General features: G+C 46.3%; 53 protein-coding genes and 1 other RNA gene (2 of these 54 cut by a window edge). 37 read left to right on the forward strand and 17 right to left on the reverse strand.

Features of this window, described 5'->3' with window-relative positions:
- The 3 genes from dnaG to rpsU form a co-directional block, all read right to left on the reverse strand.
- On the reverse strand, window positions 1-492 hold the 5' end (the start) of the coding sequence (gene dnaG / locus ACHFJ9_RS09940; RefSeq protein WP_182033081.1) for a DNA primase. 1,302 nt of this gene lie to the left of the window's left edge; only the first 492 of its 1,794 coding nucleotides appear in the window; the start codon lies at window positions 490-492; its stop codon lies off the left edge, out of view.
- A 149-nt stretch (window positions 493-641) separates the two neighbouring features.
- Window positions 642-1,085 carry a GatB/YqeY domain-containing protein gene (locus tag ACHFJ9_RS09945; protein WP_005395984.1) on the reverse strand — a complete coding sequence of 148 codons (444 nt, stop codon included), beginning with the start codon at window positions 1,083-1,085 and terminating at the stop codon, window positions 642-644.
- Window positions 1,086-1,112: 27 nt separating this feature from the next.
- Window positions 1,113-1,328, reverse strand: coding sequence for a 30S ribosomal protein S21 (gene rpsU, locus ACHFJ9_RS09950; RefSeq protein WP_001145625.1), 216 nt, complete (start codon window positions 1,326-1,328; stop codon window positions 1,113-1,115).
- Between the two features lie 230 nt (window positions 1,329-1,558).
- Between rpsU and tsaD the strand changes: the two genes are divergently transcribed.
- Window positions 1,559-2,575, forward strand: coding sequence for a tRNA (adenosine(37)-N6)-threonylcarbamoyltransferase complex transferase subunit TsaD (gene tsaD / locus ACHFJ9_RS09955; RefSeq protein ID WP_046874179.1), 1,017 nt, complete (start codon window positions 1,559-1,561; stop codon window positions 2,573-2,575).
- Window positions 2,576-2,750: 175 nt separating this feature from the next.
- Window positions 2,751-3,566: an alpha/beta fold hydrolase gene (locus ACHFJ9_RS09960; RefSeq protein WP_395356684.1), complete on the forward strand. Its 816-nt coding sequence runs from the start codon at window positions 2,751-2,753 to the stop codon at window positions 3,564-3,566.
- A gap of 36 nt (window positions 3,567-3,602) precedes the next feature.
- Here the strand turns inward: ACHFJ9_RS09960 and plsY are convergent, their stop codons facing one another.
- Window positions 3,603-4,214 (reverse strand): glycerol-3-phosphate 1-O-acyltransferase PlsY, encoded by a 612-nt coding sequence (gene plsY, locus ACHFJ9_RS09965; protein ID WP_005379857.1) that lies wholly within the window; start codon window positions 4,212-4,214, stop codon window positions 3,603-3,605.
- Between the two features lie 250 nt (window positions 4,215-4,464).
- On the opposite strand from plsY, the gene folB reads away from it, so the two are divergent.
- The 3 genes from folB to ACHFJ9_RS09980 are packed head-to-tail and all read left to right on the forward strand — an operon-like array spanning window position 4,465 to window position 6,122.
- Window positions 4,465-4,824: a bifunctional dihydroneopterin aldolase/7,8-dihydroneopterin epimerase gene (gene folB, locus ACHFJ9_RS09970; RefSeq protein ID WP_005395977.1), complete on the forward strand. Its 360-nt coding sequence runs from the start codon at window positions 4,465-4,467 to the stop codon at window positions 4,822-4,824.
- A complete protein-coding gene (gene folK / locus ACHFJ9_RS09975) occupies window positions 4,821-5,309 on the forward strand; it encodes a 2-amino-4-hydroxy-6-hydroxymethyldihydropteridine diphosphokinase (RefSeq protein ID WP_012841141.1) in 489 nt (162 codons plus the stop codon). The genes folB and folK overlap by 4 nt, the downstream gene beginning before the upstream one ends.
- Window positions 5,310-5,318: 9 nt before the next feature.
- Window positions 5,319-6,122, forward strand: a complete 804-nt coding sequence (locus ACHFJ9_RS09980; RefSeq protein WP_006743204.1) for an undecaprenyl-diphosphate phosphatase — start codon at window positions 5,319-5,321, stop codon at window positions 6,120-6,122.
- Window positions 6,123-6,351: 229 nt separating this feature from the next.
- On the opposite strand, the gene ACHFJ9_RS09985 is transcribed toward ACHFJ9_RS09980, so the two are convergent.
- A complete protein-coding gene (locus ACHFJ9_RS09985) occupies window positions 6,352-7,572 on the reverse strand; it encodes a multifunctional CCA addition/repair protein (RefSeq protein WP_395356687.1) in 1,221 nt (406 codons plus the stop codon).
- Window positions 7,573-7,710: 138 nt separating this feature from the next.
- Here ACHFJ9_RS09985 and ACHFJ9_RS09990 point away from each other — a divergent pair, with 138 nt between their 5' ends.
- The 3 genes from ACHFJ9_RS09990 to ggt all read left to right on the forward strand — a co-directional run bounded on the left by ACHFJ9_RS09990 (window position 7,711) and on the right by ggt (window position 12,020).
- The gene (locus tag ACHFJ9_RS09990; RefSeq protein ID WP_395356689.1) at window positions 7,711-9,327 is read left to right on the forward strand and encodes an ExeA family protein; all 1,617 of its coding nucleotides are present in this window, start codon (window positions 7,711-7,713) and stop codon (window positions 9,325-9,327) included.
- Window positions 9,327-10,010 (forward strand): general secretion pathway protein GspB, encoded by a 684-nt coding sequence (locus ACHFJ9_RS09995; RefSeq protein ID WP_256949910.1) that lies wholly within the window; start codon window positions 9,327-9,329, stop codon window positions 10,008-10,010. Before ACHFJ9_RS09990 ends, ACHFJ9_RS09995 begins: the two co-directional genes overlap by 1 nt.
- Window positions 10,011-10,289: 279 nt before the next feature.
- Window positions 10,290-12,020 (forward strand): gamma-glutamyltransferase, encoded by a 1,731-nt coding sequence (gene ggt, locus ACHFJ9_RS10000; RefSeq protein ID WP_395356691.1) that lies wholly within the window; start codon window positions 10,290-10,292, stop codon window positions 12,018-12,020.
- A 90-nt stretch (window positions 12,021-12,110) separates the two neighbouring features.
- Here the strand turns inward: ggt and ACHFJ9_RS10005 are convergent, their stop codons facing one another.
- From ACHFJ9_RS10005 to ACHFJ9_RS10015, 3 genes are all read right to left on the reverse strand, one after another.
- Complete coding sequence (locus ACHFJ9_RS10005; protein WP_031780509.1) at window positions 12,111-12,722, reverse strand: TIGR04211 family SH3 domain-containing protein; 612 nt, start codon at window positions 12,720-12,722, stop codon at window positions 12,111-12,113.
- Window positions 12,723-12,900: 178 nt separating this feature from the next.
- Window positions 12,901-14,160 (reverse strand): inorganic phosphate transporter, encoded by a 1,260-nt coding sequence (locus ACHFJ9_RS10010; RefSeq protein WP_005395948.1) that lies wholly within the window; start codon window positions 14,158-14,160, stop codon window positions 12,901-12,903.
- A 131-nt stretch (window positions 14,161-14,291) separates the two neighbouring features.
- Entirely contained in the window at window positions 14,292-14,972 is a 681-nt protein-coding gene (locus ACHFJ9_RS10015) for a TIGR00153 family protein (protein WP_031780508.1), read from the reverse strand.
- Between the two features lie 212 nt (window positions 14,973-15,184).
- Here ACHFJ9_RS10015 and ACHFJ9_RS10020 point away from each other — a divergent pair, with 212 nt between their 5' ends.
- On the forward strand, window positions 15,185-16,717 hold the full coding sequence (locus tag ACHFJ9_RS10020; RefSeq protein WP_395356694.1) for a CYTH domain-containing protein: 1,533 nt from the start codon (window positions 15,185-15,187) through the stop codon (window positions 16,715-16,717).
- Window positions 16,718-16,757: 40 nt separating this feature from the next.
- Here ACHFJ9_RS10020 and ACHFJ9_RS10025 read toward each other — a convergent pair whose 3' ends face one another.
- Window positions 16,758-17,531 carry a potassium channel family protein gene (locus ACHFJ9_RS10025; RefSeq protein WP_104974514.1) on the reverse strand — a complete coding sequence of 258 codons (774 nt, stop codon included), beginning with the start codon at window positions 17,529-17,531 and terminating at the stop codon, window positions 16,758-16,760.
- A gap of 105 nt (window positions 17,532-17,636) precedes the next feature.
- On the opposite strand from ACHFJ9_RS10025, the gene ACHFJ9_RS10030 reads away from it, so the two are divergent.
- The 3 genes from ACHFJ9_RS10030 (at window position 17,637) to hldE (ending at window position 23,348) form a co-directional block, all read left to right on the forward strand.
- A complete protein-coding gene (locus ACHFJ9_RS10030) occupies window positions 17,637-18,893 on the forward strand; it encodes a methyl-accepting chemotaxis protein (protein ID WP_005395942.1) in 1,257 nt (418 codons plus the stop codon).
- A gap of 113 nt (window positions 18,894-19,006) precedes the next feature.
- A complete protein-coding gene (gene glnE / locus ACHFJ9_RS10035) occupies window positions 19,007-21,850 on the forward strand; it encodes a bifunctional [glutamate--ammonia ligase]-adenylyl-L-tyrosine phosphorylase/[glutamate--ammonia-ligase] adenylyltransferase (protein ID WP_395356697.1) in 2,844 nt (947 codons plus the stop codon).
- A gap of 67 nt (window positions 21,851-21,917) precedes the next feature.
- Window positions 21,918-23,348, forward strand: a complete 1,431-nt coding sequence (hldE, locus tag ACHFJ9_RS10040; RefSeq protein ID WP_012842166.1) for a bifunctional D-glycero-beta-D-manno-heptose-7-phosphate kinase/D-glycero-beta-D-manno-heptose 1-phosphate adenylyltransferase HldE — start codon at window positions 21,918-21,920, stop codon at window positions 23,346-23,348.
- A 178-nt stretch (window positions 23,349-23,526) separates the two neighbouring features.
- On the opposite strand, the gene tolC is transcribed toward hldE, so the two are convergent.
- Window positions 23,527-24,855: an outer membrane channel protein TolC gene (gene tolC / locus ACHFJ9_RS10045; RefSeq protein WP_012842165.1), complete on the reverse strand. Its 1,329-nt coding sequence runs from the start codon at window positions 24,853-24,855 to the stop codon at window positions 23,527-23,529.
- A 229-nt stretch (window positions 24,856-25,084) separates the two neighbouring features.
- Between tolC and nudF the strand changes: the two genes are divergently transcribed.
- From nudF to parC, 6 genes are all read left to right on the forward strand, one after another.
- On the forward strand, window positions 25,085-25,735 hold the full coding sequence (gene nudF / locus ACHFJ9_RS10050) for an ADP-ribose diphosphatase (protein ID WP_012842164.1): 651 nt from the start codon (window positions 25,085-25,087) through the stop codon (window positions 25,733-25,735).
- A complete protein-coding gene (locus ACHFJ9_RS10055; RefSeq protein ID WP_005395930.1) occupies window positions 25,735-26,178 on the forward strand; it encodes a DUF1249 family protein in 444 nt (147 codons plus the stop codon). The genes nudF and ACHFJ9_RS10055 overlap by 1 nt, the downstream gene beginning before the upstream one ends.
- Window positions 26,179-26,239: 61 nt before the next feature.
- Window positions 26,240-27,046 carry a 3',5'-cyclic-AMP phosphodiesterase gene (gene cpdA, locus ACHFJ9_RS10060; protein WP_145473207.1) on the forward strand — a complete coding sequence of 269 codons (807 nt, stop codon included), beginning with the start codon at window positions 26,240-26,242 and terminating at the stop codon, window positions 27,044-27,046.
- Between the two features lie 47 nt (window positions 27,047-27,093).
- Entirely contained in the window at window positions 27,094-27,678 is a 585-nt protein-coding gene (gene yqiA, locus ACHFJ9_RS10065; protein WP_395356701.1) for an esterase YqiA, read from the forward strand.
- A 249-nt stretch (window positions 27,679-27,927) separates the two neighbouring features.
- Entirely contained in the window at window positions 27,928-29,808 is a 1,881-nt protein-coding gene (gene parE / locus ACHFJ9_RS10070; protein ID WP_005395924.1) for a DNA topoisomerase IV subunit B, read from the forward strand.
- A 3-nt stretch (window positions 29,809-29,811) separates the two neighbouring features.
- A complete protein-coding gene (gene parC, locus ACHFJ9_RS10075) occupies window positions 29,812-32,097 on the forward strand; it encodes a DNA topoisomerase IV subunit A (protein ID WP_006743360.1) in 2,286 nt (761 codons plus the stop codon).
- 38 nt (window positions 32,098-32,135) lie between these two features.
- Here parC and degS read toward each other — a convergent pair whose 3' ends face one another.
- The 3 genes from degS to zapG all read right to left on the reverse strand — a co-directional run bounded on the left by degS (window position 32,136) and on the right by zapG (window position 35,405).
- Window positions 32,136-33,200, reverse strand: coding sequence for an outer membrane-stress sensor serine endopeptidase DegS (gene degS / locus ACHFJ9_RS10080; RefSeq protein WP_046873999.1), 1,065 nt, complete (start codon window positions 33,198-33,200; stop codon window positions 32,136-32,138).
- Window positions 33,201-33,390: 190 nt separating this feature from the next.
- A complete protein-coding gene (locus tag ACHFJ9_RS10085) occupies window positions 33,391-34,758 on the reverse strand; it encodes a Do family serine endopeptidase (RefSeq protein WP_005395920.1) in 1,368 nt (455 codons plus the stop codon).
- 203 nt (window positions 34,759-34,961) lie between these two features.
- The gene (gene zapG, locus ACHFJ9_RS10090) at window positions 34,962-35,405 is read right to left on the reverse strand and encodes a Z-ring associated protein ZapG (RefSeq protein ID WP_005395919.1); all 444 of its coding nucleotides are present in this window, start codon (window positions 35,403-35,405) and stop codon (window positions 34,962-34,964) included.
- Between the two features lie 195 nt (window positions 35,406-35,600).
- Here zapG and zapE point away from each other — a divergent pair, with 195 nt between their 5' ends.
- The 8 genes from zapE to sspB all read left to right on the forward strand — a co-directional run bounded on the left by zapE (window position 35,601) and on the right by sspB (window position 42,222).
- On the forward strand, window positions 35,601-36,704 hold the full coding sequence (zapE, locus tag ACHFJ9_RS10095) for a cell division protein ZapE (protein WP_005395918.1): 1,104 nt from the start codon (window positions 35,601-35,603) through the stop codon (window positions 36,702-36,704).
- A gap of 250 nt (window positions 36,705-36,954) precedes the next feature.
- Entirely contained in the window at window positions 36,955-37,383 is a 429-nt protein-coding gene (gene rplM, locus ACHFJ9_RS10100) for a 50S ribosomal protein L13 (RefSeq protein ID WP_012842158.1), read from the forward strand.
- 15 nt (window positions 37,384-37,398) lie between these two features.
- A complete protein-coding gene (gene rpsI, locus ACHFJ9_RS10105) occupies window positions 37,399-37,791 on the forward strand; it encodes a 30S ribosomal protein S9 (protein WP_005372876.1) in 393 nt (130 codons plus the stop codon).
- 609 nt (window positions 37,792-38,400) lie between these two features.
- A complete protein-coding gene (gene petA, locus ACHFJ9_RS10110; protein ID WP_005396462.1) occupies window positions 38,401-38,991 on the forward strand; it encodes a ubiquinol-cytochrome c reductase iron-sulfur subunit in 591 nt (196 codons plus the stop codon).
- On the forward strand, window positions 38,991-40,256 hold the full coding sequence (locus ACHFJ9_RS10115) for a cytochrome b (protein WP_005372880.1): 1,266 nt from the start codon (window positions 38,991-38,993) through the stop codon (window positions 40,254-40,256). Before petA ends, ACHFJ9_RS10115 begins: the two co-directional genes overlap by 1 nt.
- Window positions 40,253-40,990: a cytochrome c1 gene (locus tag ACHFJ9_RS10120; protein WP_005396460.1), complete on the forward strand. Its 738-nt coding sequence runs from the start codon at window positions 40,253-40,255 to the stop codon at window positions 40,988-40,990. Before ACHFJ9_RS10115 ends, ACHFJ9_RS10120 begins: the two co-directional genes overlap by 4 nt.
- A gap of 96 nt (window positions 40,991-41,086) precedes the next feature.
- Window positions 41,087-41,722, forward strand: coding sequence for a stringent starvation protein SspA (gene sspA, locus ACHFJ9_RS10125; protein WP_005372897.1), 636 nt, complete (start codon window positions 41,087-41,089; stop codon window positions 41,720-41,722).
- Window positions 41,723-41,739: 17 nt separating this feature from the next.
- Window positions 41,740-42,222 carry a ClpXP protease specificity-enhancing factor gene (gene sspB / locus ACHFJ9_RS10130; RefSeq protein ID WP_395356707.1) on the forward strand — a complete coding sequence of 161 codons (483 nt, stop codon included), beginning with the start codon at window positions 41,740-41,742 and terminating at the stop codon, window positions 42,220-42,222.
- Between the two features lie 70 nt (window positions 42,223-42,292).
- Here the strand turns inward: sspB and ACHFJ9_RS10135 are convergent, their stop codons facing one another.
- From ACHFJ9_RS10135 to ACHFJ9_RS10150, 4 genes are read right to left on the reverse strand one after another with little or no spacing between them, the layout of a single operon-like run.
- Window positions 42,293-42,961 carry a BON domain-containing protein gene (locus tag ACHFJ9_RS10135; protein ID WP_054867253.1) on the reverse strand — a complete coding sequence of 223 codons (669 nt, stop codon included), beginning with the start codon at window positions 42,959-42,961 and terminating at the stop codon, window positions 42,293-42,295.
- Window positions 42,962-42,982: 21 nt separating this feature from the next.
- A complete protein-coding gene (locus ACHFJ9_RS10140; RefSeq protein ID WP_005372901.1) occupies window positions 42,983-43,573 on the reverse strand; it encodes a phosphoheptose isomerase in 591 nt (196 codons plus the stop codon).
- A gap of 3 nt (window positions 43,574-43,576) precedes the next feature.
- Complete coding sequence (locus tag ACHFJ9_RS10145; protein ID WP_395356710.1) at window positions 43,577-43,945, reverse strand: YraN family protein; 369 nt, start codon at window positions 43,943-43,945, stop codon at window positions 43,577-43,579.
- Window positions 43,932-45,743 carry a penicillin-binding protein activator gene (locus ACHFJ9_RS10150; RefSeq protein WP_258663179.1) on the reverse strand — a complete coding sequence of 604 codons (1,812 nt, stop codon included), beginning with the start codon at window positions 45,741-45,743 and terminating at the stop codon, window positions 43,932-43,934. Before ACHFJ9_RS10150 ends, ACHFJ9_RS10145 begins: the two co-directional genes overlap by 14 nt.
- Window positions 45,744-45,811: 68 nt before the next feature.
- On the opposite strand from ACHFJ9_RS10150, the gene rsmI reads away from it, so the two are divergent.
- From rsmI to murG, 11 genes are all read left to right on the forward strand, one after another.
- Entirely contained in the window at window positions 45,812-46,675 is an 864-nt protein-coding gene (rsmI, locus tag ACHFJ9_RS10155) for a 16S rRNA (cytidine(1402)-2'-O)-methyltransferase (protein WP_006743239.1), read from the forward strand.
- Window positions 46,676-46,842: 167 nt separating this feature from the next.
- An RNA gene (gene rnpB / locus ACHFJ9_RS10160) (RNase P RNA component class A) lies at window positions 46,843-47,270 on the forward strand.
- A 229-nt stretch (window positions 47,271-47,499) separates the two neighbouring features.
- Window positions 47,500-48,450 carry a 16S rRNA (cytosine(1402)-N(4))-methyltransferase RsmH gene (gene rsmH, locus ACHFJ9_RS10165; RefSeq protein WP_005396452.1) on the forward strand — a complete coding sequence of 317 codons (951 nt, stop codon included), beginning with the start codon at window positions 47,500-47,502 and terminating at the stop codon, window positions 48,448-48,450.
- A gap of 5 nt (window positions 48,451-48,455) precedes the next feature.
- A complete protein-coding gene (ftsL, locus tag ACHFJ9_RS10170) occupies window positions 48,456-48,773 on the forward strand; it encodes a cell division protein FtsL (protein ID WP_012842154.1) in 318 nt (105 codons plus the stop codon).
- The gene (locus tag ACHFJ9_RS10175; protein WP_395356713.1) at window positions 48,770-50,563 is read left to right on the forward strand and encodes a penicillin-binding transpeptidase domain-containing protein; all 1,794 of its coding nucleotides are present in this window, start codon (window positions 48,770-48,772) and stop codon (window positions 50,561-50,563) included. Before ftsL ends, ACHFJ9_RS10175 begins: the two co-directional genes overlap by 4 nt.
- Window positions 50,564-50,625: 62 nt before the next feature.
- Window positions 50,626-52,107 carry a UDP-N-acetylmuramoyl-L-alanyl-D-glutamate--2,6-diaminopimelate ligase gene (gene murE, locus ACHFJ9_RS10180; RefSeq protein ID WP_395356715.1) on the forward strand — a complete coding sequence of 494 codons (1,482 nt, stop codon included), beginning with the start codon at window positions 50,626-50,628 and terminating at the stop codon, window positions 52,105-52,107.
- Window positions 52,104-53,468, forward strand: a complete 1,365-nt coding sequence (gene murF / locus ACHFJ9_RS10185) for a UDP-N-acetylmuramoyl-tripeptide--D-alanyl-D-alanine ligase (protein WP_395356717.1) — start codon at window positions 52,104-52,106, stop codon at window positions 53,466-53,468. The genes murE and murF overlap by 4 nt, the downstream gene beginning before the upstream one ends.
- Window positions 53,468-54,550 carry a phospho-N-acetylmuramoyl-pentapeptide-transferase gene (gene mraY, locus ACHFJ9_RS10190; RefSeq protein ID WP_395188048.1) on the forward strand — a complete coding sequence of 361 codons (1,083 nt, stop codon included), beginning with the start codon at window positions 53,468-53,470 and terminating at the stop codon, window positions 54,548-54,550. The genes murF and mraY overlap by 1 nt, the downstream gene beginning before the upstream one ends.
- A gap of 39 nt (window positions 54,551-54,589) precedes the next feature.
- Window positions 54,590-55,903: a UDP-N-acetylmuramoyl-L-alanine--D-glutamate ligase gene (murD, locus tag ACHFJ9_RS10195; RefSeq protein WP_395356720.1), complete on the forward strand. Its 1,314-nt coding sequence runs from the start codon at window positions 54,590-54,592 to the stop codon at window positions 55,901-55,903.
- An 18-nt stretch (window positions 55,904-55,921) separates the two neighbouring features.
- On the forward strand, window positions 55,922-57,118 hold the full coding sequence (gene ftsW / locus ACHFJ9_RS10200; protein ID WP_005396444.1) for a cell division protein FtsW: 1,197 nt from the start codon (window positions 55,922-55,924) through the stop codon (window positions 57,116-57,118).
- On the forward strand, window positions 57,105-57,671 hold the 5' portion of the coding sequence (murG, locus tag ACHFJ9_RS10205) for an undecaprenyldiphospho-muramoylpentapeptide beta-N-acetylglucosaminyltransferase (protein ID WP_395356722.1). Its footprint extends 501 nt past the window's final position; only the first 567 of its 1,068 coding nucleotides appear in the window; it begins with the start codon at window positions 57,105-57,107; the stop codon falls past the right edge of the window. Before ftsW ends, murG begins: the two co-directional genes overlap by 14 nt.

The raw sequence follows: 57,671 nt of genomic DNA on the forward strand, positions 1-57,671 counted from the left end.
GCCAAACTTCTGGACGATTTCACCAGACAGGCCGCGATCTTTTAGATACTCAATCGCCACTTTACTTGCTGGCTGCTTGAGTTGGTTACGATAAAATTGAGCAATGCTGCCCATTAAGTCGTATAGATTACGTTTTTCACTGCTGCTTGCTTGTGGGCCTGACTGGAACGAACCATTACCGCCGCTACGTTGTTCGCGAGGAACATCTAAGCCCAAGTATGAAGCGAGTTCTTCAATGGCTTCGACGAATTCTAGCCGGTCGAATTCCATCAAAAAGTCGATGGCATTTCCGTGCGCACCACAACCAAAACAATGGTAGAACTGCTTTTCTTGACTGACGCTGAATGACGGCGTCTTTTCGTTGTGGAACGGACAGCATGCGCCGTAGTTTTTGCCTTTTTTCTTAAGTTTCACACGTGCGTCGATGATATCGACAATATCAAGTCGAGCTAGAAGGTCATCGATAAAACTGCGAGGGATGTGTCCAGCCATAAAACCTAACAAAAAAAGAAGATGATGAGTGGAGTGAATGCTTTAAAAGAATAAGCGTGTTGCTCACTTATTTCATTCCATTCATCCAGATACAAACAAGCCGTGCGTTCCAAAGGATAGCACGGCTTGCTGCAATTGGGTGGGGTATCTTAAGCCAGTTTAGCGCGAACTAAACCGCTTACTTTACCCATATCTGCGCGCCCTTGAATTTGCGGTTTCAGAACGCCCATTACTTTGCCCATGTCTTGCATGCCAGCTGCGCCAGATTCAGCAATCGCGTTCTCGATAAGAGCCGCTACTTCTTCGTCTGTCAGTGGTTGAGGCATAAAGTCCTCAAGAACGGTAATTTCTGCTTGTTCCGCATCAGCAAGATCTTGACGACCCGCTGCTTCATACTGCGCTACAGAGTCGCGACGTTGTTTAACCATTTTGGTCAATACTGCAAGAATGTCGTCATCGTTCAGAGTGATCTGCTCGTCAACTTCACGTTGCTTGATTGCTGATAGGGCTAAACGAATAGTACCAAGGCGTAATTTGTCCTTGGCTTTCATCGCTAATTTTTGCTCTTCTTTGAGTTGATCAATCAGAGCCATAACTAAATTCCTTTTGGAGCTCAGTTATTAGTACAGGCGAACGCGACGAGCGTTTTCGCGAGCTAGCTTCTTAGCGTGACGCTTTTGAGCTGCTGCTTTAGCGCGTTTGCGAACTGTAGTTGGTTTTTCGTAGTGCTCACGACGACGCACTTCAGAAAGGATACCTGCTTTTTCGCAAGAGCGCTTGAAACGACGTAGAGCAACGTCGAACGGTTCGTTTTCACGTACTTTAACTACTGGCATATGCCTTTCACCTCAGGGGTTATTCGTTAACGCTGGCATTCAACAGACCAAATCACAATTGTTTGGTCTCTTACCAGCTTGATCAAAAATGGTGCGGAATTTTAATCCGATCACAACTACTTTGTAAAGCCTTTTGTCGATTATTGTCTGTACAAAATTTGTTTGCAGCACCAAGGCGAGGTAATATGACGCCCAAATTTCCTCTATACAGAAAGCATACTGAGAAAACCATGCGCATTATCGGTATTGAAACCTCTTGTGACGAGACTGGCATCGCGATTTATGACGATGAAAAAGGTCTACTGTCACACAAGCTTTACAGCCAAGTAAAACTGCACGCAGATTACGGTGGTGTGGTGCCTGAGTTGGCTTCACGTGACCATGTAAAGAAAACCATTCCTCTTATTAAAGAGGCACTAAAAGAAGCGAACTTAACTTCGAAAGACATTGATGGTGTCGCGTACACCGCGGGGCCGGGTCTCGTTGGTGCACTATTAGTGGGCGCTACTATTGGTCGCAGTATTGCTTATGCTTGGGGAGTGCCAGCGGTACCTGTTCATCATATGGAAGGTCACCTGTTGGCTCCAATGCTGGAAGATAACCCACCGCCATTCCCGTTTGTGGCAGTGTTGGTGTCGGGTGGTCACTCGATGATGGTCGAAGTGAGAGGCATCGGTGAGTACAAAATTCTGGGTGAGTCGATTGATGATGCGGCGGGCGAAGCTTTTGATAAAACAGCGAAGCTAATGGGTTTGGATTACCCAGGCGGCCCACTATTATCTAAACTGGCGGAAAAAGGTACACCGGGCCGTTTTAAGTTCCCGCGCCCAATGACAGATCGCCCTGGCTTGGATATGAGTTTCTCTGGCCTGAAAACCTTTACAGCAAATACGATTGCTGCGAATGGCGATGACGAGCAAACTCGCGCAGACATCGCACTGGCATTTGAAGAAGCCGTGTGTGCAACATTGGCGATTAAATGTAAACGCGCGCTTGAGCAAACAGGCATGAAGCGTATTGTTATTGCTGGTGGTGTGAGTGCTAACCGTCGTTTACGTGCAGAGTTAGAGAAGCTAGCGAAGAAAGTTGGCGGCGAGGTTTACTACCCACGAACTGAGTTCTGTACGGATAATGGTGCGATGATCGCTTACGCTGGTATGCAGCGTTTGAAGAATGGCGAAGTGGCCGATATGTCGGTAGAGGCTCGCCCACGTTGGCCGATTGACCAACTGACGCCAGTCGCTTAATCAAACTTATGCGGTAGGTTTGAAATAGATTCACTACGATAAAGGTCTCTGCTCATCAGAGGCCTTTATTTTTAGCTATGCAATGAAAAGCTTCGTTTACACTCTGACTGATGCGAGCAGTTCGGTATCGTTTCAGTGATAGGATGGTGCGGAAGAATAAGAAATGGATATAACAATGAATAAGTTTGAAATTGAAGGTCAGCAACTTGCTTACCTTGATAAAGGTGATGGTCCAGTATTACTGTTTGGTCACAGTTATTTGTGGGATAGCCAAATGTGGGCGCCACAAATTGAAGTTTTAAGCCAGTCATATCGTTGTATTGTGCCAGATTTGTGGGCACATGGTGAGTCAGAAGCGGCCCCTGCATCGACAGAGTCATTAGTTGATTATGCACAACATATGTTGGCGTTGATGGATCATTTGGATATTGAAGAGTTCTCGATAGTGGGCTTATCTGTTGGCGGCATGTGGGGAGCGGAACTAACGGCTCAAGCACCGCAACGTGTGAAATCACTGGTATTGATGGATACCTTCATTGGCTGGGAGCCAGAAGTTACATATAAGAAGTATTTTGCAATGCTTGATACTATCAGCCAAGTTCAAACAGTACCTGCGCCAATTATTGAAGCCGTTGTGCCGCTGTTCTTTGCCAACAACGTTGATCAGGATAACCCTGAACTTGTCGCTTCATTCAAACGCAGTTTAGAAGACCTCAACGGTGAGCGTGCGGTTGAAGTAGCTCGTATGGGGCGCATGGTGTTTGGTCGCCGTGATGTGATTGAAGATTCGGAAAAATTCGCTCTGCCGACGTTAATTGCGGTGGGCTGTGAAGATAAGCCTCGCCCGGTTTTCGAATCGTATTTAATGAAAGACTGTATCACGGGCAGTGAGTTGGTAGAAATTCCGCAAGCGGGACACATCAGTTGTTTAGAACAGCCGGAGTTCGTCAACCAAATGTTGTTGAACTTCCTGAATCGAGTTCATGCATAACCAATGAATGCATCGCTCTCTAAACAAAACTCGGCATTAAGCCGAGTTTTTTTGTGTCAGTTTCTTTTCGCCAATTTTGGGCTCATCGCCAGACAAAAGCCGCCGAATATTTTGATGATGCTTAAATACGATTAAGCAACACAGCATAGCAACAGGTAACGTGTATTGCGGTTTAAACATCCAAGTATAAAACGGAGTGACCAAAACCGTGACGAGAGCCGCTAAGGATGAATAGCGGAATAGCGCGGCTACTGACAGCCAAGTTAACATCACCAATCCTGTTAAGTCCAAACCAATCGGAGCGATAGCGCCAAGCGCGGTTGCGACACCTTTTCCGCCTTTAAAGTGGAAAAAGATGGGGTACATGTGCCCAAGACAGGCAGCAATGGCGATGACGCCCAGAATGATAGGGTCGATACCAAGAAAGTATCCGCCCCACACGGGGATGGTGCCTTTGAGCATATCGCACAACAAGACTGAAACAGCGGCTCCTCGTCCGCCAATACGCAATACGTTCGTTGCTCCAGGGTTGTTGGAGCCTACACTGCGTGGATCTGGCAGTTTTAAGAGTCGACAGATCAAAACCGCACTGGAAACCGAACCCAGTAAATAGGCGGCCATTGTCATTATCAGTGCCAGTGCGTCCATAGAAGTCCTTGATGGATTGGAATTTAATGCTCGGTTCCCGCGTAGTTGCTATCATACCTCGAATTCACATAATGCAGAAATCCTCACTGTGATAGAGCTTGCATTATGTGATTTCTTGTATATAAAGATGCTTTCGCAGTTTATACCTAAGTAACATTGTGATGACCCAAGGAAATGTTACTTAGGTATAGAATACTACGATCAAATTACCCCTCACGGGTATCCGACCTCTGTAATAGAAGGACATAAGATGGCTCTGGATAAAGTTTTTATTGAACAATTAGAAGTAATCACCACGATTGGCGTGTACGACTGGGAACAACAAATTAAACAAAAGTTGGTTCTGGATATCGAAATGGCGCACGACAATAAGCCTGCGGGTAAAAGTGATGATGTGCAAGATGCGTTGGATTACTCGCAAGTGAGTGAGGCGGTACTGAGCCATATTGAAAATGGTCGTTTTCTGTTGGTTGAGCGCGTAGCCGAAGAAGTGGCAGAGCTTATCATGCAGCGTTTCTCTGTGCCTTGGGTGAAAATCCGTTTAGCAAAACCTGGTGCAGTGCCACAAGCACGCGCTGTTGGTGTCGTGATTGAGCGAGGTCAAGCATGATCACCACCTATATCGGTGTTGGTACGAATGTAGAAAGAGAACAACATGCGCTCGCTGCGTATCAGGAGCTGCTACAGCTTGGAGAAAGTCTCCTCGTATCGCCGGTATATGAATGTGAACCTATTGGCTTTAGCAGCCAGAACTTCTACAACTTTGTCGTTGCAATGCGTACCGAGTTGTCATTAGAAGAGTTGAGTCATCAGCTACGTGAGATTGAATTTAAGTGGGGACGCGAAGAAAATGCGCAAAAGTATCAGGATCGAACACTGGATCTCGATATAGTGTTGTTCGGTGAATGTGTCTCCAAGAAAAAACCTGAGCTACCTCGCAGTGATATCTACAAATATCCTTTTGTCACAAAGCCTCTGTATGATCTCGAACCTCAATTAGTGATCCCAGGCGATGGACGCACAGTCGCAGATATTTGGCATGCAATGCAGCCAGTCGATTCACTCAAACCTGTTTCTTTTTCATTTTTAATTTGAGTTGTTTACATGAGTTATTTTGAAGCCTTTATTCTGGCTCTGATTCAGGGTCTGACAGAGTTTTTGCCTATTTCGAGCTCTGCCCATTTGATCCTGCCCTCCGCCATTTTGGGATGGGAAGACCAAGGTCTAGCCTTTGATGTTGCTGTTCACGTCGGTACATTAATGGCGGTAGTGATCTATTTTCGCCATGAAGTGATCACTCTGTTCCAGGCATTATTTGCTTCGATCTTTAAAGGAGATCGGAGTAAAGAAGCAAAACTTGCGTGGATGATCGTGATCGCCACGATTCCAGCTTGTGTGTTTGGCTTGTTGATGAAAGACATCATTGAAGTGTATCTACGTAGCGCTTATGTCATCGCGACCACAACGATCGTATTTGGTTTGTTGCTTTGGTGGGTAGACAAAAACGCTAAGTTGGTTGCGGATGAATATCAAACGGGTTGGAAGAAAGCCGTGTTTATCGGTATTGCCCAAGCCTTAGCGATGATTCCTGGAACGTCGCGTTCAGGGGCGACCATTACGGCTGCACTTTACCTTGGCTTTACTCGAGAAGCGGCTGCGCGCTTTTCATTTTTAATGTCGATCCCGATCATTACATTAGCAGGTAGCTACTTAGGCATGAAGCTAGTGACCAGTGGTGAACCTGTCCATATTGGTTTCTTGCTGACTGGTATCATCACATCGTTTATCAGTGCGTACATCTGTATCCACTTCTTCTTAAAGATGATTTCACGCATGGGCATGACACCGTTTGTGATTTACCGTCTGATTCTAGGTTTCGGCTTGTTTGCGTTCTTGCTTAGCGCATGATAACGCGACGGATTGGCAGCTTGCTTAACCGCAAGCTGCATACCTAAACCACAACGTCATTCTGAACAGCGACGAAGGAGCGAGGTTCAGAATCTTCTCCTCTTAGTTTCTTATGGCGTTGGCCATTTCTAAAACTTCCCTGCGTGCTGATGTTAGATTCCTAGTCTCGCTAAGGCTCGCTGGAATGACCTGGCATGAATACAATTCGGTTAATTAATCTGAGCTCAGATCACTTATTCAAAGCGACTCTTACCGCTTCAATCCGTCTCTTTTCTTGTTCATCACGTATTGCCGGGCCTTTAAATCCATCCTTAATGATGCTCTGAACATCTACGGCGGCTGCGGCTTGATAAGCGCGGGTAAAAATCTCAGCTTGAGGATAAGGCTTCTCTTCTAACCCTTTTCGACCAGCATGGTCAGCCTGACAACATATTAAAATATCTTCTAAGCGCTCAGCTTTGCGCCACACATCGAATTTGTTGAGTATTTTTATGATGGTTTGCGGCTTTAACTCGGCCGCACGATGGATATTGGAGTGCTGTTCGCACACTATCAAGGCTAAATCACGAAACTCATTCGGTACACGGACACGTTCGCACAGCTTTTTGATCAGTTTTAATCCTGTATGACAATGCATTTTGTGGCTTGGCCATTCGCTCTCTGGTGTTACCCCTTTGCCTAAGTCATGCACTTGAGCGGCAAATCTGACGGGGAGTGAGTCACTCAGTCTTGCAGCTTGCTCTGCCACCATCAAAGTATGGATGCCCGTATCGATTTCTGGATGCCATTTTTCTGGTTGAGGTACGCCAAATAGTGCATCAATTTCAGGTAAAACAACGGCCAATGCACCACAATCTCTTAGAACCGATAAGAAAATATCAGGGCGAGGAGTGGAAAGAGATTTATGCCATTCTTGCCAAACACGCTCGGGAGTCAGTGTGCTCAGCTCTCCAGATTCTGCCATGTGGCGCATTAACTGCATGGTTTCGTCGGCAACCGTAAAGTTTAGATCAGCCAGCTTTGCTGCGAAGCGAGCGACACGTAAAACGCGTAGAGGATCTTCGACAAAGGCGTCTGAGACATGGCGTAGCAGTTTATCGTTGAGATCTTTCTGGCCGCCGTAAGGATCATGGAGCTTACCTGCATCATCCATTGCCATTGCATTAATGGTTAAATCACGACGAATTAAATCTTCTTCTAAGGTGACACTTTGATCAAAGAAACACTCAAAGCCAGTGTAACCAGAGCCTGATTTTCTTTCTGTTCGCGCAAGTGCATGTTCTTCTTTGCTTTTTGGGTGCAAAAATACAGGAAAGTCTTTACCAACGGCGGTGTACCCTTGGGACAGCATCGTCTCGGGAGTCGCACCTACGACCACCCAGTCGTTGTCATAACTATCAATTCCGAGCAATTTATCTCGAACTGCGCCACCTACTAAATAAACTTGCACGAATTACCTCTTAATTTATTGATATGCCGTTGGACATTGTAGCAAGCAATGGTACTTTTCTTTACTCCCGAGAGTAGATGCAGCTATGTTTATATTATATCTGACTATTTCCTGGTGGTTTTTTAGCTGGAGAGCCTAATGTATAAGGACTTTTTTGGGTTTGTAGAACAACCATTTTCGATTGTTCCAAACTCGCGTTATTTGTATTTAAGCCAACGTCACAAAGAGGCAATCACACATCTCCAAGCCGGGTTAGGCGATGGCGGTGGTTTTGCTATGCTTACTGGCGAAGTGGGTACAGGCAAAACGACCGTCGCAAAAGCGATGCTGGCGAATTTAGGTGATAACACCAAAGCGGGTCTGATCCTAAATCCCACGTTTTCGAGTCGAGACTTGCTCGAAGCTATTTGCGATGAATTCAAAATTACTTACCCGCCAGATGCAAACCTCAAACAGCTAAACCAAGTGATTCACAAATACTTGCTGCGTAATTATCGCTCAGGCTGGCAGACATTGCTGGTCATTGATGAGGCTCAACACCTTGCTGCCGACGTTTTAGAGCAGTTACGTTTGTTGACCAACTTGGAAACCGATACCAGAAAACTGCTCAAAGTGTTGTTGGTTGGACAGCCTGAATTACAGCGGTTATTACAAACAACGCAACTACGCCAGCTCGCTCAGCGGATTACTGGGCGTTATCACTTGTTGCCGTTGGATGAAAAAGAGACAGAAGATTACATCGCGTTTCGATTACATACGGCAGGTGGTGACCAACAACTGTTTAATCGTGCTTCTTGTAAACTCATTGCCAAATACAGTCACGGCATCCCGCGCTTGATTAATCTTATCTGTGATAAATCTCTCAACATCAGTTATCACCAAGGTAATGTGGTGGTGGATAAGCAAACCGTTCAGCAGGCCTGTGAAGAGGTGATGCAGTTTCAGGCAGATATTTATCAGCAAGATAAAAAAGAGCGCCGTACTTTCAGCTGGCCTGCTTGGGGCTCTGTCACGGTGGGTCTTATTGCGGCATTAGGTACGGGGTGGGCGGTCGTGAATTATATGCCAGCTCAAGCAACGTCAGTGTTGGCGCAAGTGACCGCACCAAGAGAGGAGCTAACGCCAATAGTCGTCAACCAACAATTGACAGATGATCAGCGTGACTTATTGTTAGCACAAAAACAGTCGAATCTCGCCGTGAATGATTTGTATCGTTTGTGGGGTTATCAAGCATCGGTTCGCGACAATCTTTGTTTATCAGAACCCCAATCGACCATGCGTTGTGAGCGTAAAATGGCGACCTGGCCGCTGCTGATGCAACAAAATCGCCCTGTAATTTTGGAGTTGAATTATCAAGGTGATGTTGGGTATGTCATTTTGTACGCCGTCGGTAATGACAAAGTCGAAGTGCTCAATGGCAAGCAGCGTCTGCGTCTGCCTATTTCGTGGCTAAAGCCGATGTGGCAAGGCAATATCATTGAACTGTGGCAAGCGCCGTTGAAAGAGACATTACGTTTAGACATGGAAGGCCCTGCGATCGAAGTATTAGACCGACTATTAGCAGAAGCGGTAAGTGAGCCACTGCTTGAAACGTCTATTTTTGATGGTGCGATGAAAGAGCGCGTTGAGTTATTCCAACGTTGGCAAGGTATCGGGGTCGACGGCATTGCAGGTAAGCGGACGCTAGATCGTCTTCAACAAAACGTGCAGCCAGATGCGCCTCAACTGGCACGAATCGAGAAGGAGGACGCATAATGTCAGCCATGAAACATATTGGTTTGTTCTTGTTGCCGATCACCGTTGCTGCAATCGGAGTTGCTTGGTATTTAGATCTCCTTACGCCTCATGCTGAAGCTAGTACTTCCGCCCCTGAGGCTAAGATGGAAGCGGAACAACCGTTCAAAGCATTGGACTATCCTGAAACTACTCAGTTGGCGCAATTGCCAAGAGAGTGGCCAAGTGCAGAGCTGTCTCGTGATTTTGGTACGTTTGCAACATCTGATGAATACGTGAGTAATACAGCAAACAAAGACGAGATAGAAACATCTGTATCAACTCAAGGCACTTCAGTAGTTGAAGAGGACCTAGGTTTGTCTCTGGACGATCTTGACTTGTCCTCATTATCTCCTGATTTGGCGCGAAAGGTCGAAAATGCGTTATCCCGAGATGATACGTCTTCACCACAAACGGTGCGTGTGAACGATTTAGAGCGCAACGCTCACCAGTGGCAAGGTCGTCTTCCTGCGCTCAATTTGCAAACCCACATGTACGCCAGTGATGAAAATCGCCGCTGGGTGAAAATTAACAATGTTGAATATCATCAAGGAGACGTTGTTGATGGGCAGGTCACATTAAGAGAAATACAACCGCAAGCGGTGATTGTCGAGTTCCAAGGTGAGCAAATTCGTATCCCAGCGTTGTATGAGTGGAAAGGGTAGCCGTTTTTTATAGTAAATCATCAAGCCAGCGAGGTCATGTCGCTGGCTTTTTTGTTTCTCATAAGGTCTTTTTTCATCTATTTGAGTGATGATTTTTAGGGACTCACACAAGCTAAATATAGCTTTTCTCAGTCGTTTAAATTACATCAATATCAGTCATGTATTAGTAGAATGACTCCAGTCAGCGTTGTGTAAAAAAGCACCATATTGACGAACTTCGTCATCACGACCTGGTCCACGTTAGACCCCATGAAATAACAGGAGTCTACACAGAGACACATGCGTATTCTGATTTTTTCTTTAAGTGTTGTTGCGTCGTTAAGTTACGCAGCAAAGCCTACCCCTTTCCCTATAACACCAGATAATAACGGACAAGATTTTATGGTCAGCGCGACCAACCCTTACGTGAGCAGCACTGGTTATTCAATATTGAAAGAGGGCGGGAACGCCGTTGATGCCATGGTCGCGATGCAGATGGTGATGTCTGTGGTTGAACCGGATATGACGGGAATTGGCGGCGGTACTTTCGCGCTGTTTTATCAACATGACAAGCAGAAGTTTTTAGCCCTTGATGGGCGAGATGAAGCGCCGTCTAGCGCTCACCCTGAGATGTTTATTGAAAATGGGAAAGCACTCAGCCGCGATGAAATTTTGGGGCCTCGCTCCGTTGCAGTGCCGGGCACCTTACGTCTGCTTTATTCCACTCATGAGCAATACGGCAAATTACCATGGTCTGAGTTGGTTCAACCTGCGATTAAGCTCGCGCGTGATGGGTACGCGATGAACAGCTATACCTATGATATCGTCGTGCGAGAGCAATCCCGTTTGGCTCGCGATCCAGAAATTAAAGCCTTGTATTGGCAAGATGATGAAGTGAAGCCAACAGGGACGTTAATGAATAACCCTAAAATGGCTGAGACGCTAGAGAAAATAGCTCAGCAAGGCGATCGCTATTTGTATAGTGGTGCACTTGGTCAACATATTGTTGATACGGTGAATCGTCGTATTAACGATCAGCATGAGAAATTGTCGTTAGAGGACTTTAAAAACTATCAGGTGAAATCTCGCGATATTATTGAAAGCGATTATCGAGGCAACAAAATCGTTTCGTTTGGTTACCCGGCCTCTGGCGGTGTGATGGTTGCTCAAAGTCTGAAATTGCTGGAGCCGTACGATATATCTCAGATGGCATTAACTGATGTAGAGCCTTGGCGTTTAATGACCGAGGCGATGCGCTTAGCAAAAGCTGATCGTATTGCGTATGCAGGAGATCCGGATTATGTGGAAGCACCAGTTGAACAATTGTTATCTAAAACCTATTTGGACCAGAGACGTGATTTAATCCCTGATAATGGCACCTCGAAAGAGAATCCAAAAGCCGGACAGATAACGCAAACTCAGTATGCGCAATATCAAGGCTTCGAGAGCAAAGATACAGGGCATATTTCTATCGTCGATAGAGATGGAAATGCAATAGCGATGACTAGTACGGTAGGAACGGGTATGGGATCTGGTGTCATGGTTGATGGCGTTATCTTGAATGCACAAATGGCAAACTTTGCACCTCAACCAACGCTTAACGGTAAGCCTACTCAAAACTCGATTGAAGCGGGCAAGCGTCCCCGCTCAGCCATTACGCCATTAATGGTGATGGACAGTGATGATAACTTGCGTTTGGTTGTCGGTTCACCAGGAAGTTCGCAAATCCCGGGGTATGTACTCAAAACCGTGGTTGGCGTGCTGGATTGGAACTTATCAGCGCAAGAGGCCATTGACCTACCAAATATCCAGTATGGCACCAAGATAGATCGCACTAAGCCGTATGACCCAACAGGCTTGCTGGTGGAAAAGAAAACCTTCGCAGAAATGTTGGTGCCGGAGTTTATGGCGCTTGGCTACCCAGTACACGTTATTCCAGTGGTAAGTGGTTTGAATGCAATTGAGCTAAAAGATGGTAAGCTTTATGGCGCAACGGATCGTCGTCGAGCGTCTAGTTCAATGGGGGAGTAGTGCAGATTTCCGTAAAACTAAGTAAACAAAAAAGCCAGTCGATATAGACTGGCTTTTGCATTCTTTTTTATAGATAAAAGGGCGAAGGACTTATGCCCAACCCGCAGGTGAACGTTTTCTACGAGGCATGACATGCGGAAGAATCAAACCAAATAGCAAACCTAAACCTGCAACACCGCCGCCATAAGTGAAGTACTTAAGCAGCATGTCATCTTTTTGTGTATCCAGTTTAGCGCGCAGCTCGCGGTTTTCTGTTTCAACAGAAGTAAGCTGATCGCTGATCTCAGAGTATTTATTCTCAAGATCGGAAATTTGTTGGTTACGCGTTTCTAGAGAGGTAACAAGGCCGGCTTTCTCTGCATCAGATGTTTTACGAGCGTTAGCAAGCTGCTCTTTCACTTCTGCTAGCTCTTTCTCAATGCGAGGAAGGCGAATCGCCATACTTTCTTGGTTTGTCACAAACTTGCTTTGTACCCAACCAGTACGACCTCGGTCATCACGAACTTGCGTATAGCCAGTATCTCGGTTGGTTTTAATCAGTTGTACTTTAGAACCGGCATTAACACTACCAATAATACGGTAGGTGTTATTTGGACCTGAGTGCATAAAAGTGAAGAGGTCATCAGAAATATAACGGTCTGCTGCTAGGGCCGCTGGCGCTGCTAGCAAAGTAAACAAAACCGTGATGATTAGTTTTTTCACAGTAAATCCCTTAACGATTTTTCTTGGAGACAGCGTTGGCACCGAATGATTGGAGCCGGAAATAGACGAATAGTATGCAGTTTCAAACTTCGGTGCAACAAAGAAGGGAGGCAAAGCCTCCCTTTCTGTGCGTTTGAGTCAATAATGACAAAGCGCTTACATTCTATTGACGAGTGTCTTAAGCGAACATCGCTTGAAGTCCGTAGAAGAATACAACGGCCAATAGTGCACCTGCTGGTAGTGTAACGATCCATGATGCCACGATGTTACGAACCACGCCCAGGTTTAGTGCCGCGATACCACGAGCAAAGCCAACACCGAGAACCGCACCAACCAATGTTTGAGTGGTTGAGATTGGCAGACCAGTACCAGAAGCTAGAACAACAGTACAAGCGGTTGCTAGCTGAGCTGCAAAACCACGGCTAGGAGTTAGCTCAGTGATACCTGTACCAACGGTTGCCATTACTTTGTGACCCAGTGTCGCAAGACCGACCACGATACCAATACCACCAAGAGGTAGAATCCACCAAGCGATGGTGCTTTTCGTGCTGATTTCGCCCATGTGTTCAACAGTCGATACTACAGCTGACAGTGGACCAATGGCGTTTGCAACGTCGTTTGAACCGTGTGCAAATGCCATTGCACAAGCGGTGATAACCATCAGAACGCTGAAGATACCTTCCACGCCAGAAAAGCTGCGGTCTTCTTCGCGATTAGCGAATTTTTTCTGGATGTATACGTAGCCGCCAACCATCACGAGTGCTGAAACTGCTGCTGCCCACATCCAAGCTTCGCCATTGGTTAGGTGAAGACCTACGTGTTTTAGACCTTTTTTGATAGTTACAAGTGCAATCACCATTGTTGTGATGAACATGTAAACAGGAACAAAACGTTTGGCGTTGAATAACGGGTTCTCAGTATCAAAAATCAGACGTTGTGCGCTGACAAAGATAACGTAAGCAAAGAAACCTGAAATCACTGGTGTAATAATCCAGCTACCAACAATGCCTTGAACGCTGCCCCAGTCAACCGCTTCAGTACCTACTGATACGCATGCAAAACCAATGATTGCACCGATGATTGAGTGAGTCGTAGATACTGGCCAGCCCATGTAAGAGGCAAGAAGTAACCATGTACCCGCAGCCAAAAGAGCAGACATCATACCGTAGACAAGAACGTCAGGTTGACTAGCAAATAAAGAAGTTTCGATTACACCTTTACGGATAGTGTCGGTTACTTCACCGCCTGCAAGGTAAGCACCTGCAAATTCGAAGATCATCGCAATGATGATAGCTTGTTTTACGGTTAGCGCTTTTGAACCTACTGATGTACCCATCGCATTAGCAACGTCGTTCGCGCCAATACCAATCGCCATCATGAAACCAAAAATCGCTGCAACAATAATCAGGACAGTGCCGTAGTTCGCAAGGATATCCATCGTAATACCTAGTTGTTTTATAACAAGCGGAACAAAATTTTACGCGCGCCAAACCATAAGACGATGAAAATAGTCATCGTCCCTATGACACGTGTTCATTATGCTCTTCGTTATGTCGTTAACTTTATGTTTTAAGATCGAGATAGCATGACTTCCAAACGAGCACCTACGCGCTGCGCTTGGTCGGCAATACCACCTACCCATTCAAGAATCTTGTACAAGAACATGACATCGATAGGGTTCATGTCAGACTCAATCGCCATCAACTGTTGACGAAGTTCAATCTGCATAGCATCGGTATCATCTTCGATGACATCTAATTGATGAATCATTTCAGCGACGAGCGTCACTTCACGACCTTTGAAGCCGGTTTCTAGCAATTCATCAAGTTCATTGATTACCTTTTGCGCCTGATCGGCCGCATCAAGACAACGTTGAACGTAAGCGAGGAAGTTTGGTTGGAGAGCCTCAGGAATGACAAGTTGACGACCATATACACGGCCAGCAATGTCTTTTGCCAGGTTTGCAAGTTTGTCCTGCTGAGTCAGAAGCTCAAGCATGTCAGTACGGTCTACTGGCATGAACAAACCGCGAGGCAGTTTTAGACGGATTTCACGTTTCAGCACGTCCGCTTCTTTCTCTAGGTGAGAAATTTGTGCACGGATTTCAGATGCTTTTTCCCAGTCACCCTTTGAAGATACTTCAAAGAATTTCACCAAGTGTGAACAACATTCGTTGACACACACAACGTGGCGTTGCAAAGGCTTAATTGGGGACTTTGCAAATAACCCCATAATTGTATTTACTGGCATGGTCATTCAACCTAATAACTATAACCTTAAAAAAACATACACCATTTCTGAGTGCTTGGCGAAATGTTGAACGATGGCTATAAAGGCGCGCATGGTAACGCATTAAATCGCTCATTAAAACTGTTTTAGATCATCATTCCGGCGATATTTCTCTCTTGCCGTGCGAGAAATTACGCAATATCCTGTTTCTATCTGCTTTGAAAGGTATAGCTATGGAAACCGAAATAGAACTGAAGTTTTTTGTTTCTCCTGAATTTTCAGAAACTTTAAAAGAAAAAATTTCTGAGACAAAAGTACTTCAGCATAGTTGTCGTGACTTGGGTAACACCTACTTTGATACCGCCGATAAATGGCTGAGAAAGCACGACATTGGTTTAAGAATTCGCCGTTTTGATGATGTATTCGTCCAAACCGTAAAGACAGCAGGACGTGTCGTCGCAGGCTTACATCAAAGACCAGAATACAATGCTGAGCAAACTAGCGACGAGCCTAATCTGTCGCTTCATCCTGTAGACATTTGGCCGCCAGGTAAAGACGCAGCAACGCTGCAATCTGAGCTTATGCCGTTATTCTCGACCAACTTCACACGTGAACAGTGGCTGATTGGCATGCCAGACGGTAGCCAAATAGAAGTGGCGTTTGACCAAGGTATGGTCGTCGCCAAAGGTGAAGATGGGGAAGAGAAACAAGAACCGATTTGCGAAGTTGAACTGGAACTTAAATCGGGCCAAACCGATGCCCTATTTACACTAGCACGTAGCTTTTGCGAGCAAGGTGGCATGCGTTTGGGTAACTTGAGTAAAGCGGCGAAAGGCTATCGACTTGCAAGTGGCTATGCAGGTGATGAAGTAAAATCGTTGGCGCTTGTGGACAGTAGCCCGACGGATACCGTTGAATACTGCTTGATCAACTCTTTAGAACACGCCCTATCTCACTGGCATTATCACGAGCAAATTTATGCTGAGCGTGACAATGTGGAAGCGCTACGTGAAATCAGCAATGCCATTCGTTTTATTCGTCAAACATTGACCATTTTTGGTGGTGTTGTCCCTCGTCGCGCGAGTGCGATTCTGCGCCAAGAGCTTAAATGGTTGGAAGAAGAACTGAGTTGGTTGGATGAGCATGCACACCTTGAAGAGCTCTTAGATGACAAAGGCAATGTGCTGCGTAAGTTGGATGCGCGTAAGTTCTTAGTATCTGAGTTGACTCAGCAGTTACAAGAGCTGCCAAGCCGTGAAGAAGTGCTAGGGTTGCTCAATTCCGCGCGTTACACCGGGTTATTGCTGGATCTTAGTCGCTGGATCTTAGCGCGTGGCTGGCAGCCGTTTCTTGATGAAAAAGCGCGCGAAAAAATGGCAAGTAATATCATGCCGTTTTCAGTCACTCAGCTCGATCGCACTTGGGCAGAACTAATGGAAGCTTTCCCTGCAGAGCGCGACCTGACGGCGCAAGAGTACGTTGATCAGCGCTATCGCTTGCTGCGTAACCTCTATACCGGTATTGGTTTCGCGAGTCTATATAACTCGGATGAGCGTAACAGCTTCCGTTTGCCATGGGCGGATCTGGTGCATGGTATTGATGATCTGCTAATGCTGAACCACTTACTTCCGTTGGTTGATATGTTGGAAGACGCAGAAAAAGAGCAGTTAGAACGCTGGTTGCACCGTCAAGAGCGTTCAATTTTGCATGCAATGGATCAAACCCGAGCGATCAGTGTAGAAGTTCAGCCTTATTGGCGTGAATGATCGTTCTGGTGATAATGACAAAAAATAGGACCGCATGGTCCTATTTTTTTGTCTTTGTTTTGCTTTGTTGCAGCTCTTGTTCTATGAAGTCGAGTCGTTCTAGTATTTGCGCTTGTTGGCTTAGGAGCTGCTCGAGCATACGTTCTTTATTGATTGAGCTGTGCGTCTGTTGTTTTGTCGGGGCAGTAAGGATAGAGGTGATAAGACCCGAAATCATACCAAAGATCCCCACACCACAAACAATGATGATGACGGCTAAAAACTTTCCTATTGAGGTCACCGGATAATGATCGCCGTAACCAACGGTTGAGATCGTTACGAATACCCACCACAAAGCATCGGCGCCAGTGCGAATATTCGCTTCTGGGTTTTTCGCTTCGATAAACAGCATGGCACTAGAACCGAGCGTAATGAGGATCACCATCAACAGTAATATTGAGGCGACCGTGGTTTCGCGGCGGTTCTCTTTGAGCTGATGCAAAATGAACTTTGACGAGCGCAGTACTAATACCACTCGAAGAATATGAAAGATACGAGCAAAGCGCAGTGGCTCTATTAATGGGATGCTCGCCACGAAATCTATCCAATGACGTTTAAGAAATAACCACCGATCTGTGGACCGGATCAAATCAATGGTGAGCTGTAATAGAAAAATACTACAGATTATGAAATCCAGACCGATAAGAACTTGACGGGTTTCGTGATCGATCGGGAAAAACAACAAGCCAGAGATCACAAATAGTGCCATAAAAGACAATATTAGTGACAACAGGCCCATCGGTCGTGTGCTGTCTTTGATATCATTGTTTTTCATACGAAGCTCGAAATAAATCGCGTAACCACGCTAAACGCGAACATAACTATAAGTAATATAAAGATTATAGATAAAGACTATATAAGACTCGGTGGAGAACTGACAATGGAAAAGCTGGCATTTAAGCCATGGGAAAGGGTCATATCCGACATTCGACTGGTTCCTAAAATGGTCATGTTGATGGTCTTCAGTACTGTCCTGATAGTGGCAAAACAACTGTGGGACGCGAACACCTTTTACGATTCACTTTTAGCGGCGACACAAAACGCGCAAGTTGCCCAACAGCATTACGAAGCATACTTAACGCAAGTTGCTTGGCAAACCGCCTTATTGATTGTGGTTTTTGTCGTGCTCTTATTAGCGGCGGCTAGAGTGATGCTGCGTCAAACGCAGTATCTGAGCGACGCGATCAAACTGATGGCGAGCAAGAACCTCTCCGTGCCATTTGGTATGGATTGTAAAGATGAATACGGAGACGTGGCACGTGAATTAGAAAAGACACGTCGCCAACTGCACGATGTGATTCAAATGCAAATCAACGCTTCTGATGAGTTATCCACACTCACGGAAGTGATGACGCTGAGCATGTCGGAAACGAAAGAGTCGGCGCAAGAAGAGTTTAACGAAATTGACCAACTTGCGACGGCGATGAGTGAAATGTCGTCGACGGTACAAACCGTCGCAGAACATGCTCAGACGGCGTCTTCTCTTACAGAGCAAGCTTCCGCACAAGCGATTTCTGGTCAACAGTTCTTGCAAAGTACGATGGCGAAAATGAGTGAACTCTCGTCGGACATCGCTTCATCGGCGCAGGCGGTTAACCAGGTCGAAGAACGTGTTGAATCCATTGGTAGTGTTGTGGGTACGATTCAAGGTATCTCTGAACAAACTAACCTGCTTGCACTGAATGCGGCTATTGAAGCTGCGCGAGCTGGCGAGGCGGGTCGTGGTTTTGCGGTGGTTGCAGATGAAGTTCGTAACCTTGCACAGCGTACACAACAAGCGACGGTAGAAATTCAAGAGATGATTGCTCAGCTGCAAACCAGTGCAGAATCTGCTGTAGAACTCATGGAGAAAAGCGTAGTGGAAGCGGCCGATGGAAACGAGCTGGTTTCTAATGCTGGATCTGAGCTCGATGGTATTGTTGGGCAAGTGACGCAAATTAATGACATGAACTTCCAGATCGCGACGGCGTCTGGTCAGCAAAGTAGTGTTGCAGAAGAGATGAGTCAAAACCTCACCAATGTACGTGAGCTGGTGGAAGCCTCGGTTGTGGTTGTGACAGAGCTGCTAGAAACTTCTGAAATGATGCAAAATAATGCTGGCGAGTTAGACAAGAAGATCAAATCTTTCCAAGTTTAATATTCTATCCAGAACTTTTGATAAAACGCCCACAAACCTTTTGTGGGCGTTTTTATTTGCTTTAAGTCTGGTATAAAGAATGAGTTACCGTGCTTTTCAAACAAGGAAGAAAAATGCAGCTGCCTTCGCCACTGATTTCTATCGCTGAATCTGCCGTACAAAATGCTCAAGAGGCAGGTTATTTTCCCCTTTGGCCAGATGAGATTGCGCAGCAATTTCGCTATGTGGCGGGCTTAAGCCAGTTTATTACCGAGACCATTCATCGCGATGAAGTTTTAGCCCGTGAGTTGCCAAGCATGTTAGCGCAATCAAGTCGTCAAGAATCTTACCGCTCACGTCTTGCTGCACTGTTGGGACAATGTCCGGATGAGATGTCTGGTCATCGCGTGTTGCGTCAGTTTCGCAACCGAGAAATGGTGTACATTGCGTGGAAGGATTTCACGCATACATGGTCGCTAGAAACGTCTTTAAGCCACTTATCCGAGTTGGCTGAAGCGATGATTTTTGAAACCTATCAATGGCAATATCAAGCGTGTTGTCAGGAGTGGGGAACGCCGACGAGTGAGGAAGGTGAAGTTCAGCCGATGTTGATTATCGGCATGGGGAAACTGGGTGGTGGCGAGTTAAACTTTTCTTCCGATATCGATCTGATTTTCACGTATCCAGAAAACGGTGAGACTCAAGGCGCGCGCCGCAGCATTGCCAATGCCCAGTTCTTTACTCGTCTTGGTCAACGCATCATCAAAGCGCTCGACCAACAAACCTTCGATGGCTTCTGTTACCGCGTAGATATGCGTTTGCGTCCGTTTGGTGAGAGTGGTCCATTAGTCATGAGCTATGCGGCACTAGAGGATTACTATCAAGAACAGGGACGTGACTGGGAACGTTACGCGATGATCAAAGCTCGAGTGATGGGGTGCGAAATGTACCCGCAATACCAAGAGCTACGCCAAATGCTGCGTCCTTTTGTTTTTCGTCGCTATATTGATTTCAGTGCGATTCAGTCTTTGCGTCGGATGAAATCGATGATCAGTAGTGAGGTTCGCCGCCGAGGTTTGAACAACAACATTAAGTTAGGCGCAGGTGGCATCCGAGAAATTGAATTTATCGCCCAAGTTTTTCAATTAATTCGAGGGGGGCGCGAGCCTTCTCTTCGTAATCGAGGGTTGTTGGAAACGCTGCAAGGCATTGAAGAGCTGGCGTTACTCACTTCGCAAGAAGTCAGCAGTCTAGAAGCTGCATACAAGTACTTGCGTCAATTAGAAAACTTGTTGCAAGCGATGGCGGACAAGCAAACCCAGACGCTGCCTGATTGCGAAACCGAACGCTTAAAGCTCGCTACCGCGATGCAAATGACCTCTTGGGACCAACTGATTGAGCAAACTCAGCAGCACATGGCGAATGTCCATCAAGTATTTGAGTCGTTAATTGGTGATGATGAAGAAGATGAGGGCACTACGGTTGCTCGTCATTTTCATGAGTTATGGGATATGGCGAACAAACAAGATGTGCTTGAACATATCTTGCAGCAGGATATTCAGGTTGAAGACTTTGCTTCATGCGCGAAAACCATCATCAACTTTAAAACCGATCTAGCTAAAAAAACGTTAGGACCGCGTGGACGCGAAGTGTTAAACCGTTTGATGCCGAAGGTGTTTGATGCGGTGTTTGCCCACCCTGATGCACAGTTTGGTTTACCGCGAGTGCTGCATTTACTGCACAATATCTGCACTCGTACGACTTATCTGGAGTTATTGGATGAGCACCCAGCGGCTTTAGTACAGCTCGTGCGTTTGTGTACCGCAAGCCCAATGATTTCAGAGCAGCTATCTCGGTATCCGATCTTACTCGATGAGTTGATCGATCCTGCGCAGTTGTACAATCCAATCCCATTAGACAGTTACCGTACAGAGCTGCGTGATTATCTGGCCCGTATTCCAGAAGATGATATGGAGCAGCAAATGGAAGCGTTGCGTCAGTTTAAGCAAATCTGCATTTTACGTATTGCGGCGGCGGATATTGCTGGTGCATTGCCGGTGATGAAAGTGAGTGATCACTTAACCTATTTGGCGGAAGCTATCGTTGATGCGGTGGTCAGTCAGGCTTGGTTGCAGGTGTCCGAAAAATACGGCGAGCCAACGCATGTGAAAGATCGTGAAGGCAAGGGTTTTGCCGTCATTGGCTATGGCAAAGTCGGTGGCTGGGAACTCGGCTATAACTCCGACTTGGATATCGTCTTCATGCATGACTGCCCAGTCAATGTCTATACAGATGGCAAAAAGGAAATCGACGGCCGTCAGTTCTACCTTCGCCTAGCGCAGCGCATCATCCATATTTTCTCGACTCGCACCGCTTCCGGCATTTTGTACGAAGTCGATACCCGCTTGCGCCCATCTGGCGCGTCAGGTTTGTTGGTTAGCCCAACCGATGCGTTTGACGATTATCAGCATCAAGAAGCCTGGACATGGGAGCATCAAGCACTTGTGCGCGCGCGCTTGATTTATGGCGATGAACCCCTTGCCATTGCATTTCACAATACGCGACATGATGTGTTGTGCAAAGCGCGCGATCGGGCGGAACTGAAAAAAGCCGTTGTCGAAATGAGAGAGAAAATGCGCGGTCATCTTGGGGGGAAAAAGCCCGGCCGTTTTATGCTCAAGCACGATGTGGGAGGGATTACCGATATCGAATTTCTCGCTCAGTACTTAGTGCTCAACTATAGTCACGATAAGCCGAAATTAACGCGTTGGTGTGATAATGTGCGCATCTTTGAAACGCTCATTGCACAAAATGTCATGGACGAAGACCAGGCAATGCAGTTGATACGTGCCTACACGACAATGCGAAACGAAATACACCGAAGAAATCTACTCAATTTAGATGCTGATGTGGTGGAAGATAAGTTTGTTGCCGAAAGGGAGTGGGTAAAACAGGCTTGGAATCAGTGGTTCAGTTAAGACCATATATTTAGCCTCGATAAGGGCTGTGATAAACTCACTTCGATTTAATTTTTGGAGACCAATAATGAAACCAATTCTACCTGATTACAACAGCGCTGGTGTGCTCATCATCGGTGATGTCATGCTAGATCGTTACTGGTATGGCCCAACCGGACGTATTTCTCCTGAAGCGCCGGTTCCTGTTGTAAAAGTAGAAAACAATGAAGAGCGTCCTGGTGGTGCTGCGAACGTTGCGATGAATATCGCATCACTAGGTGGCCATGCTCACATTGTTGGTCTAACAGGGGAAGATGAGCCTGCAAAAGTGCTGACGGAGACGCTGAGCTCACTCAATGTGAAATGCGATTTCGTTGCACTGCCGGATTACCCAACGATTACGAAGCTTCGCGTAATGAGCCGTGGACAACAGCTTATTCGTCTCGACTTCGAAGATAAGTTTGAAAACACGGATTCTGCACCTGTGCTATCGCGTATGGATGCCGCTCTGCCAAACGTTAAAGCCGTGATTATGTCTGACTACGCAAAAGGCTCGTTAGAGCATGTTCAGGCATACATCCAAAAAGCGCGCGCAGCAAACATTCCAGTTTTCATTGACCCTAAAGGTGCGGATTTTGAACGCTACCGCGGAGCAACACTCTTAACACCAAACATGAAAGAGTTTGAAGATGTCGTTGGCAAAGTAAAATCAGACCAAGAGCTGGTTGAAAAAGCACTTCAGCTTGTTGAAGAGTTTGATTTTGAAGCGCTACTGGTTACGCGTAGTGAAAACGGCATGACGTTGATCCGCCGTGGTCAAGAGCCATTCCACCTTCCGACTCAAGCGAAAGAAGTGTACGACGTGACAGGGGCTGGTGATACGGTGATTTCTGTACTTGCAGCTTCAGTTGCGGCGGGTAAATCCTTCGAAGAAGCGTGTGCACTAGCGAATGCTGCGGCAGGCGTTGTTGTTGGTAAGCTTGGTACCTCGACCTTGTCTGAAATTGAACTAGCAGAAGCGGTACATGGCAGCCAAGACACGGATTACGGTGTGATTTCAGAAAAAGCGCTGATTGAAGCAGTGAAAAAAGCACGTGCACGTGGCGAGAAAGTCGTTATGACAAACGGCTGCTTTGATATTCTTCACGCTGGGCATGTGTCTTACTTAAACCATGCTGCTGAACTTGGTGATCGCCTGATTGTTGCGGTGAATACCGATGAATCAGTGAAGCGTCTTAAAGGGCCTGGTCGTCCTGTGAATCCAACCGATCGCCGCATGGCGGTATTGGCAGGTTTGGGCGCTGTGGATTGGGTAGTACCATTTAGTGAAGATACGCCGCAACGTTTGATCTCGGAAGTTCTGCCAAGCTTGCTAGTAAAAGGTGGTGACTACAAACCAGAAGAGATTGCTGGTGGTAAAGAAGTCATTGCTGCAGGTGGCGAAGTTCGTGTATTGAACTTTGAGGATGGGTGCTCAACCAGTGAAATCATCAATGCAATCAAAGGCGGTAAGGGCTAAGCCTACGATTTGTTGGCATTGAAACACTATTTGTTTGTAAAAGGTCGCCAAGTGCGGCCTTTTTGATACTTGATGTTCTGAGATACTTTTCGTCTCTTAACTGCAAGCAATAAAAAACGCCAGCTGATAAATCAACTGGCGTTTTTATTTATTGAGAACTGAAGCATTCAGTCAGCAATTATTTTGCTGCTTTCAAACCTGCATCAACGTCTAAGATGTCTTGTTCGCTTAGCGTACCAACGGCTTGGCGTAGCTGAAGAACACTTAAGATGTAGTCGTAACGAGCGTTCGATAGGTTTTTATTCGCATCGTATAGACGACGAGTTGCGTCTAGCACGTCAACGATAGTACGAGTACCCACATCAAAACCTGCTTCTGTTGCTTCTAGTGCAGAGCGCGCAGAAATAACGGCTTGCTCATAAGCACGTAGTGCGCCGATAGAGGCGTTAATGTTGTTGTTTTGTGCGCGAACATCTTTTACTACGCTACGGTATTGTGCTTCAAGATCTTCACTTGCAGCCACGTACGCGTATTCAGCCTGTTTGGTTTGAGAGGTGACGTTACCACCCGTGTATAGCGGCACCGCAAGGTTCACACCGATATTGAAGTTGTCTGTGGTGTTGTCACGAGAGCTATGAGACGTATCACCGTAGTTGTAACCACCGTCTAGAGACAGCGTTGGTAGATGACCAGAACTTGCTAGTGAAATATTGTCACGTGCGATATCTTGAAGAATACGTGAAGACAGCAAGGTCAGGTTTTTGGTTTTTGCTTCGTCAATTAGCGACTCAGCAGGCACGGTCGATGGGCTAGCAGTGAAGCGGCGAGTGTCCAAGATGTTGAGATCTTTGTGTTCTTGACCGGTAATTTCACGTAATGACTCGTAGCTGTTAGTCAGTGCGTTTTCTGCTAACACTTCATCCGCCAGTACTTGGTCGTACTGAGCTTGCGCGTCGTGTACGTCAGTGATCGCAGATAAACCTACTTCAAAACGCTGTTTTGTTTGCTCTAGTTGACGACCCACTGCGGCTTTTTCTGCACGGACGAAAACAAGGTTGTCTTGTGCGCGTAGAACTTCAAAATACGCTTGTGAAACACGAAGAATTAGTGCTTGTTGAGTCGCAGCGTAAGTTGCGTCTGCTTGGCGAGCACTTTTCTCAGCGGTATCTAGCGAGATCCAAGATGCGCGGTTGTAAAGTGCTTGTGAAAAGCTAACACCAGCGGTTAGAGCGTTGGCATCGTTTGATACGTCATTGACTAGATTTGAGTCGTATTCAGTATCACCACGAGTTAAGTTGTAACCTGCTGTTAGGTTAATTTGTGGTAATAGAGCACTACGGCTTGAGGTGATTGCTTCGAAAGCTTGGTCACGTTGTGCTGCTACACTGAGCAATTGTGGATCATTTTGTTTTGCTAAGTCGTAGATTTCAGCCAAAGAGTCTGCGAACGCAGACGTACTCATGCTACCTAGCGCTGCACTGATAAATAGTGGAAGCAATTTTTTCATTTTCTATTCCCGCGGTCAATAGATTGGTTAATTCTCAGTAGTTTAACTCAATTTGCACGATATTTACTCTAAAGTTTGCACTTTTTTACACGTAATTATCCAGTCGTGCAATAAATTTTCACCAAAGACTTAAATTAATTTGTAACTATTGTACAAAAAGTTGAGCCAAGTCCTTTGAGCAAGCGAATAACAATGAGTAAACTACAAGATTCACTCAGAGAGGTGTCGAATGCAACAGTGTGACAAACAACAAAAGGATTTTACTTCGCAAGATGTAAAAGTCATCTCGAAAGAAACCTTATTTGAAGGCTTTTTCAAAATGGTGAAATATCGCTTTCAGCATAAGCTATTTGCTGGAGGTTGGAGCGAGGTTGTTGAACGAGAAATGTTCGAGCGTGGTCATGCTGCAGCGATGCTTCCTTATGATCCAAATACGGATCAAGTGGTTATCATTGAACAGATTCGAGTAGGAGCCTTAGAGCATCAACACCCATGGCAGCTAGAGATTGTCGCGGGTATGATTGACCGTGATGAATCAGCCGAAGCCGTCATTCGCCGAGAAGCTGTCGAAGAGGCGGGGATACAAGTGGGGCGTGTTGCGCCAGTCACCTCTTATTATCCTTCAGCTGGCGGTTGCTCGGAAAAGTTGGACGTATTTGTTGGTGAAGTGGACGCATCTAAAGCGCACGGCATTCATGGTTTAGACTATGAGAATGAAGATATCCGCGTACATGTTTTGAGTCGTGAGCAAGCATATCAATGGGTGAAAGACGGAAAATTTGAAAATGGTGCGTCGATTATTGCGTTGCAATGGTTGCAATTAAACCATCAAGAGTTGAAGTCACAGTGGGGGCAACCCCAAATGGTGGAGAGTAAGTAATGGCACAAGTGGCTGAAAAACAGAGGTATCATGTTGATTTAGCGGGTCTAATGAGAACCTATGAGACCAACTACGCTAAATTGAACGCCTTATTGCCTGCTTCTGCCGAAGTTGGGGATGTACGCTGCTATCAAGCGGCGAACATGGTTTACCAACTGACCGTGAATGAAATCACAAAATACACCACAGTTGTTGAGATATGTCAGAGTGATGAAACGCCAGTGTTTCCTTTACCGACGATGTCTGTCAGGCTTTATCACGATGCGAGAGTAGCCGAAGTATGCTCAAGCGGAGAGTTCTCTCGCATAAAAGCTAAGTATGATTATCCCAACGACCAACTGATGCAGAAAGATGAAAAGCATCAACTAAACACATTCCTCGGTGAATGGCTGACGTTTTGTTTACGAAGTGGTATCAGTAGAACACCACTTGCCTTCAATTGATCGTCACGTCACTAAAGGAAAATAACAAATAACGATATAGTGGACGAATCAGGTTTTCATTTTGCAATCATCTAGTGACAGCATCAAACTTTTACAAATTACGGATACTCATCTGTTTGCTGCCGATGAGGGAAGTTTGCTGAGCGTAAAAACGGCCGATAGCTTTAACGCTGTTGTTGCTGATGTTTTACGCCGCAACGTGACGTTTGATTACATCTTGGCGACAGGGGACATTTCCCAAGACCATAGTGCAGAATCTTACCAGCGCTTTGCCGAAGGCATTGAACCGCTAGAGAAAGACTGCTTTTGGCTGCCTGGTAATCATGACTACAAGCCCAATATGGGCAGTGTATTACCTTCGCAACAAATCAAAGCGGCAGAGCATGTATTGCTTGGCGCGCATTGGCAGTTGGTTCTTTTAGACTCGCAAGTTGTTGGCGTTCCCCACGGACGCTTGAGTGATCAGCAGTTAGGATTACTCGAAGAAAAGTTAGCAGAACACCCAGAAAGGCACACACTTGTGTTGCTGCATCACCATCCATTATTGGTGGGAAGCGCGTGGCTTGATCAACATACCTTAAAAGATGCCGAAGCGTTCTGGCAGGTTGTCGATCGTTTTGATAACGTGAAAGGCATTCTCTGTGGTCATGTTCATCAAGACATGAATGTGCTTCATAATGGCATTCGAGTGATGGCAACACCCTCGACGTGTGTTCAGTTTAAGCCTAACTCGGATGATTTTGCCCTCGATACGACTTCGCCTGGTTGGCGTGAACTGCAGCTGCACGCTTGTGGTGATATTACGACTCAAGTGGGCCGACTTCCTGATGGCCAGTTCCAACCAGACTTCTCTTCTAACGGATACTAACGCGCCCGAGCTCTATGTTCGGGCTCGCTTTTTTGTGCGAGATATCTATGAGTAAACCTTCACTTCTTCTGTATATCCATGGCTTTAACAGTTCTCCACTCTCAATGAAAGCCAATGTGATGAGAGCATACTGCGAGCAGCATCGTCCTGATATCAAAGTGATTGTTCCCCAATTACCTTGTTATCCTCAACAAGCGGCGAAATTGTTGTTGGATATCATCGAGAAATATAAAGACGACTATAACATTGGTCTGGTGGGCAGCTCATTAGGCGGCTTTATGTCAATGTGGCTAAATGACAAGTTTGGATTTAAAGCGGTTGTGGTCAACCCCGCGGTTAAGCCCTATGAGTTGTTAGTAGATTATTTGGGTGAGCAAACTAACCCTTATACGCACGAAACCTATACACTTGAAGCTTGTCATATTGACGAGTTAAAAGCACTTGATGTACAAAGCATCGCGTCGCCACATTCTTTCTGGTTGTTACAGCAGACAGAAGATGAGGTTTTAGACTATCGACAAGCGGTAGATAAGTTTGCAGACGCTAAGCAAACAGTAGAACAAGGCGGTGATCACAGTTTTGTAGGCTTTGAGCGTTATCCTGCACAGATTATCGAATTTCTAGAACTGTAATTCGAAAGCGATTGGAAAAGGCTCATAGTTTTTATTGATATATCCAACCGTTTCTTGACATGGGCGGTATGCTTTCCGACTATGTTTTGCCAAAAGATCTTAAGGGTCGAGGACCCTGGCTACTTTGTTATGCATCATGTTTACAAGCACTTAGTGATGTGAACAGGGTGGCTTTTTCGTTTCCTGAGTATGGGTTCACCCATTGGTGATATTCAGGTAACAAGTAAACTTTGAGAATAATTCCGTATTATGACTGAACAATATAATGCTGGTGCCATTGAAGTACTGAATGGCTTAGAGCCAGTACGTCGCCGACCAGGGATGTATACGGATACAGCGCGCCCAAACCATTTGGGCCAAGAAGTTATCGACAACAGTGTCGATGAAGCGCTAGCCGGACATGCCTCAAAAGTACAAGTCATCCTACATGCCGACCAATCACTAGAAGTGATCGATGATGGTCGAGGCATGCCTGTTGATATCCACCCAGAAGAGAAAGTGTCAGGCGTAGAGTTAATCCTATGCAAGCTGCACGCAGGTGGTAAGTTCTCTAACAAAAACTACCAATTCTCTGGTGGTTTGCACGGGGTAGGTATTTCGGTAGTAAACGCGTTGTCAAAACGCGTTGAAGTAACCGTTCGTCGTGATGGCCAAGTGTATGAAATTGCATTTGAGCACGGTGATAAAGTCTCTGACCTGACCGTAACCGGCACGTGTGGTCGTCGCAATCGCGGTACCAGCGTGCATTTCTGGCCTGATGCGAAGTACTTCGATTCGGCTAACTTCTCTGTTACGCGCCTAGTCAATAATCTGCGCGCAAAAGCGGTTTTGTGTCCGGGTTTAGAAATTACATTAACCGACAAAGTTAATGGTAAAGACTATAAGTGGTACTACGAAGACGGTCTTAAAGACTATCTTGCGGAAGGCGTAAAAGGCTACCCAGTTATTCCTGAAGAACCATTTACTGGTGAGTTCTTGGCGGATACCGAAGCGGCAAACTGGGCGGTAATTTGGCAGCCAGAAGGTGGTGAGATGATCACCGAAAGCTACGTTAACCTGATCCCAACCGCTCAAGGTGGTACGCACGTTAATGGTCTACGCCAAGGCTTGTTAGAAGCGATGCGCGAATTCTGTGAGTTCCGTAATCTATTACCTCGTGGCGTGAAGCTCACGGGTGATGACGTTTTCGACCGCTGTTCTTACGTGTTGTCGGTTAAAATTCAAGATCCGCAATTTGCAGGCCAGACCAAAGAACGTCTGTCTTCTCGTCAAACCGCGGCATTTGTCTCTGGCGTAGTCAAAGATGCGTTCAGTCTTTGGTTGAACGAAAAGCCTCAGCTAGCAGAGCAATTGGCAGAAGTCTGTATCGCTAACGCGCACCGTCGTATGCGTGCAGCGAAAAAAGTCGTACGTAAGAAAGTGGCGTCCGGCCCGGCACTGCCAGGTAAGTTGACCGACTGTTCAGCACAGGATTTAAGTCGCACTGAAATCTTCTTTGTGGAGGGTGACTCTGCGGGTGGCTCGGCAAAACAGGCTCGTGACCGTGAGTTCCAAGCCGTGATGCCATTGCGTGGTAAGATCTTGAACACGTGGGAAGTCTCTGCTGACCAAGTATTAGCATCTCAAGAAGTACACGATATTTCAGTGGCTTTGGGGATTGATCCTGACAGCGATAATCTTGATGGTCTTCGTTACGGTAAGATCTGTATCCTTGCCGATGCGGATTCGGATGGTCTTCACATCGCAACGCTGCTTTGTGCACTGTTCACTCGTCACTTCCGTGCACTGGTTGAAGCGGGTCATATCTATGTGGCGATGCCGCCTCTGTATCGAATCGACTGCGGGAAAGAAGTGTTCTACGCCCTCGATGACGATGAAAAAGATGGCATTTTAGAGCGCTTGTCGAAGAAGAAAGCCAAAATCAACGTGCAACGATTCAAAGGTCTGGGTGAGATGAACCCACTTCAGTTGCGTGAAACCACCATGGATCCGAACACGCGTCGCTTAGTGCAGTTAACCATTGACGACTCTACGGCGACCATGGAAATGATGGACATGCTGCTAGGTAAAAAGCGTGCAGATGACCGTCGTTCTTGGCTACAAAACAACGGCGACTTGGCAGAGGTGTAACGGATGTCTACAGAAATTACCTACGATGGCGTCGAACAGTTGCCAATGCGCAAGTTCACTGAAGACGCTTATCTGAACTACTCGATGTACGTCATCATGGACCGCGCCTTGCCATACATTGGTGATGGCTTAAAGCCGGTTCAACGACGCATCATTTATGCGATGTCAGAGCTTGGTCTCTCTGCATCAGCAAAATACAAAAAATCTGCACGTACCGTTGGTGACGTGCTAGGTAAATACCATCCGCACGGTGATTCAGCGTGTTACGAAGCGATGGTATTGATGGCTCAGCCATTCTCTTACCGCTATCCATTAGTGGATGGTCAAGGTAACTGGGGTGCGCCAGATGACCCGAAATCATTCGCGGCAATGCGTTATACCGAAGCAAAACTGTCTAAGTTTGCTGAAGTGTTGCTGGGCGAACTAGGCCAGGGCACGGTTGAATGGCAACCTAACTTTGATGGCACAATGAAAGAGCCACAAATGTTGCCAGCACGTCTGCCTCATATCCTGCTTAACGGTGTAACCGGTATTGCGGTTGGTATGGCAACAGATATCCCTCCGCATAACGTTCGTGAAATCGCAGATGCGACTATTCATTTGATCGACAACCCGAAAGCAGAACTGCCGGACGTGATGCAGTATGTTAAAGGTCCGGATTACCCAACAGAAGCAGAAATCATCTCGCCGCAAGCGGATATTGAGAAGATTTACCGCAACGGTCGCGGCAGCATCAAGATGCGCGCGGTGTGGCACAAAGAAGGTTCTGATATCGTTATCACCTCTCTGCCACACCAAGTATCGGGTGCAAAACTGCTTGAGCAAATCGCCAACCAGATGCGTGCGAAGAAGCTACCAATGGTTGACGATCTTCGTGACGAGTCGGATCACGAGAACCCAACGCGTATCGTTGTGGTACCTAAGTCAAACCGCGTCGATTGTGATTTGTTGATGAACCACTTGTTCGCATCAACGGATCTTGAGCGCAGCTACCGCGTTAACTTGAACATGATTGGTTTGGATAATCGTCCTCAAGTTAAAGGTCTGGTGCAAATTCTGTCAGAGTGGATTGAGTTCCGTCGCACGACCGTACGTCGCCGTCTACAACACCGCCTAGACAAAGTCATGGCTCGCTTACACATTTTGGAAGGTTTGTTGGTTGCTTACCTAAACCTAGATGAAGTGATTGAGATCATCCGTACCGAAGATGATCCTAAAGCGGTATTGATGGCACGCTTCGGTATTACCGATATCCAAGCGGATGCGATTCTAGATACCAAACTTCGTCATCTAGCCAAGCTAGAAGAGATGAAGATTCGTGGTGAGCAAGACGAGCTAGAGAAAGAGCGCGAGAAGCTAGAACAGCTACTCGGTTCTGAGCGCCGTCTAAACACACTACTGAAAAAAGAAATCAAAGCGGATGCTGAGAAATACGGTGATGACCGTCGATCTCCATTGGTTGAGCGTGCAGAGGCAAAAGCGCTCACTGAACGTGATCTTGTTCCAAGTGAACCAATCACGGTTGTGCTTTCTGAAAAAGGTTGGATTCGTCACGCGAAAGGCCATGACGTGGATGCAGAAGGCTTGAACTATAAGTCGGGTGATAAATACTTAGCGCATGCGCGAGGTAAGAGTAATCAGCCTGCGGTATTCCTAGGCAGTGACGGTCGAAGTTACTCTCTGGAATCGCACTCGCTGCCTTCTGCTCGTAGTCAAGGAGAGCCGATTACCGGTCGTTTGAATATTACGGCTGGTAGCAGTATTCGCCAAGTGATCATGAGTGAAGAAGATCAGCTGTGGCTGGTGGGCTCTGATGCAGGTTACGGCTTTGTATGTAAAGGCGCGGACTTGCTGTCTAAAAACCGCAGTGGTAAAGCGCTGGTCACTTTGCCGGCTAACTCTGAGGTCATGACGCCAAAAGCGATTGAAGATTTAGATTCTGATGAAATCTTAGCAATCACTAACCAAGGTCGCATGCTGCTGTTCCCAATCAAAGACCTGCCACAACTGGCGAAAGGTAAAGGGAATAAGATCATCAATATTCCTGCTGCTAAAGCAAAAGAGCGAGAAGAAGTACTATCTCACTTAATGTCTTTACCAAAAGGTGCATCGTTAACGCTGTACGCGGGTAAGCGAAAGTTGGGTCTTAAACCGTCTGACCTTGATAACTTCCGTGGCGAACGTGGTCGCCGAGGTGGGTTATTACCAAGAGGTTTGCAGCGAGTCACTCGCATTGAAGTTGAGCTGGATGATTCCGATACGACGGAAGCACCGAGCGATAGCGAGTAACGCACAAATAAAAAATCCCAGCCAATGGCTGGGATTTTTTATGCTTCTTGCTTGTCTTCGGCAATGGTGACTTTCAAGCTCATCTCTTTTCCTTTGCGAATGATGCCGACGTCCACGGTGGTGCCAGGACGTAAATCGGTGACGATATCCATGACGCTCTGACGCCCTTGCACTTTATTGCCATCAATACTGATAATGATGTCCTGCTTTTGGAAGCCTGCCGCATTGGCTGGACCATTTGGATCAATACCAAGCACGACAATACCACCTATGTGTTCATTTCCAAGTAGGCGAGCAGTGACCGCATTAATGTCTTGGCCGTCGATTCCAATATAACCACGAATTACGCGGCCATCAGCGATGATTTTCTGCATGATCTTGCTGGCTAGTGGCGCAGGAATCGCAAAGGAAATACCGTAAGTTTCTAAATCAGTCGCTTGTTGGAAAGAGGCGGTATTGATGCCGACGAGCTCACCTTGTGTGTTCACTAGAGCACCGCCAGAGTTCCCCTCATTGATGGCGGCATCGGTTTGAATAAATGCTTGGCGACCGTCGCTAATAGATGAGCGTCCTGTTGCTGAAATAATGCCGAACGTTGTGGTTTGACCAAGGTTGTATGGGTTGCCGATGGCTAGGACCACATCACCCACTTGTGGCTTGTAATTAGAGTTCAGAGGGATAACAGGTAAGTTCGAACCTTCGACACGCAGTACGGCAATATCTGTGCGTTTATCCGTGCCAACTAGCTGAGCTGCCGCGGCTCTACCATCTTGTAATGCGACAACAATTTGGTCTGCTTGAGCAACCACGTGGTAGTTGGTAATGATGTAGCCTTTCTCACTGACAATGACACCTGAACCTAGACCTTGAGTCGAGAGTTTACTGCGATCATTTTCAACATATTTACGGCTGTAGATGTTTACTACGGCAGGTGCTGCTCTTCGCACCGCCTGATTAAATGTCAACTCAACGGACGCGATATTAACAGGTTGCGGATCTAGCGCGGCAGGAATTACGTTGTGGCGCAAAGATGGCACCGCCAGTAATACCACTGCGGCAGTAGCCAAGCCTAAAAAGACAGAACGTAATAAAAAGCTGAGCATATCCTCTCCATGCATGAGCGCCAAAATGGCATAGAAGATGAAGAATAGCATTACATTGAAAAATAACAAAAGGGCAGCACGGAATCGTGCTGCCCTTTTCATTAGCTATTGAGCGATAAGGAAAAGTATTCGAGGCTTATTACTCAGTGCTATGCATCGAAAACCTTATTTCCTATCACTTTGAAAGTGACTAACGAATAACAAGATAAATAGTACGTTCGCCACGCTGAATATTCAGAGCCAATACGCCTTTGTGCTTATCCACGATTGCACGAAGCTCAGCAAGGTTTTTCACGCGCTGACGGTTCACACCGATAATGATGTCACCTTGTTGCAATTGATATTGAGCAGCCGGAGAGTTATCTGCAACGCTTGATACTTTAACGCCTTGAATCGCATCACTTGGTGTCGTATTGCTTAATTCCGCCCCCTTGAGCCCTTCGTGTAATGTTTCGGCTTTGGCTTTCATATTTGTAGATTCGCCAAGCGTTACATCAAAGGTTTTATTCTTACCATCTCGAACCACACCTAATGTGATTTCTTTTCCTGCGCCCAGCGTTGCCACTTTTGCGCGGAGCTCTGAGAAAGTATTAATCGCTTTGCCGTTTACCGATACAATTACATCACCGGCTTTCAATCCAGCTTTATCGGCTGCGCTGTCTGGTACGACTTGGCCAATAAAGGCTCCTTTACTCGACTCGTAACCCAATGCATCAGCCAGCTCAGAGGTTACTTCACCGCCCTGTACACCCAACATGCCGCGTTTGACTTCACCAAACTCTAGAATTTGCTCGGTGAGGTTTTTCATCATGTTGGACGGAATCGCAAAGCCAATCCCCACGTTACCGCCGTTAGGGCCTAAAATCGCAGTATTAATACCGATCAGCTCACCATTAAGGTTGACCAATGCACCACCAGAGTTACCGCTGTTAATTGCGGCATCGGTTTGGATGAAGTTTTCGAAGTTTTCAACGTTTAAGCCACTACGGCCTAATGCTGAGACGATGCCCGACGTCACGGTTTGACCGAGTCCGAATGGGTTACCAATCGCAACCGTAAAGTCACCTACGCGAAGTTTGTCGGAATCTGCGACTTTAATTTGCGTTAAGTTTTTCGCTTTTTCTAATTTAAGCAACGCAACATCGGCCATCTCATCTCCGCCAACGAGCGTAGCGTCATACTCGCGACCATCATAGAGGCGAACTCGAATCTCATCCGCGCCCTTGATTACGTGGTAGTTAGTGACGATATGCCCTTTTTTCGCATCAATAATGACACCAGAACCTAAACCTCTGAACGGGCGCTCGCGCCTTTGCTCCATCGGAAAGTCCGGTCCAAAGAAGAATTGAAATTGTTCGGGAATACGGCTGGTTTGTACTTGTTTGCCTTCTACAGCAATACTCACAACAGCAGGGGTTACTTTCTCAAGCATGGGCGCCAAGCTAGGTAACTGTTGGCCATCCACATTTAAAGGTAATGCTGCGGTGGCTTGAACTGGCGCAATAATAGAGCCCAAACTCAGAGATAGAACGGTGAGCGCAAGCAGTGGTTTTTTCATCCAATAACTCCTCTTGAAACATGTCTGCCAAAAAGAAATATCCGAACGGTTAGTTCACTTTGTTAATAACTAATATAGGGCCTAGTTCGGATAATCAAAGGGGGAGGCAGTTCACATCCAAGTTAGAGCAAAGGTAAGAAGAAAAAGTTCAAAAAAGGGCCGATACAAATGTATCGGCCCTAGTAGGTAGAGGTAAGAGAAGGTTATGATGCTTTTGCGGTTACCGCTTCGGGAGCATTAATGATTTCTTTCTCTTGATCCTTTAAAAGACCCGTTGCGCCATTGGCGTAGTCTTTTGGCTGTTCGTTAAACTCTGGTTGATCTTCTGCAATAGCTTCAGAAGACATTGCCGTTTTCTTATCAAACGGGTTGTCTTGCTCTGGCAAGTTTGGCAAAAGCTCAGAAGAGGTCTTAGCCATATGTTGGTACAGCTTGGTGTAATCTTTACCTAGTGTATCCAACATTTCTGCGGTTTGTGCAAAATGATCGACGAGCTCTTGACGTTGTTGCTCTAGTTCAAACTTGGCCGCTTCAAGTTCTTTCTGCACAGACTTTTGTTTCTTGTATTCAGGGGTGGTTAGTCTACTAATGACTACGCCTACGATTGTACCGACCAGCAAACCCACAATGGCATAAATCCAAGGCATAACTGCTCCTTATAGTTGTTTTAACAAGTCTTTTACTACTTAGTTACACGCGGTGCTAGTCCATGTTACTATGGCTTGAACAGCCGATAAAGAAAAATAGCAGTATGTCTTCGGGGACTGATAACTACTTCTCTCTATTCTCAAAGTTGACCCCGAGGTAACCCTTTTCCCAGTACCTCTATACGACTTAATACGATGACACCACTACAACAATATCAAAAAGACATAGCAGAACACGGGTTTCAGCGTGATGAAGCTCAGTATCAAGCGGTCGTTGCATTAGATAAGCTTTACCATGCTATCGTTGAATTTCAGTCAGCTCCTGTGCCCCAGCTTTCCAAATGGCAAAAGCTCATGGGGAAAAAAATCGACATGCCTGAGCCCCCAAAAGGTCTTTACTTTTGGGGAGGAGTCGGACGCGGTAAAACGTACCTCATGGATGCGTTTTTTGATGCTTTACCAACCCAAAGAAAAATGCGCGTACACTTTCACCGCTTCATGTATCGAGTACATGATGAGTTGAAGCTGTTAGGTGATGTCGAAAATCCGCTAGCAAAAGTAGCGGATAAATTCAAAGAAGAAGCGGATGTGGTTTGCTTTGATGAATTTTTTGTCTCTGACATTACGGATGCGATGATCCTTGCAACGTTACTCCAAGAGATGTTCAAGCGGCAGATGATCCTAGTCGCGACTTCAAACATCGAACCGCAGAACTTATATCGTAATGGCTTACAAAGAGCGCGCTTTTTGCCTGCAATTGATATGATTTTGGCACGCTGTGACGTGTTGAATGTTGATAGTGGCGTTGATTATCGCTTAAGAACGCTTGAACAGGCCGAAATATACCATTATCCACTTGATGAACAGGCCAACATTAATCTCAACAAGTATTATCAGCAGCTGACGGGCGAACGTCAGATCGTCGCTCATCAAATCGAAGTTAATCACCGTCAGCTTGAGGTAATTGAAGCGAGTGATGGGGTTCTGCATGCGTCGTTTGCTCAGTTATGCCAAACCGCTCGAAGTCAAAATGACTACATTGAGCTGTCCCGAATTTATCACACGGTATTATTGGCGGACGTTCAACAGATGAACCGAAAAATAGATGACGCTGCGAGGCGCTTTATCGCACTGGTCGATGAGTTTTACGAGCGCAATGTGAAGTTGATTATTTCTGCTGAAGTGCCAATGGAAGACTTATATACTGAGGGGCAGCTCGAGTTTGAATTTAAGCGCTGTTTGTCTCGGCTCACTGAGATGCAAAGTCATGAGTACCTCGCGCGTGAGCATTTGGCCTAAATCTAGTGGGTTCTTAAAAAGTGAAGAAAAAATTAGTGATTTGGCGCAAAAAAAGGTGATTTTTTCTTCGCTCTTCTCTATAATCCTGCGACCCACCGTTACTGCAGACCGGATTATCGAAGTTATTTCGAAATTGAAGGTCGAGAGTACCAACGACTCGAAGGGGTGATGACTGGGCTCTTAGACAGTGTGGGAGCACCAGAACGGTGTTCCTTAAAGTTTAAATTTTAATTAACGGGTTATTATTAGCATGAAAACTTTCGTTGCTAAACCAGAAACTGTAAAACGCGACTGGTACGTTGTAGACGCTGAAGGTAAAACTCTTGGTCGTCTAGCAAGTGAAATTGCATCTCGCCTACGTGGCAAACATAAAGCTGAATACACTCCTCACGTTGACGCTGGTGACTACATCATCGTTATCAACGCTGAGAAAGTTGCTGTAACTGGTAACAAAGCTAAGAACAAAGTGTACTACCGTCACTCTGAGTTCCCAGGTGGTCTAAAATCTATCACTTTTGAAAAGTTGATCGATCGTAAACCTGAGATGGTTCTTGAGCTTGCAGTTAAAGGCATGCTTCCACGTGGTCCTCTAGGCCGTGCTATGTACCGTAAGCTTAAAGTTTACGCAGGCGCTGAGCACAACCATGTTGCTCAACAACCACAAGTACTAGACATCTAATTGGGGATTTCGAAAATGGCAGAGAATCAATACTACGGCACTGGCCGTCGCAAAAGCTCAGCTGCACGTGTTTTTATTAAACCAGGCAGCGGCAACATTGTAGTAAACAAGCGTAACCTTGACGAATACTTCGGTCGTCCAACAGCTCGCATGGTTGTACAACAACCTCTAGAACTTGTTGAACTAACTGAAAAGCTAGACCTTTACGTAACAGTTAAAGGCGGCGGTATTTCTGGTCAAGCTGGTGCTATCCGTCATGGTATCACTCGCGCGCTTATGGAATACGATGAGTCTCTACGTCCTGCTCTACGCGCAGCTGGCTACGTTACTCGTGACGCTCGTTGCGTTGAACGTAAGAAAGTTGGTCTACGTAAAGCACGTCGTCGTCCACAGTTCTCTAAGCGTTAATTTCCTCTTATTGGAAATTCTGCTTTTCAGAGTTACTCTGGAAACTGTGTACCAAAAGCTCGGCTCTATGCCGGGCTTTTTTGTTTTTATACCAGCCTATCAATATCCATGTGTATTCACTTATAACTAGGTTCAAAGTAAGGCTTCTTCCTTACCATACGTTATAAGCTTATTTATCTGCTGTGGGTGCCTTTACGTCTTAATATCCCTGCAACATGTTTTAAAATGCCTACTCGTCTTTTTTGCGTATGCGGCGTGCTACAAAAGTGAAAATACAAACAACGTAAGTTGAATGCGCACTAAGAAATATTTTGCTGTGTAATTAACTGAAAACTACCAAGATAAAAGGTTTGAATAGCTTTCAGCAGAACTTCCATGTTGTGCTTTCTTGTTACAAATCACATCAATTTTTTATAATTCTGCCGCTTTTGTGACGACGCGAGCGATTTGCCTCACAAATGTTACAAAAAGGTAGCTTTATCTTGTCAAAAAGTAGGGTTTTCTTTATCATTTCCCTCCAATAAATAGAACTAAATTCATTATTTGTTAGCCATGCTCTTATAAGCGGAATAATAACGATCCAAAGGGAGCAAATGGGAGAATGTTTGGATGAGCAACGCGCCTTTAAATAACGGTCGCAGGCGTTTTCTAACCGCTACAACGGCAGTTGTTGGTGGGTTAGGGGCAGTCGCCGTCGCCGTGCCTTTTATCAAATCATGGAATCCGAGTGCCAAAGCCAAAGCGGCAGGTGCACCGGTGGAAGTGGATATAAGTAAAATTGAACCAGGTCAGCTGGTTCGTGTCGAGTGGCAGGGGAAACCTGTATGGATTGTTCGCCGCACTCAAAGCGTTCTAGATAACTTAAAAACGATCGGCGATAAGCTTCGTGATCCGCAATCTGAAATGGAACAGCAGCCTGAGTACGCTCAGAATGAGTTTCGTTCGATTAAGGAAGAGTTTTTTGTCGCTGTTGGTTTCTGTACTCACCTAGGTTGTTCACCAACCTATCTACCTGACTCTTTCTCAGAGCAGGTCCAGGGCGTAAGATCTGGCTTCTTCTGTCCTTGTCATGGTTCTAAGTTCGATATGGCTGGTCGAGTGTTCCAAGGGGTACCTGCTCCATTGAACCTTGTCGTTCCTAAGCACATGTATTTGAGCGACACCAAGCTCATTGTGGGTGTTGATGAGGGGGATGCATAATGCAAGCAATGTTAGACTGGGTTGAAAAGCGTATTCCTGCAATGAATGCTTATAAAAAGCATTTGTCTGAATACCCAATGCCTAAGAACTTCAACTTTTGGTACCTTTTCGGTTCTCTGGCGATGCTGGTTCTGGTTAACCAAATCCTAACGGGTATTTGGCTAACGATGAACTACGTTCCTTCTGGTGACGGTGCGTTTGCTTCTATCGAGTACATCATGCGTGATGTAGAGTACGGTTGGCTTTTACGTTACATGCACTCAACTGGCGCATCTGCGTTTTTCGTTGTTGTGTACTTGCACATGTTCCGTGGCCTGATCTACGGCTCATACCAAAAACCTCGTGAACTACTGTGGATCTTCGGTATGTTGATCTTCCTCGTTCTAATGGCTGAAGCATTCATGGGTTACCTACTGCCATGGGGTCAGATGTCATACTGGGGTGCGCAGGTAATCATTTCTTTGTTTGGTGCGATTCCTGTTATCGGTGATGATCTAACGCTTTGGATCCGTGGTGACTACATCATCTCTGGTGCAACGTTAAACCGTTTCTTCGCACTACACGTTATTGCACTGCCTATCGTTCTGCTTCTTCTTGTGGTTCTGCACGTATTGGCGCTGCACGAAGTCGGCTCAAACAACCCTGATGGTATCGAAACTAAGCTACCAAAAGGTTCAATGGGCGATGATTACAAGACACAGTTCAAGTTCCATGATTACTACACGAAGAAATACGACATTATCGACTCTATTCCTTTCCACCCATACGGTACGGTTAAGGACTTAGTTGGTGTGGCTGGTTTCTTGTTCTTCTTCTGTTACGTGCTGTTCTTTAACCCAGAAATGGGAGGATACTTCCTTGAACCGCCTAACTTTGAAGCGGCCAACCCACTGAAGACACCAGAGCACATTGCTCCGGTATGGTACTTCACGCCGTTTTACGCAATCTTACGTGCGGTTCCAGACAAACTATTAGGTGTTATCCTAATGGGTGCGTCAATAGCAGTGCTGTTTGTTCTACCTTGGTTGGATCGTTGTAAAGTTCGTTCATACCGTTACCGTAGCAAACTTCATCTGTTGAATATTGTACAGTTCACTATCGCCTTTATCGCTCTGGGTATTTTAGGTGCGTTACCTGCAACACCAACGTACACACTACTATCTCAGATCTTTAGCTTGTGTTACTTCATGTTCTTTGTGTTGCTGTTCTTCTACAGCAAAAATGAAGCAACCAAACCATTACCAGAGAGGGTGACATTCAAATGAAGAAGTGGATTGTAATTCTATTTGCTATGTTGCCATCACTAGCGATGGCAGCGGGGGCTAACGTTCCGCTTGATAAAGCGAATGTTGACCTAACGGATAAAGCTTCGCTACAAAACGGTGCGAAGTTGTTCATGAACTACTGTTTTGCTTGTCACTCAACGCAGTATCAGCGTTATGAGCGTGTAGCAACAGACTTGGAAATTCCAACAGACTTAATGAAAGAAAACCTGATTTTCAATCCTGAAGCGAAAATCGGTGATCTAATGGTCAACGCAATGCCACCGAAGCAAGCGGCAAATTGGTTTGGTGCTCCACCACCAGATCTTACGTTGGTTGCACGAGTTCGTGGTGCTGATTGGTTATACACTTACTTACGCTCTTTCTATGTTGATCCATCTCGTCCATTCGGCGTGAACAACATTGTCTTCCCGAGTGTTGGTATGCCACATGTGCTCGAAGAGCTACAAGGTATCCCGACGCCGATTTACGATACGAAAATCGTAGATGGCGAAGAAGTACAAGTTGTTGTTGGTACTGAAACAGACGGTACGGGTGAGCTGAGCGAAGGCGAATACGACAAAGCGGTTGGCGACCTAGTGAACTTCTTGGTTTATTCAGGTGACCCAGTGCAGCTTGAGCGTCATGCTTTAGGTTGGTGGGTAATGGGCTTCTTAGTGCTTCTAACCATCATTGTCGTGATGCTCAAGAAAGAGTATTGGCGCGATGTGCATTAATTGTGCTAAAATACCGTGCTAATTCCCAATTTTAATTGATGTACAATGGAGGCTTAGCCTCCATTGTTTTTATTTGTAAGTGTACTGGAGGGCTCCATGGCTGTAGCTGCCAATAAACGTTCTGTGATGACTCTTTTCTCAAGTGCATCAGATTTGTATAGCCATCAGGTTCGCATTGTACTAGCTGAAAAAGGCGTAAGTGTTGAAGTTGAGCTTGTTGACGAAGCAAACCTTCCTGCTGAGCTTGTTGAGCTAAACCCATATAAATCAGTGCCAACTCTTGTTGACCGTGAGCTAGCTCTTTACGATTCAAAAATCATCATGGAGTACTTGGACGAGCGTTTCCCTCATCCACCTCTAATGCCGGTTTACCCTGTTGCTCGTGGCAACAGCCGCTTGATGATGTACCGTATCGAACGCAACTGGTATTCACTCGCTGAAAAAGTGATGAAAGGTAATGCGGAAGAATCAGAAAAAGCACGCACAAAGCTGCGTAATGATCTTCTAACGTTAGCGCCAATTTTTGCTGAATATGAGTACTTCATGAGCGAAGAATTCAGCTTGATCGACTGTTACCTAGCTCCATTATTGTGGCGTTTGCCTCAACTTGGTATCGATCTGGTTGGCCCTGGTTCAAAAGAAATCAAGGTGTACATGAACCGCGTATTTGAACGTGATTCGTTCCTTGCTTCCCTAACTGAAGCTGAACGTGAAATGCGCCTAGTTCGCTAAGCGATTTTAAACACGTTATGGATATTGCAAAAATGACTGCTCGCCGTCCGTATATGCTTCGTGCATTTTACGATTGGCTAGTAGACAATGACTTGACTCCTCACTTGGTGGTGGATGCAACGATGCCGGGCGTACGTGTACCGGTTGAGTTTATTCAAGATGGTCAAATTATTTTGAATATTGCACCACGTGCGGTGGGTAATCTTGAGTTAGGTAATGATGCGATTACCTTCCATGCTCGCTTTAGCGGCCGTCCACACTCAGTAATTGTGCCTGTGTATGCTGTCCAAGCTATTTATGCGCGTGAGAATGGTGCTGGTACTATGTTTGAACCAGAAGAAGCGTACACTCACATCGAAGAAGCGATGACCGAGGAAGAATCATCCCCATCGTTTACAACGGTTAGCGATGAGCCTTCTGAGTTAGCCTCTGATTCGGATGCAGAAGAGGACGATGCTCCTCGACCAAAAGGCAAACCAAGCTTAAGAGTGATTAAATAATAAAAAAGCAGCGTAACGCTGCTTTTTTTCTTTTTAGTGTCTTGACGTGTTTTCAAGTGATGTTTCGCAATTACTCACTGATCGTAAATGCTTCGACGTTGGCTTCATTTTCCGCGTTTGTCTCACTTTCTATTGTTTGTACACCGTCACTCGGTAGGTCCACTTCTACAGGTTCCATTTCGCCATATTGGAACCCTTTAATGACTTGTTTTACGCCTGAGATATTACGCGCGATTTCTGTCGCTCGCTCGCCTTGCTCTGGTGTGACATAACCAAACAGAAAAACGTCGCCGTCTTCGGTGATCACTTTAACCTTAACGCCATTGAGTTCAGAGTCGGTCAGCAAGGCTGATTTTACTTTGGTTGTGATCCAACTGTCGTTGCTAATTTGAGTGACAGTGAGTGGCTCTTTTTGTTTGATTTGATTGTGTATGACTTTCACACCACTAACTTCTCGAGCTCTTCGCTCTAAAGCATGGATAAGGTCTTGCGTTGGAGCCTGACCCATAAGAACAACCGTACCGTTATAGGAGCTGGCAACCACACGAACCTCACCTTTAAACGGCGCCTTATTCCCGATCGCCGCAACTTCGAATTCGATGTTGTTGTCCTGCCAAATTTGTTTTGTACTGCGTGTGTCCGTGACAATATTTGCTGTGGTTGCAGCGCCAGCGATAAACAAGCCAGCGCAACCACTTAAACTCAATGCTGTTAATAAGATAACGAGGCTACGTATCATAATTCTGACCCTCAGTCTTGGTTACTCTTCATGAGCAGGGAAAAGCACCTGGTCAATAAGATCACAAAGACAATGGAGTGTCACCATATGTACTTCGTGAATACGTGCAGTGCGGTGTGATGGAATACGAATTTCGACGTCGTTCTCACCAAGCAGTCCTGCCATCTCACCGCCATCTTTTCCTGTTAGCGCGATAATCGTCATGTCTCGAGTTACGGCCGCTTCCATCGCTTTGATAATATTTTTGCTGTTACCGCTAGTCGACATGGCAAGCAGAATGTCGCCTGGCTGGCCAAACGCTCGTACCTGTTTTGAGAAAATTTCCTGGTAGTGGTAGTCGTTTGCAACAGCGGTCAGGGTTGTATTATCGGCTGTTAAGGCCATTGCAGGTAGGCTAGGGCGCTCAGTTTCAAAACGGTTTAAAAGACAAGAAACAAATTGTTGAGCGTTTGAAGCACTGCCGCCATTACCACAACATAAAATTTTGTTGCCATTGAGCAAGCTTGAGACCATCGCTTGGGCCGCGTGAGTAATGGCATCAGGCAGCGCCTCTGCTGCTGCGATTTGAATTTGAATACTTTCTGTAAAGCTGTCTTTAATGCTGTCTAGCATCGCTTATCCTTCAGAGATTGCGTTTTCTATCCAGTTGATATCTCGCCCATTGTCATGAATAGCGATGACATCAAACCGATAATCGATATTGTGTTTTAAGCGCTTTTGTTGGCTAAGCCAAACTTGTGCAGTTTTGATTAGCTTGCGCATTTTTGCGTGCGTTACCATTTCTGCTGCTGAGCCAAAGTGATCATTCTTACGATATTTGACTTCAACAAACACGATAGTTTCACCTTGTTGGAAGATTAAATCAATCTCACCGACCTTGGTCAGGAAATTTTGTTCAATAAAGCGCAAGCCCTGGCGTTGCAAATAGCGCTTCGCCAGAGCTTCATATTGATTTCCGATTTGGCGCTTACTAAAGAGCCCCACGCTCAGCCCAGCTCAATTCACGCTGTACAACACAGTTGTTGTCGATACTTAAAATACCGGTTTGGCCACCGACTGAGTAACCAGGAACGACCTTCATTTGTGGAAGTTCACCGATCAATTTATATGCATCCATACCGAGTGCTTTCAAACGTTTTTCCATGTTAGATTGCTCTGACCAAAGCTCGTTCATTTCAGCGGTTACGCTAGGATCTGGGTCAATCAGCAATGGAATGTCGCTGTAGATGATGCCTGTTAGATCTTCGTATGTCGCGCCGCCACTGTTGCTACGCGAACTAGAGAAGATTTGTGGTGCTTTCGCATCAGGGTTAATCGCTACTTCGATAAACGGCTTGATCAAAGTCAGCTCAGTGCTTCTAGCTACGATATAAACCGCATCAACATCACGACGGCTACGTGGCTGTGTTTCAAGCTTAATTCGCATTAATGATTGCATCTGGGCGATACGCTGCTTGCTCTCTTGCAGGCCAAATACTTCATTGATGTCTTTTTGAAGTTGGCGCTTGTCACCAAAGTAACTTGCTGCGACTTTGTTAGAGCTGTACTTTCGCCATTCTTTGTTGAAAGCCTCAGTTACACGCTCTCCAAAGCTGCCTTTTGGTGCAAGAATAAGAGGGAAGTTGTAGCCTTCGCTGAACAAGTGTTTTGCAGCTTGTGCGGCTTCTTGTTCCGGTGATAATGCCAAGTAGCAAATATTGCTATCTGGTTGCACATCCTCGGGGATATTTAGTGCAAGGGCTGGAATGGTAGGGCCATTTGCTGAGCCATCCATGGTTGTGTGCAACAACTCCACGTTCTCTTTTTCTAGAGGGCCAACAACAAAATCGATGTTTTCATTGATCAAGCGTTGTTTAATTTGGTCAGCGTTATACGCATTGGTGTCAATCACAGTGAGTGTTGCACTAGGATCTCGATTACGATCATTCATCATCGCAAACACAAAACCATCACGAATTAATTGCGCTTGTGGCGAGAACTTACCCGTCAGCGGCAGCAATAAAGCAGTATTGTTTGGCTTCACGATATCAAGAGAGAGAATGTTTTGAATCTCTTCTGGTGTATAGATAGCTGCTGGGTGCGAAGGGTTTTCGCTTAACCAGCGCTCTAGCGTATTTTTAAGTTGGGACAGGTTGCCCGACAGCGTTTTTGCATAAACAGCCAGCTGAAGCCAGCCGTCTAGAACATCCTCATTCGGCTCTGTTTCTAATGAGGTGAGTTCATATTCTGAGTAGCTGCCAAAGTTCATCCAAATACGGCTAGAGATTTCCCTCTGCTCTGCTGACGAGGCGTATTGACCAAATGCAACCAGCTGGCGGTTTGCTTCAAACACTTGGTTAAGGCCTTGATAAGCGTCGGCACGCATCAAGTAATAGTCTTTCCATTGCTCGTTTGGCAATTTCCACCAAGGTTTAAAGTTTAACAATTGCAGCAACTGCGAGTAATTACCTTGCTTTTGCTGTATGGTCGCACGCGCCAGTTGCCACTCCGCTTGCTGAACTTCGGTCAGCTGTTGTCGAGCCAGACGTTTGATCAACAGTTCTGCTTGATCAAACTGGTTCGCTTGAATAGCGGCTTTAGTTGCCATGATCAACCAGTCATTTTGTAAACTGCCTTCCGTGCTATCAGCTTGGATCATATAGTTCTGAACAGACTGAGTAGGCTCAAGTGTTACATCAACGCCATCAGGCTGTCTTGGACCTGAAGAACAGGCGGCGAGCGTAATTGCTAGTGCAACAGGAGTAAGTATGCGTGGTACACTGAGTCTCTTATGGTTAATCATTGCCGTGAGTTCTCTATAATTTTGTACAAAATTGTCTCTATATTAATCGTTGAAGTGATGGTAAACAAATGACAGATAAAAATAAGTTGCCGAATGAGGGGCCAACTCTCTATATCGTACCGACTCCAATCGGAAATTTAGCGGATATCACCCAACGTGCTATCGAAATTCTGTCGACGGTGGACATCATTGCTGCTGAGGATACTCGTCATACGGGTAAATTACTGTCTCACTTCAATATTCAAACCAAAACTTTTGCTCTGCATGATCATAATGAGCAGCAAAAAGCACAGGTTTTGGTAGAAAAGCTGCTTTCCGGTCAGTCTATCGCGTTAGTTTCTGACGCTGGTACGCCACTTATCAGCGACCCAGGATACCATTTGGTGACAAAATGTCGTCAAGCGGGCGTTAGAGTTGTGCCGCTTCCTGGTGCTTGCGCGGTCATTACGGCGTTAAGTGCATCAGGCTTGCCATCCGATCGCTTTAGCTTCGAAGGCTTTTTACCACCGAAAAGCAAAGGCCGTAAGGATAAATTCCTAGAGATTGCTTCGGTAGAGCGTACGTGTATTTTTTACGAGTCACCGCACCGTATTTTGGACTCTCTACAAGACATGTTAGACGTTCTTGGCCCAGATAGAGAAGTCGTGTTGGCGAGAGAACTAACGAAAACCTTTGAAACCATTCAAGGTATGCCATTAGGTGAGTTAATTGAGTGGGTGAAAGGTGACGATAACCAACAGCGTGGCGAAATGGTATTGTTGGTGCATGGTCATCGCGAAACCGCGGACGATTCATTGCCAGATGATGCCTTGCGTACATTAGGGATTTTAACCAAAGAGCTGCCTTTGAAAAAAGCAGCGGCTTTGGTGGCAGAAATTCATAACTTGAAGAAGAATGCGTTGTATAAGTGGGGCTTAGAAAACTTAGACTAAGCACTGCTAACGAGACACATGGTAAAGCGGGTCGATGTGAAAATATCGGCCTTTTTTAGGTTCAATGTTTGATGGTTAGGTTAAAAAAACACCACTCAATGCATTCATTTCATCATATCTGTGATCTCACTAGACTCTGAGTGTATAACTCTATACAATCCGCCCTCGGAGTTGACTGGGTAGTCGCTGCTTTACTGATGTCCTTCGGGAGACTGACGTTGAAGTCCTTTGGGAGACTGACGTTGACGTCCTTCGGGAGACTGGTAAAGGGGAGGAAAGTCCGGGCTCCATAGAGCAGGGTGCCAGGTAACGCCTGGGAGGCGTAAGCCTACGACAAGTGCAGCAGAGAGAAGACCGCCGATGGCCCTAGGGCACAGGTAAGGGTGAAAGGGTGCGGTAAGAGCGCACCGGACGACTAGCAATAGTTCGTTGCAGGGTAAACTCCACCCGGAGCAAGACCAAATAGGCCTCCACATTGCGTTGCTCGCGTAAGGAGGCGGGTAGGTTGCTTGAGCCAGTGAGCGATTGCTGGCCTAGACGAATGGCTACCGCCGCGCAAGCGGAACAGAACCCGGCTTATGTGTCGACTCCAACTATTCGAGACCCATCACTACTTTTTGTAGTGATGGGTTTTTTGCATTTTATTGACGCAAACCCTGTCATTACCAATAAACTTGGCGTTAAATCACGTCTGACTTTAGACTTGAGGTGGCGATGATGTGGGAAATCAGTACACTATGGTAGGTTGATCTTTTGCTATAAGTATTCAGCATGAGAGAGCAACATATCTTAAAATCGCTTCAAGATCATTCAACGAGAAAGCTATGACCGAAACCTTCCAACATATTTCCGTGTTATTAAATGAATCCATTGATGGCTTAGCTATCAAACCAGACGGTATCTATATCGATGGAACATTTGGCCGTGGCGGTCACAGCCGGACTATTTTATCTAAACTCGGCGAAAACGGCCGACTGTACAGTATCGATCGTGACCCTCAAGCGATAGCTGAAGCAGGCAAAATCAATGATCCTCGCTTCACCATCATTCATGGTCCATTTTCTGGTATTGCTGAGTATGCTAAAGAGTATGACTTGGTTGGCAAAGTTGATGGCGTTCTACTGGATTTAGGTGTTTCTTCTCCGCAGTTAGACGACGCAGAGCGTGGCTTTAGCTTTATGAAAGACGGCCCGCTAGATATGCGTATGGACCCAACATCAGGTATTCCCGTATCTCAATGGCTAATGGAAGCTGACTTAGATGATATTACTTGGGTGATTCGTGAGTTTGGTGAAGACAAACACGCGCGCCGCATTGCCAAAGCGATTGTTGCCTACCGTGAAGACGAAGAAAATGAACCACTGGTACGTACTGGCCAGCTCGCGAAGCTGATCTCAGATGCTGCACCCAAAAGCTTTAAAGAGAAAAAACACCCTGCGACTCGTGCGTTCCAGGCATTTCGTATTTACATCAACAGTGAGTTAGAAGAAATTGATACGGCACTAAAAGGTGCGGCAAGCATTCTGGCTCCTGAAGGTCGTTTATCTGTCATCAGTTTCCACTCTCTGGAAGACCGTATGGTCAAACGTTTTATCCGTAAAGAGAGCAAAGGACCTGAAGTGCCACACGGCATTCCAATGACTGAAGAGCAAATTCGTGCTCTTGGTAGTGCGAATATGAAAGCGGTGAGCAAAGCGATTAAGCCAAGCAAACAAGAAATTGAAATGAACCCTCGTTCGCGCAGCTCTGTGCTAAGAATTGCAGAAAAGCTTTAATTATTATGACGAAACCCACTCCTAACCTTGCTAAGTTGATTGCAACGGATCTTATCACCGTTGGTCGCTGGCCATTACTGTTGTTGCTATTGATCGTGGCATCGGCAATGGGAGTGGTATTTGCTACCCACCATGCGCGTCAAGCGATCACCGAAAAAGATCACACTTTGGTTGAACGAGAGCGTTTAGATAGCGAATGGCGCAACCTGATGTTGGAAGAAACGGCCCTCGCGGAACACAGTCGTGTTCAAGACCTTGCCAAAAAAGAACTTGAAATGAAACGACCTGATGGCGATAAAGAAGTGGTTGTCACGCTCAAATGATTAGAAAGAAAACCAACACGAAACCAAGCAACAAGCGTAAACCTGTCGCGAAAGAAAAAAACGCTTCGGGGGATACGAAAACCGAGAAAAAAGCAGTGAAAGTGGCGGTTGAAGAATCCTTTCTGATTCGTTGGCGCTTCCATCTATTACTGTTTTTTGTCTTTTGTGCATTTGCACTTTTGGTGGCGCGCGTAGCCTATATTCAAATCATTGAACCGGATAACCTGATTAAACAAGGTGACCTACGCTCGGTTCGTGTGAAATCCATTCCTTCTGCACGCGGTATTATTTCGGACCGAAATGGTGAGCCGCTCGCTGTCAGTGTGCCTGTTGAGGCCGTTTGGGCGGATCCCGCGACGATATTTAAAGAAAATGCCTTAAGCCAGACCAAGAGTTGGTATGCATTAGCGGATGTTCTTGGTGTTGACCGACAAGGGTTGATAAACAAGATCAAGCACAATGAAAAGCGCCGCTTTGTTTACTTGCAGCGCCAAGTGAGTCCAGCCATGGCGAACTATATTCGTGAGCTAAAGCTGCCTGGTGTGGGTCTTAAGTCAGAATCTCGTCGTTACTATCCTGCCGGTGAGGTTAGTGCTCACTTAGTTGGGGTGACGGGGATTGATGGGCATGGTCTAGAGGGTGTTGAGCGTAGCTACGATGAGTGGCTTACTGGCGCCGCAGGTAAGAAAACCATTCGTAAAGACCGTTATGGTCGCGTCGTAGAAAACATTGCATGGCAAGACAAGCAAGAAGGTAAGTCACTCCAGTTGACAATCGACCAGCGCCTACAGGCGATTGCTTATCGTGCGATTAAACAAGCCGTTGCGGACCATCGCGCCACGTCAGGCTCCGTTGTTATGTTGGACGTGAAAACCGGCGCCGTATTGGCCATGGTGAATGCGCCTTCCTACAACCCTAACAATCGTAGCGACTGGCAAAGCTATAAAATGCGTAACCGAGTGATCACGGACTCGATGGAGCCAGGCTCCACCATTAAGCCTTTCGTTATTTTAGCCGCCTTAGAAAATGGGGTAGCCGATAAAGATACCATCGTAGATACCGGTAATGGTGTACTTCGTTTAGGTGGTAGCCGAGTAAGAGATGTATCCCGCGTGGGTAAAGCGAGCTTGACCACGATCCTCAAAAAATCGAGTAACATCGGAGTGACGAAGCTGGCAATGCAAATGCCAGTAGAGGCGCTGCTCGGTCTGTACAGCTCTGTGGGCTTTGGTGAGCTTTCTGGTCTGAACCTCGTTGGGGAAGTGACTGGTATCTTCCCGACACGAACACGATGGTCTCCTATTGAACGTGCCACGATTGCGTTTGGTTATGGTCTATCGATAACGCCAATCCAGTTAGCGCATGCCTATGCGACGCTTGGAAATCTCGGCAAATACGAGCCAATCCATATTATCGAAAGCAATGATCATGACATGTCGCGCCAAGTAGTGAGTGCAAAGTACGCACGCCAGGTCTTGGACATGCTGGAAACCGTAACCCAAAAAGGAGGCTCGGCTCGTCGAGCGGCAGTTCCTGGTTATCGAGTGGGAGCCAAAACAGGTACCTCACGTAAAGCGTCTGCAGGTGGATACAGCGATGAGTACATCACTTATACGGCAGGGCTTGCTCCGGTTAGCGATCCGCGAATTGCATTGGTTGTGATCGTAAACGAGCCTCAAGGTGATGATTACTATGGTGGTTCGGTAGCGTCTCCTGTCTTCTCTGAAATCATGAAAGGCGCGCTACAAATACTCAATGTTGCACCAGACGAAAACAAATTCCAGCAGTAAGCTGAGTGGCTTACTGAGCAAACAAAATTAAGAAAACCTGAGCCAAAGCTCGGAGAACAAATATGACTAAAGCCATCAGTATGGACGTGCTGCTTTCCCCTTGGGTGGATTGCCCCAGCTTATCGTCCGTTCTTGTTTCTGAATTGGAGCTCGACAGCCGAAGAGTTCAGCCTGGAACCACGTTTGTTGCGGTGATTGGCCATGTTGTGGATGGGCGTAATTTCATTGCTTCTGCCATTGAGCAAGGCGCCAATGCGGTTCTAGCGCAAGCCTGTGAGGTAAAAGCACACGGCACGGTGGAAATCATCGATGACGTTCCCGTTATTTACCTCGATACGTTGGATCAACGTTTATCTGCAATCGCTGGAAAGCTCTATGCTTACCCAGATATGGATTTGATTGGTGTCACCGGCACCAACGGCAAAACCACCATTACTCAGCTAATTGCACAATGGCTAGAGCTACTTGGCCACAAAGCGGCAGTGATGGGCACGACGGGAAATGGTTTTCTCGACAATTTACAGCAAGCCGCGAATACAACAGGGAATGCTGTAGAAATTCAGAAAACGCTCTCCTCTCTCGCAAATCAACACGCCACATACACCGCGCTAGAAGTCTCTTCTCATGGCTTAACGCAAGGCCGTGTCAAGGCGTTGTCGTTTGCGGCGGGTGTGTTTACTAATCTAAGTCGTGATCACCTAGATTATCATGGCACGATGGAAGAGTACGCCAATGCAAAGCTGGAGTTGTTTACGCTACATCAATGTGAACGTGCCATTATCAATGTCGATGATGAGGTCGGTCATGCATGGGCGACGCAGTTAAGCAATGCGATTGCGGTGTCACTCAAACCGAACACTGAGTTTGAAAGCGCAATTTGGGCGACAGATGTCCGTTACGCGGAGTCGGGGATTACTATCCAATTCGATGGTAAATTTGGCTCAGGTCAATTGCACGCGCCACTGATTGGTGAGTTTAACGCAACCAACTTAATGCTCGCTTTTGCGACCTTATTAAGCTTGGGTAAGGATAAACAAGCGTTACTCGAAACCGCAGGTCAGTTGCAACCTGTACTCGGCCGAATGGAGTTATTCCAGACAGAGGACCGTGCCAAAGTCGTGGTCGATTATGCCCATACTCCTGATGCTTTAGAAAAAGCGCTGCAAGCTTTACGAGTTCACTGTGAGGGGCAGCTGTGGGCTATTTTTGGTTGCGGAGGCGATCGCGATGCAGGTAAGCGCCCAATGATGGCGGAAATTGCAGAGCGTCTAGGCGACAGAGTGGTGTTGACTGACGATAACCCACGCAGTGAAGATCCGGTTCAGATTGTAAAAGACATGTTATCCGGGCTGTCAAAACCTGCCGAAGCGATTGTGCAACATGATCGTTTCAAAGCACTGTCTTATGCGGTTGAGAATGCTTCGCCAAACGACATCATCTTGTTAGCGGGTAAGGGCCACGAAGATTATCAAATTCGGAATGGCGAAACGATTCATTACTCCGACCGTGAGTCCGCTATGCAGCTTTTAGGATTGTCCTTATGATCAAAGTAACATTATCTCAAATTGCCAACATCACTCGCGGTGAGCTATTCGGCGATGATCTACTTATCGACGCGGTTTCTACTGATACACGAGCGATTGACAACTGTGCTTTATTTGTTGCGCTGGTGGGTGAGCGCTTTGATGCGCACCACTTTTGCCAACAAGCGGTGGATGCAGGCGCTGGTGCTTTAATCGTACAAAAACGTCTAGATGTGAATGTGCCACAAGTCGTGGTGTCGGACACCAAAATGGCACTGGGTGAGTTAGCCTCTTGGGTGCATCAAACTTGCCAAACACCTACCGTTGCCATCACAGGCAGTTGTGGTAAAACGACCGTCAAAGAAATGGTCGCGAGCATTCTGCAATTGAAAGGCAAAGTGCTGTTTACTGCAGGTAATTTCAATAATGATATTGGTGTTCCGTTGACGTTATTGCGCTCACAGCAGGATGACGATTATGCCGTGATTGAGCTTGGTGCTAACCATATCGGTGAAATTGCTTACACAACGCAGTTAGTAAAACCAGATATCGCGTTAGTAAATAATGTAGCCGCCGCGCATCTTGAAGGCTTCGGTTCTATTGATGGCGTGAAACAAGCCAAAGGTGAAATTTACCAAGGTCTTGCTGCAGGTAGTATTGCGATTGTCAATTTAGACAGCAATGGCGAAACAAAGTGGGAAAGCGTGCTGGCGGATAAGGAAGTTATCACCTTCTCACAAAGTAATTCTGCGGCTGATTACTATGCATCAAATATCGTGATGAATGCCGCGGGAGAGGCCAGCTTTAACCTACATATCGCAGCAAGCTCACAAGAAATTGAACTGTCTCTGGGTATTATAGGTCAACACAACGTGGCGAATGCAATCGCAGCTTCTATTATTGCGTTACAAATGGGCGCCACATTAGAAGAGGTTCGCGCTGGCCTTAAACATTTAAACAAAGTGAAAGGTCGCGTCGAGGTTGAAGCGCTGAGCGAAAAAATCAAATTGATTGATGACAGCTACAACGCAAGCGTGCCAGCCATGAAAGCGGCGGTTGACTTATTGGCTGCTTTTCCAGGTCAGCGCTGGCTGATTTTAGGTAATATGGCGGAATTGGGAGAGGAAAGTCTTGCACTTCATCGTCAAGTCGGGGAACATGCTGCCCCACAAAAATTTGAACATGTTCTCACATATGGTGCAGACGCCAAGGTGATCAGTGAGCTTTGCCAAGGCATTCATTTTGAGACGCACCAAGAGATGATTGAATACATCAAGCAGCATCTAGACCAAGCCGTTCCTGAAAACCATACGATTTTGGTGAAAGGAGCGAACGGTGCACGTATGTTTGAAGTCGCTGCTGCTTTGAAGGAGTATTATTAATGATTATTTGGCTTGCCGAGCTGCTACAGCCATACCTGTCTTTTTTCCGATTGTTTGAATACTTGTCTTTTCGAGCAATTCTAAGCGTATTAACCGCTCTGGGTCTGTCATTATGGATGGGACCAATCATGATCAAGCGTTTGCAAATGCTGCAAATTGGTCAGGTAGTACGTAACGAAGGTCCTGAATCTCACTTTAGTAAGCGTGGTACTCCAACGATGGGCGGTATCATGATCTTAGCGGCCATCTCAATCACAATCTTGCTTTGGACTGACTTATCCAACCCATATGTATGGGCGGTATTGACGGTCTTGCTTGGCTACGGTGCAGTCGGATTTGTTGATGATTATCGTAAAGTGGTGCGAAAAAATACCGATGGTTTGATCGCGCGTTGGAAGTACTTCTGGCAATCGTTGATCGCGTTTGTCGTGGCTTTTGCATTGTACGTTTACGGTAAAGACACTGCAGCCACTCAGCTCGTGGTGCCATTCTTTAAAGACATCATGCCGCAACTTGGTTTGATGTACATTATCCTGACTTACTTTGTGATTGTCGGTACGAGTAACGCGGTTAACCTGACCGATGGTCTAGACGGTTTGGCAATCATGCCAACGGTTCTTGTTGCTGCAGGCTTCGCGGTTATTGCATGGGCGACGGGTAACGTTAACTTCTCTGAATACCTTCATATTCCATACCTACCACATGCTTCTGAGTTGGTTGTCGTATGTACAGCAATCGTCGGTGCAGGCCTTGGTTTCTTGTGGTTTAACACGTATCCAGCACAAGTGTTCATGGGTGATGTCGGCTCACTAGCGCTTGGCGGCGCATTAGGCACCATTGCGGTTCTCGTTCGTCAAGAGTTGGTGTTGGTGATCATGGGCGGTGTGTTTGTGATGGAAACGCTGTCGGTAATTCTACAGGTGGGTTCATACAAACTGCGTGGTCAGCGGATCTTCCGTATGGCACCGATTCACCACCACTACGAATTGAAAGGTTGGCCAGAACCTCGCGTAATCGTGCGCTTCTGGATTATTTCTATGGTTCTTGTTCTGATTGGTCTTGCGACATTGAAAGTGCGTTAATCGCACTTTCTAAGAACAAGATTTACAGTGTGATCAAATATGGAACGTTGGCAAAACATACATAGTGTTGTCGTCGTAGGGCTCGGTATTACCGGGCTCTCTGTCGTTAAACACCTAAGAAAAAATCAGCCACAGCTTGTGGTCAAAGTCATTGATACTCGCGTAAACCCTCCGGGTGCAGAGCGCTTGCCGGAAGATGTTCAACTGCATAGTGGTGGTTGGAATGCAGACTGGCTTTCTCACGCTGATCTTATCGTGACCAACCCTGGTATTGCGCTAGCGACACCAGAGATCCAAGCCGTATTGGAAAAAGGCACGACAGTAGTTGGTGATATTGAGTTATTCGCCTGGGCGGTGCAGAAGCCTGTGATTGCGATTACGGGCTCAAACGGTAAGAGCACAGTCACCGACCTCACAGGTGTGATGGTTAAGGCTGCAGGTTTGGATGTGGGCGTTGGTGGTAACATCGGTGTTCCTGCACTGGATTTGTTAGAACAAGACGCAGACATGTATGTGCTTGAACTCTCGAGCTTCCAGTTGGAAACGACGTCAAGCTTAAAGCTCAAAGCCGCTGCGTTTCTGAATCTTTCTGAAGATCATATGGACCGTTATCAAGGCATGTCTGACTATCGACAAGCCAAGTTGCGTATTTTTGATCATGCTGATCTCGCGGTAGTGAACCGTGATGATAAAGAAACCTTCCCAGATGCAGAGGTGCCATTGGTGACATTTGGCAGCGACAATCAGGACTTTGGTCTCGAGGTGGATGGCAATCGCACTTGGCTACTCGATCACGGTCAACGAGTCGTCGCAAGTGATGAGCTTAAGTTGGTTGGTAAGCACAACTTATCTAATGCTCTGGTTGCTTTAGCGCTATTAAAAGCTGCGGACGTAAACTATCACAACGCATTGAATGCACTTAAAAATTACACGGGACTGACACACCGATGCCAGGTGGTTGCGGATAATCAAGGCGTAAAATGGGTGAATGACTCTAAAGCAACTAATATTGCGAGCACTATGGCTGCGCTATCTGGTTTGGAGTCGACAGGTAAGCTCTACTTGCTCGTTGGTGGTGTTGGCAAAGGTGCTGACTTCTCGCCATTAAAACCGATCTTCGCGACGCTTAACTTGCAACTGTGCTGCTTTGGCGCTGATGGCGATGACTTTATGCCACTGCATGAATCTGCAATACGTTTCGACACCATGGAAGATGTGATTCAACAAGTATCTTCGCAGTTAAAACCAGGTGATATGGTGATGCTGTCTCCAGCATGTGCTAGTTTTGATCAATTCGACAACTTTATGGCAAGAGGCGATGCCTTCGCTGCTCTTGTTCAGAAATATGCATAATTAAAGGTTACACACTTCGTGGGTTTAGGTAACGTTAAACGCAGTATTGGCAATTGGCTCAAGCATCCAGCCCCAGAGGCGATGTTTGATCGTCAGCTAGTGTGGATTGCACTGGGTTTGATGTTGACGGGGTTGGTGATGGTAACCTCTGCATCATTTCCGATCAGCTCACGATTAACGGAACAGCCGTTTCACTTTATGTTTCGTCATGCGACGTTTCTCGTGCTGGCGTTAGGGACCTCCGCTGTTATTTTGCAAGTGCCTTTGCAAGAGTGGTTTAAGAAGAGCCATTACTTACTTTGGGCTTCTTTCGCACTGTTGATCATCGTGCTCTTGGCGGGTAAGTCGGTTAATGGTGCGTCTCGCTGGATTCCCCTTGGGCTGTTTAACCTTCAGCCAGCAGAGGTCGCGAAGCTATCGCTGTTTATCTTCATGTCTGGTTACTTAGTTCGAAAGCAAGACGAAGTACGACAAACCTTCTTTGGTGGCTTTATGAAGCCAATCATGGTGTTTGCCTTCTTCGCAGTATTGCTACTTGGTCAGCCAGACTTGGGGACGGTCGTCGTGATGCTAGTAACACTGTTTGGCATGCTGTTTATCGCAGGCGCAAAACTGACTCAGTTTCTCGCGTTGATGGTGGCAGGTATCGGCGCTGTGGTAGGTTTGATTTTAGTCGAACCATACCGTATGCGACGAGTAACCTCCTTCCTTGACCCGTGGGAAGACCCATTTGGCAGTGGCTATCAGTTGACTCAGTCTTTGATGGCGTTTGGTCGTGGTGAATGGTTCGGTCAAGGTCTCGGTAATTCAATTCAAAAACTGGAATATCTACCGGAAGCGCATACCGACTTTGTGTTTGCCGTACTTGCTGAAGAGCTCGGTTTTGTTGGCGTTGTGTTGGTCTTAATGTTGATTTTTAGCTTAGTGTTAAAAGCGGTTTACATAGGCAAGCGTGCGTTTGAAGAAGGCGAAATGTTCGGCGGTTATCTGGCTTTCGGTATCGGTATTTGGTTTGCGTTCCAGACGTTGGTTAACGTTGGTGCTGCAGCCGGTATCGTACCAACCAAAGGTTTAACACTCCCGCTAATCAGTTATGGTGGTTCCAGTCTGATTATTATGTCCGTCGCAGTGTCCATATTGCTGCGTATCGATTACGAATGCCGCTTGAAACGCGAGCAACAACAATCAGAACAACAAACTAATGAAACAAAATAAACGTTTGATGGTGATGGCTGGTGGTACTGGCGGTCACGTATTCCCAGGGTTAGCTGTAGCAAAACAGCTGCAAGAGCAAGGCTGGGAGATCCGGTGGTTAGGCACGGCGGATCGAATGGAAGCGGATTTGGTGCCAAAGCATGGCATTGAAATCGATTTTATCAAAGTGAAAGGGTTACGAGGTCAAGGCGTAAAGCGTCTGCTTGCAGCTCCATTTCAAATTATTAATGCCATCATGCAAGCTCGCGCGCACATGAAGCATTGGAAGCCCGATGCCGTGTTAGGTATGGGTGGTTATGTGAGTGGTCCCGGTGGTATTGCGGCTTGGTTGAGCGGTATTCCTGTTGTTCTGCACGAACAAAACGCGGTTGCGGGTTTGACAAACCAATGGCTATCAAAAATTGCTAAGAAAGTCTTTCAGGCCTTTCCTGGCGCGTTCCCTGCTGCTGAGGTAGTCGGTAACCCTGTGCGTGAAGACCTAACAAGATTAGAAGCACCTGCAGAGCGAATGCAAGATCGCCAAGGCCCAATTCGTATTCTGGTGATGGGCGGT

Origin of the sequence: Vibrio sp. D3 (assembly GCF_043995865.1) — a bacterium.
In the GTDB taxonomy this organism is placed as follows: domain Bacteria; phylum Pseudomonadota; class Gammaproteobacteria; order Enterobacterales; family Vibrionaceae; genus Vibrio; species Vibrio diabolicus.

Bases quoted from the DNA above. Each gene is read 5' to 3' on its own strand.
- ACHFJ9_RS09945 (WP_005395984.1), bottom strand. From the start codon at position 1,085: ATGGCTCTGATTGATCAACTCAAAGAAGAGCAAAAATTAGCGATGAAA.
- rpsU (WP_001145625.1), bottom strand. From the start codon at position 1,328: ATGCCAGTAGTTAAAGTACGTGAAAACGAACCGTTCGACGTTGCTCTA.
- tsaD (WP_046874179.1), top strand. From the start codon at position 1,559: ATGCGCATTATCGGTATTGAAACCTCTTGTGACGAGACTGGCATCGCG.
- ACHFJ9_RS09960 (WP_395356684.1), top strand. From the start codon at position 2,751: ATGAATAAGTTTGAAATTGAAGGTCAGCAACTTGCTTACCTTGATAAA.
- plsY (WP_005379857.1), bottom strand. From the start codon at position 4,214: ATGGACGCACTGGCACTGATAATGACAATGGCCGCCTATTTACTGGGT.
- folB (WP_005395977.1), top strand. From the start codon at position 4,465: ATGGCTCTGGATAAAGTTTTTATTGAACAATTAGAAGTAATCACCACG.
- folK (WP_012841141.1), top strand. From the start codon at position 4,821: ATGATCACCACCTATATCGGTGTTGGTACGAATGTAGAAAGAGAACAA.
- ACHFJ9_RS09980 (WP_006743204.1), top strand. From the start codon at position 5,319: ATGAGTTATTTTGAAGCCTTTATTCTGGCTCTGATTCAGGGTCTGACA.
- ACHFJ9_RS09990 (WP_395356689.1), top strand. From the start codon at position 7,711: ATGTATAAGGACTTTTTTGGGTTTGTAGAACAACCATTTTCGATTGTT.
- ACHFJ9_RS09995 (WP_256949910.1), top strand. From the start codon at position 9,327: ATGTCAGCCATGAAACATATTGGTTTGTTCTTGTTGCCGATCACCGTT.
- ggt (WP_395356691.1), top strand. From the start codon at position 10,290: ATGCGTATTCTGATTTTTTCTTTAAGTGTTGTTGCGTCGTTAAGTTAC.
- ACHFJ9_RS10010 (WP_005395948.1), bottom strand. From the start codon at position 14,160: ATGGATATCCTTGCGAACTACGGCACTGTCCTGATTATTGTTGCAGCG.
- ACHFJ9_RS10015 (WP_031780508.1), bottom strand. From the start codon at position 14,972: ATGCCAGTAAATACAATTATGGGGTTATTTGCAAAGTCCCCAATTAAG.
- ACHFJ9_RS10020 (WP_395356694.1), top strand. From the start codon at position 15,185: ATGGAAACCGAAATAGAACTGAAGTTTTTTGTTTCTCCTGAATTTTCA.
- ACHFJ9_RS10025 (WP_104974514.1), bottom strand. From the start codon at position 17,531: ATGAAAAACAATGATATCAAAGACAGCACACGACCGATGGGCCTGTTG.
- ACHFJ9_RS10030 (WP_005395942.1), top strand. From the start codon at position 17,637: ATGGAAAAGCTGGCATTTAAGCCATGGGAAAGGGTCATATCCGACATT.
- glnE (WP_395356697.1), top strand. From the start codon at position 19,007: ATGCAGCTGCCTTCGCCACTGATTTCTATCGCTGAATCTGCCGTACAA.
- hldE (WP_012842166.1), top strand. From the start codon at position 21,918: ATGAAACCAATTCTACCTGATTACAACAGCGCTGGTGTGCTCATCATC.
- tolC (WP_012842165.1), bottom strand. From the start codon at position 24,855: ATGAAAAAATTGCTTCCACTATTTATCAGTGCAGCGCTAGGTAGCATG.
- nudF (WP_012842164.1), top strand. From the start codon at position 25,085: ATGCAACAGTGTGACAAACAACAAAAGGATTTTACTTCGCAAGATGTA.
- ACHFJ9_RS10055 (WP_005395930.1), top strand. From the start codon at position 25,735: ATGGCACAAGTGGCTGAAAAACAGAGGTATCATGTTGATTTAGCGGGT.
- yqiA (WP_395356701.1), top strand. From the start codon at position 27,094: ATGAGTAAACCTTCACTTCTTCTGTATATCCATGGCTTTAACAGTTCT.
- parE (WP_005395924.1), top strand. From the start codon at position 27,928: ATGACTGAACAATATAATGCTGGTGCCATTGAAGTACTGAATGGCTTA.
- parC (WP_006743360.1), top strand. From the start codon at position 29,812: ATGTCTACAGAAATTACCTACGATGGCGTCGAACAGTTGCCAATGCGC.
- degS (WP_046873999.1), bottom strand. From the start codon at position 33,200: ATGCTCAGCTTTTTATTACGTTCTGTCTTTTTAGGCTTGGCTACTGCC.
- ACHFJ9_RS10085 (WP_005395920.1), bottom strand. From the start codon at position 34,758: ATGAAAAAACCACTGCTTGCGCTCACCGTTCTATCTCTGAGTTTGGGC.
- zapG (WP_005395919.1), bottom strand. From the start codon at position 35,405: ATGCCTTGGATTTATGCCATTGTGGGTTTGCTGGTCGGTACAATCGTA.
- zapE (WP_005395918.1), top strand. From the start codon at position 35,601: ATGACACCACTACAACAATATCAAAAAGACATAGCAGAACACGGGTTT.
- rplM (WP_012842158.1), top strand. From the start codon at position 36,955: ATGAAAACTTTCGTTGCTAAACCAGAAACTGTAAAACGCGACTGGTAC.
- rpsI (WP_005372876.1), top strand. From the start codon at position 37,399: ATGGCAGAGAATCAATACTACGGCACTGGCCGTCGCAAAAGCTCAGCT.
- petA (WP_005396462.1), top strand. From the start codon at position 38,401: ATGAGCAACGCGCCTTTAAATAACGGTCGCAGGCGTTTTCTAACCGCT.
- ACHFJ9_RS10115 (WP_005372880.1), top strand. From the start codon at position 38,991: ATGCAAGCAATGTTAGACTGGGTTGAAAAGCGTATTCCTGCAATGAAT.
- ACHFJ9_RS10120 (WP_005396460.1), top strand. From the start codon at position 40,253: ATGAAGAAGTGGATTGTAATTCTATTTGCTATGTTGCCATCACTAGCG.
- sspA (WP_005372897.1), top strand. From the start codon at position 41,087: ATGGCTGTAGCTGCCAATAAACGTTCTGTGATGACTCTTTTCTCAAGT.
- sspB (WP_395356707.1), top strand. From the start codon at position 41,740: ATGGATATTGCAAAAATGACTGCTCGCCGTCCGTATATGCTTCGTGCA.
- ACHFJ9_RS10135 (WP_054867253.1), bottom strand. From the start codon at position 42,961: ATGATACGTAGCCTCGTTATCTTATTAACAGCATTGAGTTTAAGTGGT.
- ACHFJ9_RS10140 (WP_005372901.1), bottom strand. From the start codon at position 43,573: ATGCTAGACAGCATTAAAGACAGCTTTACAGAAAGTATTCAAATTCAA.
- ACHFJ9_RS10150 (WP_258663179.1), bottom strand. From the start codon at position 45,743: ATGATTAACCATAAGAGACTCAGTGTACCACGCATACTTACTCCTGTT.
- rsmI (WP_006743239.1), top strand. From the start codon at position 45,812: ATGACAGATAAAAATAAGTTGCCGAATGAGGGGCCAACTCTCTATATC.
- rsmH (WP_005396452.1), top strand. From the start codon at position 47,500: ATGACCGAAACCTTCCAACATATTTCCGTGTTATTAAATGAATCCATT.
- ftsL (WP_012842154.1), top strand. From the start codon at position 48,456: ATGACGAAACCCACTCCTAACCTTGCTAAGTTGATTGCAACGGATCTT.
- ACHFJ9_RS10175 (WP_395356713.1), top strand. From the start codon at position 48,770: ATGATTAGAAAGAAAACCAACACGAAACCAAGCAACAAGCGTAAACCT.
- murE (WP_395356715.1), top strand. From the start codon at position 50,626: ATGACTAAAGCCATCAGTATGGACGTGCTGCTTTCCCCTTGGGTGGAT.
- murF (WP_395356717.1), top strand. From the start codon at position 52,104: ATGATCAAAGTAACATTATCTCAAATTGCCAACATCACTCGCGGTGAG.
- mraY (WP_395188048.1), top strand. From the start codon at position 53,468: ATGATTATTTGGCTTGCCGAGCTGCTACAGCCATACCTGTCTTTTTTC.
- murD (WP_395356720.1), top strand. From the start codon at position 54,590: ATGGAACGTTGGCAAAACATACATAGTGTTGTCGTCGTAGGGCTCGGT.